Origin of the sequence: Nonomuraea sp. NPDC050733, from assembly GCF_040654215.1 — a bacterium.
Taxonomy (GTDB): domain Bacteria; phylum Actinomycetota; class Actinomycetes; order Streptosporangiales; family Streptosporangiaceae; genus Nonomuraea.
Genome location: NZ_JBFAHO010000004.1, coordinates 1 through 55,936, shown reverse-complemented (window position 1 = coordinate 55,936; position 55,936 = coordinate 1). Strand labels below are relative to the sequence as shown.

The 55,936-nt window shown below is 71.4% G+C and carries 52 protein-coding genes, 2 tRNA genes and 2 pseudogenes (1 of these 56 cut by a window edge); 33 read left to right on the top strand and 23 right to left on the bottom strand.

The window, feature by feature from the left end:
- From recF to AB0H64_RS09775, 6 genes are all read left to right on the top strand, one after another.
- A protein-coding gene (recF, locus tag AB0H64_RS09800; protein ID WP_310707763.1) for a DNA replication/repair protein RecF crosses the window boundary here: on the top strand, positions 1–679 show its 3' portion. It extends 551 nt beyond the left edge of the window; only the last 679 of its 1,230 coding nucleotides appear in the window; its start codon lies off the left edge, out of view; the stop codon is at positions 677–679.
- Positions 669–1,166, top strand: a complete 498-nt coding sequence (locus tag AB0H64_RS09795; RefSeq protein ID WP_357622318.1) for a DciA family protein — start codon at positions 669–671, stop codon at positions 1,164–1,166. Before recF ends, AB0H64_RS09795 begins: the two co-directional genes overlap by 11 nt.
- A gap of 384 nt (positions 1,167–1,550) precedes the next feature.
- Entirely contained in the window at positions 1,551–3,494 is a 1,944-nt protein-coding gene (gene gyrB / locus AB0H64_RS09790) for a DNA topoisomerase (ATP-hydrolyzing) subunit B (RefSeq protein WP_357622316.1), read from the top strand.
- A gap of 33 nt (positions 3,495–3,527) precedes the next feature.
- Positions 3,528–6,035 (top strand): DNA gyrase subunit A, encoded by a 2,508-nt coding sequence (gyrA, locus tag AB0H64_RS09785; protein ID WP_357622313.1) that lies wholly within the window; start codon positions 3,528–3,530, stop codon positions 6,033–6,035.
- Between the two features lie 3 nt (positions 6,036–6,038).
- Positions 6,039–6,749: a DUF3566 domain-containing protein gene (locus AB0H64_RS09780; RefSeq protein WP_357622310.1), complete on the top strand. Its 711-nt coding sequence runs from the start codon at positions 6,039–6,041 to the stop codon at positions 6,747–6,749.
- 128 nt (positions 6,750–6,877) lie between these two features.
- A tRNA-Ile gene (locus AB0H64_RS09775) sits at positions 6,878–6,951 on the top strand.
- A gap of 15 nt (positions 6,952–6,966) precedes the next feature.
- On the opposite strand, the gene AB0H64_RS09770 is transcribed toward AB0H64_RS09775, so the two are convergent.
- The 3 genes from AB0H64_RS09770 to AB0H64_RS09760 all read right to left on the bottom strand — a co-directional run bounded on the left by AB0H64_RS09770 (position 6,967) and on the right by AB0H64_RS09760 (position 9,070).
- On the bottom strand, positions 6,967–7,359 hold the full coding sequence (locus AB0H64_RS09770; RefSeq protein ID WP_357622307.1) for a transposase: 393 nt from the start codon (positions 7,357–7,359) through the stop codon (positions 6,967–6,969).
- Positions 7,360–7,598: 239 nt separating this feature from the next.
- Positions 7,599–8,537, bottom strand: coding sequence for a CU044_5270 family protein (locus tag AB0H64_RS09765; protein WP_357622304.1), 939 nt, complete (start codon positions 8,535–8,537; stop codon positions 7,599–7,601).
- The gene (locus AB0H64_RS09760; protein ID WP_357622301.1) at positions 8,537–9,070 is read right to left on the bottom strand and encodes an RNA polymerase sigma factor; all 534 of its coding nucleotides are present in this window, start codon (positions 9,068–9,070) and stop codon (positions 8,537–8,539) included. The genes AB0H64_RS09765 and AB0H64_RS09760 overlap by 1 nt, the downstream gene beginning before the upstream one ends.
- A 502-nt stretch (positions 9,071–9,572) precedes the next feature.
- On the opposite strand from AB0H64_RS09760, the pseudogene AB0H64_RS09755 reads away from it, so the two are divergent.
- The 7 genes and pseudogenes from AB0H64_RS09755 to AB0H64_RS09725 form a co-directional block, all read left to right on the top strand.
- Positions 9,573–9,701, top strand: a pseudogene (locus AB0H64_RS09755) (RNA polymerase subunit sigma-70); the annotation flags it as partial.
- A gap of 628 nt (positions 9,702–10,329) precedes the next feature.
- Positions 10,330–10,809 carry a hypothetical protein gene (locus AB0H64_RS09750; RefSeq protein WP_357622299.1) on the top strand — a complete coding sequence of 160 codons (480 nt, stop codon included), beginning with the start codon at positions 10,330–10,332 and terminating at the stop codon, positions 10,807–10,809.
- Positions 10,810–11,331: 522 nt separating this feature from the next.
- Positions 11,332–14,058, top strand: a complete 2,727-nt coding sequence (locus AB0H64_RS09745; protein ID WP_357622295.1) for a BTAD domain-containing putative transcriptional regulator — start codon at positions 11,332–11,334, stop codon at positions 14,056–14,058.
- Between the two features lie 137 nt (positions 14,059–14,195).
- On the top strand, positions 14,196–14,357 hold the full coding sequence (locus tag AB0H64_RS09740) for a hypothetical protein (RefSeq protein WP_357622293.1): 162 nt from the start codon (positions 14,196–14,198) through the stop codon (positions 14,355–14,357).
- A gap of 106 nt (positions 14,358–14,463) precedes the next feature.
- Positions 14,464–15,018: a hypothetical protein gene (locus AB0H64_RS09735; RefSeq protein ID WP_357622290.1), complete on the top strand. Its 555-nt coding sequence runs from the start codon at positions 14,464–14,466 to the stop codon at positions 15,016–15,018.
- Positions 15,015–16,877, top strand: coding sequence for an ABC transporter ATP-binding protein (locus AB0H64_RS09730; RefSeq protein ID WP_357622287.1), 1,863 nt, complete (start codon positions 15,015–15,017; stop codon positions 16,875–16,877). Before AB0H64_RS09735 ends, AB0H64_RS09730 begins: the two co-directional genes overlap by 4 nt.
- On the top strand, positions 16,874–17,323 hold the full coding sequence (locus AB0H64_RS09725) for a S26 family signal peptidase (RefSeq protein ID WP_357622285.1): 450 nt from the start codon (positions 16,874–16,876) through the stop codon (positions 17,321–17,323). Before AB0H64_RS09730 ends, AB0H64_RS09725 begins: the two co-directional genes overlap by 4 nt.
- 85 nt (positions 17,324–17,408) lie before the next feature.
- On the opposite strand, the gene AB0H64_RS09720 is transcribed toward AB0H64_RS09725, so the two are convergent.
- Both AB0H64_RS09720 and AB0H64_RS09715 read right to left on the bottom strand, forming a co-directional pair.
- Positions 17,409–18,167: a MerR family transcriptional regulator gene (locus tag AB0H64_RS09720; protein ID WP_357622282.1), complete on the bottom strand. Its 759-nt coding sequence runs from the start codon at positions 18,165–18,167 to the stop codon at positions 17,409–17,411.
- 10 nt (positions 18,168–18,177) lie between these two features.
- A complete protein-coding gene (locus AB0H64_RS09715; RefSeq protein WP_357622279.1) occupies positions 18,178–19,062 on the bottom strand; it encodes a DUF2268 domain-containing putative Zn-dependent protease in 885 nt (294 codons plus the stop codon).
- A 301-nt stretch (positions 19,063–19,363) separates the two neighbouring features.
- On the opposite strand from AB0H64_RS09715, the gene AB0H64_RS09710 reads away from it, so the two are divergent.
- Complete coding sequence (locus tag AB0H64_RS09710; protein ID WP_357622277.1) at positions 19,364–19,771, top strand: hypothetical protein; 408 nt, start codon at positions 19,364–19,366, stop codon at positions 19,769–19,771.
- 82 nt (positions 19,772–19,853) lie between these two features.
- Here AB0H64_RS09710 and AB0H64_RS09705 read toward each other — a convergent pair whose 3' ends face one another.
- A complete protein-coding gene (locus AB0H64_RS09705; protein WP_357622274.1) occupies positions 19,854–21,314 on the bottom strand; it encodes an MFS transporter in 1,461 nt (486 codons plus the stop codon).
- 73 nt (positions 21,315–21,387) lie between these two features.
- Positions 21,388–21,876 (bottom strand): MarR family transcriptional regulator, encoded by a 489-nt coding sequence (locus AB0H64_RS09700; RefSeq protein ID WP_357622271.1) that lies wholly within the window; start codon positions 21,874–21,876, stop codon positions 21,388–21,390.
- 77 nt (positions 21,877–21,953) lie between these two features.
- On the opposite strand from AB0H64_RS09700, the gene AB0H64_RS09695 reads away from it, so the two are divergent.
- From AB0H64_RS09695 to AB0H64_RS09680, 4 genes are all read left to right on the top strand, one after another.
- The gene (locus tag AB0H64_RS09695) at positions 21,954–22,484 is read left to right on the top strand and encodes a hypothetical protein (RefSeq protein ID WP_357622269.1); all 531 of its coding nucleotides are present in this window, start codon (positions 21,954–21,956) and stop codon (positions 22,482–22,484) included.
- Positions 22,485–22,800: 316 nt separating this feature from the next.
- Positions 22,801–23,952, top strand: coding sequence for a glutamate--cysteine ligase (locus AB0H64_RS09690; RefSeq protein ID WP_357622266.1), 1,152 nt, complete (start codon positions 22,801–22,803; stop codon positions 23,950–23,952).
- 133 nt (positions 23,953–24,085) lie between these two features.
- Positions 24,086–25,873, top strand: a complete 1,788-nt coding sequence (locus AB0H64_RS09685) for an N-acetylglutaminylglutamine amidotransferase (protein WP_357622264.1) — start codon at positions 24,086–24,088, stop codon at positions 25,871–25,873.
- Positions 25,873–27,816 carry a prolyl oligopeptidase family serine peptidase gene (locus AB0H64_RS09680; RefSeq protein ID WP_357622261.1) on the top strand — a complete coding sequence of 648 codons (1,944 nt, stop codon included), beginning with the start codon at positions 25,873–25,875 and terminating at the stop codon, positions 27,814–27,816. The genes AB0H64_RS09685 and AB0H64_RS09680 overlap by 1 nt, the downstream gene beginning before the upstream one ends.
- Before the next feature lie 16 nt (positions 27,817–27,832).
- Here the strand turns inward: AB0H64_RS09680 and AB0H64_RS09675 are convergent, their stop codons facing one another.
- The 3 genes from AB0H64_RS09675 to AB0H64_RS09665 all read right to left on the bottom strand — a co-directional run bounded on the left by AB0H64_RS09675 (position 27,833) and on the right by AB0H64_RS09665 (position 30,974).
- On the bottom strand, positions 27,833–29,497 hold the full coding sequence (locus AB0H64_RS09675) for a RecQ family ATP-dependent DNA helicase (RefSeq protein ID WP_357622258.1): 1,665 nt from the start codon (positions 29,495–29,497) through the stop codon (positions 27,833–27,835).
- Positions 29,498–29,565: 68 nt separating this feature from the next.
- Positions 29,566–30,675 carry an NlpC/P60 family protein gene (locus AB0H64_RS09670; RefSeq protein ID WP_357622255.1) on the bottom strand — a complete coding sequence of 370 codons (1,110 nt, stop codon included), beginning with the start codon at positions 30,673–30,675 and terminating at the stop codon, positions 29,566–29,568.
- Positions 30,675–30,974 carry a hypothetical protein gene (locus AB0H64_RS09665; RefSeq protein WP_357622252.1) on the bottom strand — a complete coding sequence of 100 codons (300 nt, stop codon included), beginning with the start codon at positions 30,972–30,974 and terminating at the stop codon, positions 30,675–30,677. Before AB0H64_RS09665 ends, AB0H64_RS09670 begins: the two co-directional genes overlap by 1 nt.
- Positions 30,975–31,230: 256 nt before the next feature.
- On the opposite strand from AB0H64_RS09665, the gene AB0H64_RS09660 reads away from it, so the two are divergent.
- The 7 genes from AB0H64_RS09660 (at position 31,231) to AB0H64_RS09630 (ending at position 41,258) form a co-directional block, all read left to right on the top strand.
- The gene (locus tag AB0H64_RS09660; RefSeq protein ID WP_357622249.1) at positions 31,231–33,369 is read left to right on the top strand and encodes a prolyl oligopeptidase family serine peptidase; all 2,139 of its coding nucleotides are present in this window, start codon (positions 31,231–31,233) and stop codon (positions 33,367–33,369) included.
- Between the two features lie 143 nt (positions 33,370–33,512).
- Positions 33,513–34,004 carry a hypothetical protein gene (locus AB0H64_RS09655; protein WP_357622247.1) on the top strand — a complete coding sequence of 164 codons (492 nt, stop codon included), beginning with the start codon at positions 33,513–33,515 and terminating at the stop codon, positions 34,002–34,004.
- A complete protein-coding gene (locus AB0H64_RS09650) occupies positions 34,004–35,407 on the top strand; it encodes a hypothetical protein (protein ID WP_357622244.1) in 1,404 nt (467 codons plus the stop codon). Before AB0H64_RS09655 ends, AB0H64_RS09650 begins: the two co-directional genes overlap by 1 nt.
- Complete coding sequence (locus AB0H64_RS09645) at positions 35,404–36,783, top strand: VWA domain-containing protein (protein WP_357622241.1); 1,380 nt, start codon at positions 35,404–35,406, stop codon at positions 36,781–36,783. The genes AB0H64_RS09650 and AB0H64_RS09645 overlap by 4 nt, the downstream gene beginning before the upstream one ends.
- Positions 36,784–36,796: 13 nt before the next feature.
- A complete protein-coding gene (locus tag AB0H64_RS09640; RefSeq protein ID WP_357622238.1) occupies positions 36,797–37,912 on the top strand; it encodes an AAA family ATPase in 1,116 nt (371 codons plus the stop codon).
- On the top strand, positions 37,909–40,722 hold the full coding sequence (locus AB0H64_RS09635; RefSeq protein ID WP_357622235.1) for a DUF5682 family protein: 2,814 nt from the start codon (positions 37,909–37,911) through the stop codon (positions 40,720–40,722). The genes AB0H64_RS09640 and AB0H64_RS09635 overlap by 4 nt, the downstream gene beginning before the upstream one ends.
- 41 nt (positions 40,723–40,763) lie before the next feature.
- The gene (locus AB0H64_RS09630; RefSeq protein WP_357622233.1) at positions 40,764–41,258 is read left to right on the top strand and encodes an MSMEG_6728 family protein; all 495 of its coding nucleotides are present in this window, start codon (positions 40,764–40,766) and stop codon (positions 41,256–41,258) included.
- Positions 41,259–41,306: 48 nt separating this feature from the next.
- On the opposite strand, the gene AB0H64_RS09625 is transcribed toward AB0H64_RS09630, so the two are convergent.
- From AB0H64_RS09625 to AB0H64_RS09615, 3 genes are all read right to left on the bottom strand, one after another.
- The gene (locus tag AB0H64_RS09625) at positions 41,307–42,557 is read right to left on the bottom strand and encodes a Dyp-type peroxidase (RefSeq protein WP_357622230.1); all 1,251 of its coding nucleotides are present in this window, start codon (positions 42,555–42,557) and stop codon (positions 41,307–41,309) included.
- Positions 42,557–43,078, bottom strand: coding sequence for a copper chaperone PCu(A)C (locus AB0H64_RS09620; protein WP_357622227.1), 522 nt, complete (start codon positions 43,076–43,078; stop codon positions 42,557–42,559). Before AB0H64_RS09620 ends, AB0H64_RS09625 begins: the two co-directional genes overlap by 1 nt.
- Positions 43,079–43,160: 82 nt before the next feature.
- On the bottom strand, positions 43,161–43,706 hold the full coding sequence (locus tag AB0H64_RS09615) for an MFS transporter (RefSeq protein ID WP_357622224.1): 546 nt from the start codon (positions 43,704–43,706) through the stop codon (positions 43,161–43,163).
- A 176-nt stretch (positions 43,707–43,882) separates the two neighbouring features.
- On the opposite strand from AB0H64_RS09615, the gene AB0H64_RS09610 reads away from it, so the two are divergent.
- A complete protein-coding gene (locus tag AB0H64_RS09610; protein ID WP_357622222.1) occupies positions 43,883–44,584 on the top strand; it encodes a hypothetical protein in 702 nt (233 codons plus the stop codon).
- Between the two features lie 272 nt (positions 44,585–44,856).
- On the top strand, positions 44,857–45,405 hold the full coding sequence (locus AB0H64_RS09605; RefSeq protein ID WP_357622220.1) for a universal stress protein: 549 nt from the start codon (positions 44,857–44,859) through the stop codon (positions 45,403–45,405).
- Here the strand turns inward: AB0H64_RS09605 and AB0H64_RS09600 are convergent.
- Positions 45,402–46,787, bottom strand: coding sequence for a PLP-dependent aminotransferase family protein (locus AB0H64_RS09600; RefSeq protein ID WP_357622218.1), 1,386 nt, complete (start codon positions 46,785–46,787; stop codon positions 45,402–45,404). The genes AB0H64_RS09605 and AB0H64_RS09600 overlap by 4 nt on opposite strands.
- Positions 46,788–46,856: 69 nt before the next feature.
- Here AB0H64_RS09600 and AB0H64_RS09595 point away from each other — a divergent pair, with 69 nt between their 5' ends.
- The 5 genes from AB0H64_RS09595 (at position 46,857) to AB0H64_RS09575 (ending at position 49,676) form a co-directional block, all read left to right on the top strand.
- A complete protein-coding gene (locus AB0H64_RS09595; RefSeq protein ID WP_357622216.1) occupies positions 46,857–47,306 on the top strand; it encodes a carboxymuconolactone decarboxylase family protein in 450 nt (149 codons plus the stop codon).
- 24 nt (positions 47,307–47,330) lie between these two features.
- Positions 47,331–48,506 (top strand): MFS transporter, encoded by a 1,176-nt coding sequence (locus AB0H64_RS09590; RefSeq protein WP_357622214.1) that lies wholly within the window; start codon positions 47,331–47,333, stop codon positions 48,504–48,506.
- Positions 48,507–48,722: 216 nt separating this feature from the next.
- Positions 48,723–48,842, top strand: a complete 120-nt coding sequence (locus tag AB0H64_RS09585; RefSeq protein ID WP_013130296.1) for a DLW-39 family protein — start codon at positions 48,723–48,725, stop codon at positions 48,840–48,842.
- Positions 48,843–48,858: 16 nt separating this feature from the next.
- Entirely contained in the window at positions 48,859–49,587 is a 729-nt protein-coding gene (locus AB0H64_RS09580) for an HAD-IA family hydrolase (protein ID WP_357622211.1), read from the top strand.
- Positions 49,588–49,603: 16 nt separating this feature from the next.
- Positions 49,604–49,676, top strand: a tRNA-Ala gene (locus AB0H64_RS09575).
- A gap of 59 nt (positions 49,677–49,735) precedes the next feature.
- On the opposite strand, the gene AB0H64_RS09570 is transcribed toward AB0H64_RS09575, so the two are convergent.
- The 8 genes from AB0H64_RS09570 to AB0H64_RS09535 all read right to left on the bottom strand — a co-directional run bounded on the left by AB0H64_RS09570 (position 49,736) and on the right by AB0H64_RS09535 (position 55,347).
- Positions 49,736–50,875, bottom strand: a complete 1,140-nt coding sequence (locus AB0H64_RS09570; protein WP_357622208.1) for a tyrosine-type recombinase/integrase — start codon at positions 50,873–50,875, stop codon at positions 49,736–49,738.
- A complete protein-coding gene (locus AB0H64_RS09565; protein WP_357622206.1) occupies positions 50,875–51,078 on the bottom strand; it encodes a helix-turn-helix domain-containing protein in 204 nt (67 codons plus the stop codon). Before AB0H64_RS09565 ends, AB0H64_RS09570 begins: the two co-directional genes overlap by 1 nt.
- Positions 51,079–52,647, bottom strand: coding sequence for a replication initiator (locus tag AB0H64_RS09560; protein ID WP_357622203.1), 1,569 nt, complete (start codon positions 52,645–52,647; stop codon positions 51,079–51,081). It lies immediately after the preceding gene.
- A 62-nt stretch (positions 52,648–52,709) separates the two neighbouring features.
- Complete coding sequence (locus tag AB0H64_RS09555) at positions 52,710–52,862, bottom strand: hypothetical protein (RefSeq protein ID WP_357622200.1); 153 nt, start codon at positions 52,860–52,862, stop codon at positions 52,710–52,712.
- Positions 52,859–54,280 (bottom strand): FtsK/SpoIIIE domain-containing protein, encoded by a 1,422-nt coding sequence (locus AB0H64_RS09550; RefSeq protein ID WP_357622198.1) that lies wholly within the window; start codon positions 54,278–54,280, stop codon positions 52,859–52,861. Before AB0H64_RS09550 ends, AB0H64_RS09555 begins: the two co-directional genes overlap by 4 nt.
- Positions 54,281–54,368: 88 nt before the next feature.
- Complete coding sequence (locus AB0H64_RS09545) at positions 54,369–54,680, bottom strand: hypothetical protein (protein WP_357622195.1); 312 nt, start codon at positions 54,678–54,680, stop codon at positions 54,369–54,371.
- Positions 54,677–54,904 (bottom strand): hypothetical protein, encoded by a 228-nt coding sequence (locus AB0H64_RS09540; protein WP_357622192.1) that lies wholly within the window; start codon positions 54,902–54,904, stop codon positions 54,677–54,679. Before AB0H64_RS09540 ends, AB0H64_RS09545 begins: the two co-directional genes overlap by 4 nt.
- Before the next feature lie 32 nt (positions 54,905–54,936).
- Positions 54,937–55,347 (bottom strand): plasmid replication, integration and excision activator, encoded by a 411-nt coding sequence (locus AB0H64_RS09535; protein WP_357622190.1) that lies wholly within the window; start codon positions 55,345–55,347, stop codon positions 54,937–54,939.
- Positions 55,348–55,527: 180 nt separating this feature from the next.
- On the opposite strand from AB0H64_RS09535, the gene AB0H64_RS09530 reads away from it, so the two are divergent.
- A complete protein-coding gene (locus tag AB0H64_RS09530) occupies positions 55,528–55,680 on the top strand; it encodes a hypothetical protein (protein WP_357622187.1) in 153 nt (50 codons plus the stop codon).
- Positions 55,681–55,736: 56 nt separating this feature from the next.
- Here the strand turns inward: AB0H64_RS09530 and AB0H64_RS09525 are convergent.
- Positions 55,737–55,936 (bottom strand): annotated as a pseudogene (locus AB0H64_RS09525) (integrase); the annotation flags it as partial.

Sequence of the window (55,936 nt, the reverse complement as noted above, 5' to 3'; positions counted from 1 at the left end):
CGGGTTCGCGGCGGCGGGCGCCGGCGACGTGACGGCCACCCTGGACGTCTGGGACGCGCATCTGGCGCGGCACGGCGCGGAGCTCCTCCAGGCCCGCCTCGATCTGGTCGAGTCGCTGCGCCCGCTGGTCGCCGGGGCGTACGCCGCGCTCGCCCCCACGAGCGCCCCCGCGACCCTCGACTACCGCAGCACGTTGTCCACAGGCGGGGACGGCGCGGAGGACGAAGTCGCCGGTGAGCGGGGATCTTCCGATGCGCAGACGTTATCCACAGACTTGGGGAAAACCCTTGAAGAGCGGATGCGGGAGCGGCTATTGGAGGTCCGCCCGGCCGAGCTGGAGCGCGGTGTCACGCTCGTCGGCCCGCACCGCGACGACCTCGTCCTCGGCCTCGGCGACCTGCCCGCCCGCGGCTACGCCAGCCACGGCGAGTCGTGGTCGTTCGCGCTGGCACTGCGCCTGGCCGCGTACGATCTGCTGCGCGCCGACGGCGGCGACCCGGTCCTGATCCTCGACGACGTCTTCGCCGAGCTCGACGGCCAGCGCAGACGCCGCCTGGCCGAGATCGTCGCGCCCGCCGAGCAGGTGCTGATCACCGCCGCCGTGCCCGACGACGTGCCGCCCGAGCTGGCCGGCGCCCGTTTCGACGTCGCAGAGGGGAGCGTGACCCGTGTCCGTTGACGACAATCCCACCGCCCGGGGCGCCGCCATGGCGAGGGAGAAGCTGGCCCAGGCCAAGGCCGACGCGGCCAAGCGCGGCCAGCTCCCCCGCCGTGAGCCGCGGCGCAAGGCGGCCGGTCCCCGCCGGGAGGGCGGCGATCCCCAGCTCTTCGGCCGCGCCATCCGGGACCTGCTGGCCGAGCGGGGCTGGGAGCGGCCGGCGGCCGTCGGCGGCGTGTTCGGGCGCTGGGCCGACATCGTCGGTCCCGACCTGGCCGCCCACACCAAGCCGGAGGGGTTCGAGGACGGCGAGGTGCTGATCTCGGCCGACTCCACGGCGTGGGCCACCCAGGTGCGGCTGCTCGCGCGCACGCTGCTGCGGCGGCTCAACGAGGAGCTGGGGGAGGGCACGGTGACGAGGGTCAAGGTCAAGGGACCGCAGCACGGGCCGCGTCAGGGTGGCCTGCGGGTCACGGGAAGCCGCGGCCCGGGCGACACGTACGGCTGAGCGGGCGGCTGAGCGAGCGAGGGCGGAGGACCGGCCCGCGACCAGCCGTACGTGATCGGGAGCGGAGAGCGGACAGGCGCGGAAAACCGATCAGAAGCCCGCAGGAGCGATGACCCCGCCCCCATGGGGGGGAAGGCTTGCGCGGGGGGTCAACGAGCGACAGGGCAATACAGGGGCGTTCAATGCCACCTTGGGCGCTCGGACCCGGTAGGATGAAAGCGGATTCCGGACACGTCCGCTTGCGTGTCACCCCCGGCGCGCGACGCGACGTCGACTCCCCCGGGTGACCAGCGCAACGGGGCACTCACGACGGTGACGGGCACGGCAGGGGCAGCTGGGCAAGAGAGCTCCCTGCCGCGTGTCCGCGGCAGGAGGATTTGGGACTTGTCCTACGACGCTAGCTCAATCACCGTACTCGAAGGGCTTGAGGCGGTTCGCAAGCGCCCGGGTATGTACATCGGATCGACCGGTGAGCGCGGTCTGCACCACCTTGTCTACGAGATCGTGGACAACGCGGTGGACGAGGCGCTGGCCGGTCACGCGGACCGCATCGACGTCACACTGCTGGCCGACAACGGCGTGCGCGTCATCGACAACGGGCGTGGCATCCCCACGGGCATCCACCCTGTGGAAAAGCGTTCCGCGGTCGAGGTGGTGCTCACCACGCTCCACGCGGGCGGCAAGTTCGACGGCAAGTCTTACGCCGTCTCGGGTGGTCTGCACGGCGTGGGTTCCGCCGTGGTCAACGCGCTGTCCACAGCCATGGACGTCGTGGTCAAGCAGAACGGGCGCGTCCACCGCCTCAATCTCGTCAACTCCAAGCCCGTCGCCCCTCTGTCCACGCACGAGGAGACCGACGAGACCGGCACCGAGATCACTTTCTGGGCCGACCCCGAGATCTTCGAGACCACCACCTGGAACTTCGAGACGCTCTCGCGCCGCTTCCAGGAGATGGCCTTCCTCAACAAGGGCCTCACGATCACACTGGCCGACGAGCGGCCCGACCACGTCAACGGCGAGCCCGTCGTGGTCGAGTACCGCTACGACGGCGGTCTGTCCGACTTCGTCACCCACCTCAACTCCAAGAAGGAGCCGGCGCACGCGTCGGTCATCGACTTCGAGGAGCACGGCGACGGCGTCTCCGTCGAGATCGCCATGCAGTGGAACAACTCCTACTCGGAGTCGGTCTACACCTTCGCCAACACCATCAACACGGCCGAGGGCGGCACCCACGAGGAGGGCTTCCGCGCCGCGCTGACGTCCATCGTCAACCGCTACGCGCGCGAGCAGAAGTTCCTCAAGGAGGGCAAGGACGACAACCTCTCCGGTGAGGACGTCCGCGAGGGCCTGACCGCGATCGTGTCGATCAAGCTGGCCGACCCGCAGTTCGAGGGCCAGACCAAGACGAAGCTGGGCAACACCGAGGCCAAGTCGTTCGTGCAGAAGGCCTGCAACGACCACCTGCGCGCGTGGTTCGAGCGCAACCCCGGCGAGGCCAAGGACATCATCAACAAGTCGCTGCAGGCCGCCAGGGCGCGCCTCGCGGCCCGCCAGGCGCGCGACCTGACGCGGCGCAAGTCGCTGCTGGAGTCGGGCAGCGGCCTGCCCGGCAAGCTCGCCGACTGCCAGTGGAACGACCCCGACAAGTGCGAGCTGTTCATCGTCGAGGGCAACTCCGCCGGCGGCTCCGCCAAGGGCGGACGCGACTCCCGCTTCCAGGCGATCCTGCCGATCCGCGGCAAGATCCTCAACGTCGAGAAGGCCCGGGTCGACAAGGTCCTGCAGAACGTCGAGGTCCAGTCGCTGATCACCGCGCTCGGCACCGGCGTCCACGACGAGTTCGACATCAGCAAGCTGCGCTACAGCAAGCTGATCCTGATGGCCGACGCCGACGTCGACGGCCAGCACATCACCACGCTGCTGCTGACGCTGTTGTTCCGGTTCATGCGGCCGCTGATCGAGGGCGGCCACGTCTACCTCTCGCAGCCGCCGCTGTACAAGATCAAGTGGGACCGGAAGGGTGAGGACGCCTCCTACGCCTACTCCGACCGGGAGCGCGACGCGATCATCCAGGAGGGCATCGCGCGTGGCAAGCGCGACCCGCGCGCCCACGACGGTGTCCAGCGGTTCAAGGGTCTCGGCGAGATGAACGCCAACCAGCTGTGGGAGACCACCATGAACCCCGACAGCCGCATCCTGCTGCAGGCCACCCTCGACGACGCCGCCCAGGCCGACGAGATGTTCAGCGTGCTCATGGGTGAGGACGTCGAAGCACGCCGGGCCTTCATCATCCGCAATGCGCGAGATGTCCGTTTCCTGGACGTGTAGCGACAGCCGTACCTCAGAAAAGGATCTTCACACGTGACGGAAGTGAACACTCCGCCTCCACCGTCGCCCGAGCGCATCGAGCCGGTCGACATCCAGACCGAGATGCAGCGCAGCTACATGGACTACGCGATGTCGGTCATCGTCTCGCGTGCGCTGCCCGATGTGCGTGACGGCCTCAAGCCGGTGCACCGGCGAGTGCTGTACGCGATGTACGACGGCGGCTACCGCCCCGACCGCGGGTACTTCAAGTGCTCGCGCGTCGTGGGTGACGTCATGGGTTCGTACCACCCGCACGGCGACACCTCGATCTACGACGCGCTCGTGCGGCTGGCGCAGCCCTGGTCGCTGCGTCACCCGCTGGTCGACGGCCAGGGCAACTTCGGCTCCCCGGGCAACGACGCGCCCGCGGCGATGCGCTACACCGAGTGCAAGCTCGCGCCCATCGCCATGGAGATGCTGCGCGACATCGACAAGGAAACCGTCGACTTCCAGCCCAACTACGACGGCCGCTCCCAGGAGCCCGTCGTCCTGCCGGCGCGCTTCCCCAACCTGCTGGTCAACGGCTCGGGCGGCATCGCGGTCGGCATGGCCACCAACATCCCGCCGCACAACCTGCGCGAGGTGGCCGAGGCCGTCAAGTGGGCGCTGGAGCACCCGGAGGCGTCCGAGGAGGAGCTGCTCGAAGCCGCCATGGCCCGCGTCAAGGGTCCCGACTTCCCGACCAGCGCGCTGATCGTCGGCCGCCGGGGCATCGAGGACGCCTACCGCACCGGCCGCGGCTCGATCACCATGCGGGCCGTGGTGGAGGTCGAGGAGGACAACAAGGGCCGGCACGCCCTCGTCGTCACCGAGCTCCCCTACCAGGTCAACCCGGACAACCTCGCCCTGAAGATCGCCGAGCTGGTGAAGCAGGGCAAGGTCACCGGCATCGCCGACGTGCGCGACGAGTCGTCGTCGCGGGCCGGCCAGCGTCTGGTCATCGTGCTCAAGCGCGACGCCGTCGCCAAGGTCGTGCTCAACAACCTGTACAAGCACACCCAGCTCCAGGACACCTTCGGCGCCAACATGCTGGCCCTGGTCGACGGGGTGCCGCGCACGCTGCGGCTCGACCAGTTCATCTCGTACTACGTGCTTCACCAGGTCGAGGTCATCGTCCGGCGTACCCGCTTCCTGCTGCGCAAGGCCGAGGAGCGCGCCCACATCCTGCGGGCGCTGCTCAAGGCGCTGGAGCGGCTCGACGACGTGATCGCCCTGATCCGCGCGTCCGAGTCGGCCGCCGCCGCCCAGCAGGGCCTCATGGGCATGCTGGAGATCGACGAGATCCAGGCGCAGGCCATCCTGGACATGCAGCTGCGCAAGCTCGCCGCCCTGGAGCGCCAGGCGATCCAGGACGAGTACGACCACCTCATGGCGCAGATCGCCGACTACCAGGACATCCTGGGCTCCGAGTCGCGGCAGCGGCAGATCGTCGGCGACGAGCTCAGCGAGGTCGTGGCCCGCTTCGGCGAGGACCGGCGTACCGAGATCACCGCCTACGACGGCGACATGTCCATCGAGGACCTGATCGCCGAAGAGGACATCGTCGTCACCATCACCCGCGGCGGCTACGCCAAGCGCACCCGCACCGACCTCTACCGCGCGCAGAAGCGCGGCGGCAAGGGCGTGCGCGGGGCACAGCTGCGGCAGGACGACATCGTCGACCACTTCTTCGTCACCACGACCCACCACTGGCTGCTGTTCTTCACCAACAAGGGCCGCGTCTACCGGGTCAAGGCGTACGAACTGCCCGACTCCGGACGCGACGCGCGTGGCATGCACCTGGCCAACCTGCTGGCCATGCAGCCCGACGAGACCGTCATGGAGGTCCTCGACCTGCGTGACTACGACGTCGCCCCGTACCTCGTGCTCGCCACCCGCAGCGGCCTGGTCAAGAAGACCCGCCTGTCCGAGTACGACTCCCCCAGGTCCGGCGGCCTCATCGCCATCAACCTGCGTGAGGACGACGAGGTCATCGGCGCCCGGCTGGTCTCCGAGGAGGACGACCTGCTGCTCGTCTCGAAGGGCGCGCAGGCGATCCGGTTCACCGCCTCCGACGACGCGCTGCGTCCGATGGGCCGCGCGACCAGCGGCGTCATCGGCATGCGGTTCCTCGAAGGCGACGAGCTGCTCGCCATGAATCGCATGGCCGACGGCCAGCACGTGCTTATCGCGACCAAGGCTGGGTACGCCAAGCGGACCCCAGTTGAGCAGTATCCGGTTCAAGGTCGTGGCGGTAGAGGTGTGCTGACTGCGAAAATCGTGAGCGCCCGTGGCAAGCTGGTCGGAGCCGTCATGGTCAACCCAGAGGACGAGGTCTTCGCGATCACGTCCGCCGGTGGGGTGATCCGGACGAGTGCCGGTGAGATCAAGCAGTCCGGCCGCCAGACCATGGGAGTGCGTTTGATGAACCTCGCCGAAGGCGACAGTGTGGTTGCCCTCGCCCGCAACGCCGAGTCTATGGAGGCTGCGGTGGACAACGAGGAAGACGGGGGAGGAGAGTAAGTCATGAGCGCCCAGGGTGGTAGCCCCAGCGCGAGGACGAAGGCGGCTCGGGACAACGGGCAGAAGCCGAAGAAGTCCGGCGAATCCGAGACCTTCGACAAGCCTGAGGAGGACAACGCGACGGCCGTGCACCCGATGCCGACCGCGCCGCCGTCCTCCTCGGCCCCGCCCGCGGGGCCCAAGCCTGCCCCGCCCGGCCCCAAGCCCACGCCCGCGGACCAGCACGACGGCAAGGGAGCGTCGTCGGGCATCCGGCCGTCGCTGACGTCGGAGGCGCCGCCGCAGCTGGAGCTGTCGTCGTCGTCGAAGAAGAAGTCCTCGTCGGGAGCCCGGCTCCCCCGCAAGGCCCACCTGGTGCTGCGCCGCATCGAGCCGTGGTCGGCCATGAAGTTCAGCTTCGTGGTCTCGCTCGTCTGCTTCGTGGTGCTGTTCGTGGCGGTCGCCGTGCTGTACGGCGTGCTGTCCGCGCTGGGCGTCTTCGACTCGATCGTCGACCTGGTCAACCAGCTCGGCCAGGGCGAGCAGGGCCAGACGGCGCTGCCCATCGACATCGCCTCTTGGTTCGAGCCGGTCCGCATCCTGGGCTACACCGCCCTGATCGGTGCGGTCAACGTCGTGCTCATCACCGCCCTCGCCACGCTGGGGGCCGTCATCTACAACGTCGCCTCCGACCTGGTGGGCGGCGTCGAGGTGACCTTCAGCGAGGCCGAGTAGGCGTGCCGCTCGCGCCGCCCCGGGTCAACGGGTGCGGCGCGAGCACGGGCGCGGACACGGTAAGCTTTTCCTCGTCCGAACAACCGGTTCGCGTCGCTAAGGCCGATGCGATACGGTGCGGTGTGCGCGGGGCTATAGCTCAGTCGGTTAGAGCGCTTCCCTGATAAGGAAGAGGTCCCAGGTTCAAGTCCTGGTAGCCCCACCCAGTTTGAGCAGTTCAGAGGCTAGATCCCGAGATCGTGGATCTGGCCTTTTTGATCGTTTGACCGTCATTTGACCGTCGCGGCCACACCGGTTCAGGAATCGTCGCTCTTCCCGCACCGACGCGGCCGGCGGCGATGGCATCGATCGGGTCGGACTTGCCCTGGAAACGGCGCATCTTGCGGTCCGGGCGGTCGACTTCGACCACTTCGACGCACTCATCGCGCAGCAGCCGGACGAGCCCGGCCCCGTAAGCGCCGGTGCCTTCCACCCCGATACGCGGCAATCGCCCGAATCCTCGCATCCAGGCCAGCAGCGCGGCATATCCGGCCGTGGTGGCGGGGAACAGCTCGCTGCCCAGCAGCTTGCATCGTGGCGGTCGGGCCCGGGAAGCGCTTATTCGCATCATCACTGTCAGACGCCGACGCGACCGATTCCGGCATCCAGAGCGGCGGCCTCGACGCTGCCAGGCTCCGGCGGTGCGAGGGCGGTGTCGGCGATGGTGAAGCTGAGGGCGGCGTCGGCATCGGGATATATCTCGACGGTGTTACTGCGGTGCTGGTGATTGCCAGCGCGACGTAGTCGTCGCCGAAGTCCATATTCCCGGCGGCCGGTGCCTGGCCCTCGTCACAGGCACCGGCCGGCGCATCACCTGGGGACGTCCCCCACGCGGTCGACGATGCCGACGTGCACGCGAGCTACCGAGAAGATCACCTCACCCTTGTCGTTGGGGGTCGGCGACCCCGATCCGCCGACGTCGACTTGGCGTCCCCCGAGCAGGGCATAGGTGTCCGGATCGATGATGGTTTCGTGGCGGGTCCCGAAGTCGTCGACCACGTAGAGTGCTACGCCAGCTCTCCCCAGCAGATCGCTTACCTTCTCCACACCAACGCCGTCCAACTGCGAGAGGACGGAGTAGAGAGCGGCGCGCAGGCGGGGGCCCGGAGTGCCTTCCTGAAGGATGGCGAGGACCTGACGACGTATCGCCGACCCCTCAGGCAGCCCGCCCACGCCCGCCGTGTCCTTCTTCAGGCGTTCCCGCAAGGCGGACGGTTCCAGAGGGAGGGAGCTGAGATAGGCGGGGTCGAAGCGCAAGCGGTGGTCTTCCCCGCCTTGGCGTCGAATGATCGTCTTGCCGTCTTCTCGACGTGCCCTCTCCTTACCGTCCCCCCGGGTCCACATCTCGACCGTGCGCTGCGAACCAGCGGTCATCTTGCGCGATGCGTAGACACTTTTGACGTAGACCCACTGGTCGGCCCGTGGGTAGACGTCCGGCTTGTCCGCCGCCGCCGCCGTCGCGCGTCTGGCCAAGGTCTCGGCGTTAGCCACGCCCAGCCACGCCGGGGCGCCGGCGACCATCTTCCCGTCGTCGTTCGTACGGGAGGTCTGCACCACCGTGACGCCGGCGGTGATCGTGAGGCCGAGGGCGCCGACGGCGACCACTCGCAGCATCGTCCGGCGGGTCCGGCGGGCCGGGCGCTCCGGAGCCATCGCGGCCAGCAGCCGCTGCCGGGCGCGGTTGAGATCGCGTTCTTCGCTCTGCCGCACCTGTGACCGCAGGTCGCGGACCGTGTCCAAATCGTTCATCAGACCTCCTCGGTCATCTTGGTGGGGTTGCTGCCGCCCAGGGAGTGAACGATCTTGCGGCGGGCGCGGGACAGCCGGGACCGCACGGTGCCGATGGGTACGTTCAGGGCCTGTGCCGTCTCCTCGTAGTTGAGGTCTCCCCAGGCGATCAGCAGCAGTACGTCGCGCTCGCCTCGGCCGAGCTTGGCCAGCGCGGCCGCGAGCCGTTCCCGGGTCGCCGAGGCGGAGAGCCGGGCGACCACCTCTTCGTCGAAGGCCACCGCCACGGGGTCCTCACCGGTCCGCGCGAGCGCCCGGTATCCGCGTACCTCGGTTCTGCGATGGGTGCCGATGATGTTCGTGGCGATGCCGAACAGCCACGGCAGGGCATCCGAGCGATGGAAGGCGTACTTGTGCCGCTTCTCGAACGCCCGGGTGAACGTCTCGGCCACCACGTCCTCCGCCTGGTCGGGACCGAGGCGCCGGACGACGTAGCGGTGCAGCACGGTGGCATGCCGGTCGAACAGTTCGGCGAAGCGCTCCGGCTCCCGCATCGATGCTTTGATGACCACCGCGTCCGTCATCGGTGACGACGCGTCGAAAGACGCCGCGACCTCTGCCGTGGACGGCCCTGATTTGTTCGCCCGAAATGGCATTCGCGCGTCCGTGGGAACCGGTATGTCAGCCATTGCTGAACCCTCCGTCAGTTCTGCTCCACGCACATGGCCGCGGCTGTACGTGTGCCGCCATGTGCAGCGTCAGATCCGCTGGGGTCGGCTCCTCGTGTGGAATGGATGTCACGTCTGTACTTATCCGGATGTGCGGGGAAGGTTCCAGCATGATCGCTGGGTGGATGACCGGCCGTGCGGCACCGGGGATCGATGGGCTTCCCGGGCTGCTGCGAAAACGGCTGCAGGCGTCTTGGGTGTGGGCCGTACGGGGTGAGACCGGGCCGGCTCGCCGAGGCGGGGTGGAAACGGCTCCTGGCGGATCGTGCGGTCTTTCCTGAGGGCTGCGGGACGGGCTCCCGCTCCCGGCACGGGTCTGAGGAGGCCGGTGGCCGACTCGCTCGAGCCGGCCCTGCTGGTGGTGCTGGAAACGCTGACGCCGGGCGAGCGGCTCGCGTTCGTGCCGCACGACATGTTCGCGGTGCCGTTCGAGGAGATCGCCCCGATGATCGAGCGGTGTCATTGATCGATCGAACCTCTTCGGGAGAACCTTCGTGGCGGATCGAGTGCTGTGGCCCGACGTGCTGGAGGCGAGCCAGGAGCGTAGGGGCCGGGCGAACCGTCCGAGCTGGTCGAGATCTTCCCGGACCGGGCGAGCGTGCCTCGTGAGCTGTGGTTACGACTGGTCATCGGTAGGTCTCTCGAACCTCCGATTCGCCGTGGAGCCGATGAGTGCGACGGATGAAAGCCTTTCCGGCCGCGTGGCACAGCTCGTAGACGGTGGCGCGGCAATCACACGTCCACGTCACCACGCGCACGCGGTCCTCCGACCTGAACGGTGCCCGCCAGACGAGCCGCATGTGATCTGCCCTGGGCATGGCGACATGGGGGCTCAGGCACTCGACGTTCACCACCATGCCGGCTCACTCGCCGAGTCGTGCCCTTGCAACGCCAGCAGTCGGCCCGCTCCCGCTCACCGATGGAGGAGGCGCCCGGGTACAGGGCGGCCACCACCGAGCGGCGGAGGCTGACGTACTTCCAACCCCGTCCCCAGCATGAGTCGCATCGCGCGCGGACAGAGCTTTCGTTCGCGAGCCGCGTCATGAGAGGCTGCGCTGATGATCCAAACCCGGAGCTAGGAGTCAATGGTGCGCAGGAAGTCGCAGCAGGAACCGCCACCAAGCGACGCTGAGACTGCTGAGTACATGCGGAGCCTGGCCGAGCTCTTCACCGAGCACACACGCGAGGACGGATACTCCTTCGACTGGGAACCGGCGCTCATCCACCATCTCGACAACTACTGCACCGAGTTCGCCGCCTCCAAGCCGCCCCCGGAAGTCATCCACAGCGTCATCATGGGCGTGGGAGCGTACCTCGGCGAGATGATCATCCGAAACAGCGAGTGGAAATGGGTGTACTGCACGGACGAAAACGCCGCCGCCGTGGAGAGCCCTGAAGGACTTCGAGGCTACCCGCACAACAAGGTCGCCAAGCGGATCCACAACGGGGCCGAGCATGATCTTGAGGCGTTCTTCAAGTACGCCGTGACGGGCGAGGTGCCATACGGGACGACTGCCCATGTCATCAAGCCTTCATGGTGGCAACGACTGAGGTCGAGGGCCTGATCGTCGTGCCATTAGCGTGCCATTAAGAGGGGTAGCGAGGAGTCAATCACGGTCACTCACGACCGGCCTCAGCCGCAGGTCAACGCCTCCACAGGCCAAGACCCCTGCAATTCCCAAGCTGACAAGAACATGCTCGATACACTGCCGATCCTGTTCCCCGAGTACGACTACGAGCCGCTCATAGAGCGCTTCTCCACGCATATTTGAGACTGGGTGCAGCTTCCATCTGGTCTGCCAGGTCGGTGGCGACGAGCTCGATCTCGGACTCTTCCCTGTCCCGCAGATGGGCGGCGTAATGCTGTTCGCCACCGCAGGTCCGGCACCTCGTCGAGCACGAGGTGGACGCGGCCCGCGTCGTAGGCCTCCCGCATCGCGGCGTTGGAGAGGCTGAGCACCTCCAGGGTCGTCCTCGGCGCACAGCGCGGGGTCTGCGCACCCACGAGCCGACGAATCCGGCAAGACGGTGGAGTTCCCCGTGATCTCATGGTGCCCGGAAGATCCACGTTCAAGGAGGTGGGTGCCGTGCTGATCCGGTTACTGGGGCCGGTGGAGGTGGAGCGCGCGGGACAGGCCCGGCCTGTGCGCCCTCCGCAGGTCGCGCTCTCGCTCGCCGCGCTGGCGTGGGAGGCCGGACGGGTGGTGCCGGTCGACTCGCTGCTCGCCCGCGTGTGGGGTGAGGCCGCCCCGCCCGGCGCGCGGCGCACCCTTCAAACGGTGATCGCTCGGATCCGGCGCGACGTGCTGGCGGACGGCGGCGCCGTCGTCCAGCGGGTCGGCGGCTATCTGCTGGACGTGGACGAGTCCGCCGTGGACGTGGGCCGCTTTCGCGTCCTCGCCGAACGGGCCGCCAGTGTGGCGGATCCGGTGGCGCCGCTGGGCGAGGCGCTGGCGCTGTGGCGCGGCGACCCCCTGACCGGACTGTCCGGCGAGTGGGCAGAACGGGTCCGCCAGCGTCTGCGTGACGAGCGCAAGGAGGCCCTGCTGCGCTGGGCGCGGGCGATGACGGGCCGCGACGCCGCCGCCGTGGTGCGGGCGCTGGCGCCGCTGGCCGAGAAGTACCCGCTGGATGAGCTGGTGGCGGCGGTGCTGATCGAGGCGCTGCACGCGTGCGGGCGCACCGCCGAGGCGCTGGCGCACTTCGCGCTCGTACGCCGCACGCTCGACGAGGAGTTGGGCGTCGAGCCCGGCGCGTCCCTCCAACAGGTGCACCGGACGTTGCTGCTCTCCGGGGCTCCGTCCGAGCCCGTCGGCCTGGTCCCGGCGCAGCTGCCGGTCGGTCTGAGGTGCTTCGTCGGCAGGGCCTCCGAGCTCGACCGGCTGGCCGTGATCGCTTCCGGCGAACGGCCGGTCACCGCGGCCGTCTGCGCCATCTCCGGACCGCCCGGGGTGGGCAAGTCGTCGCTCGCGCTGCGCTGGGCCCACCTGCACCGCGATCGCTTCCCCGACGGACAGCTCTACGCCGATCTCAGCGGGGTGGACGCCGGCGACGCGTCCATGGTCCTGCCGCGCTTCCTCGGCGCGCTGGGGGTGCCGGAGTCGCAGGTACCCTCCGGGTCCGAGTCGCAGATCGGGCTGTACCGCAGCCTGATGGCCGGTCGGCGGATTCTCGTGGTGCTCGACGACGCGAGGGGCGCCGCCCAGGTCCGCCCGCTGCTGGCTACCGCGCCGGGATGCCTGACGCTGGTGACCAGCCGCGCCGAGCTGTCCGGGCTCGCGGTCACGGCGGGCGCGCACCTGTTGCGCCTGGACGTGCTGCCGGGCGACGACGCGTACCGCCTGCTGGTGATGTGGCTGGGCGAGGCGCGACCGGCGGCGGAGCCGGAGGCGGCGGCGCTGATCATCCGGCGCTGCGGGCAGCTGCCGCTGGCGCTGGCGATCGTCGCGGCCCGGCTGGCGCAGCGCCCCGAGCTGCCGCTGGCCGAGGCAGCCGCGGACCTGGAGCGGTCCGTGTCGGGCCTGGAGCCGTTCACTGATGTCGACCCGGCGGTTGACCTGCGCGGCGTGTTCGGGCGCTCTTACCGCGACCTGCCCGCACCCGCGGCGGGACTGTTCCGCCGCCTCGGGCTGCACCCCGGGCCGCACCTGTCGCTGGCGGCGGCGGCGAGCTTGGCCGCCCTGCCGGTGGTGCGCGCCCGGGAACTGGCCACGCACCTCGACCGCGCCAACCTGGCCGAACTTCGTCCGCCCGGCCGTTTGCACCTGCACGGTCTGCTCCGGGCGTACGCGGCCGAGCAGGGGCGCGCCGTCGGCGGCCGGGCGGCCAGGGGGGCGGCGATCGTCCGGCTGCTGGACTACTACCTGCACTCGGCGTGCGCCGCCAACGCCGTGTGCTACCCGCACCGCGACGATCTGCGCCCGGGACCCCCCGCCCGGGGTGTCGCGGTCGAACGGTTCACCGGGGATGCCGAGGCCCTGCGCTGGTACGCCGACGAGGTCGTGGCGCTGCCGGCGCTGCTGGCCGAGGCGACCGCGGCCGGGCTGGATCGGCAAGCGTGGCAGCTCGCGTGGGCGTTCACGGAGTTCATGCAGCGGCGCGGCCTGTGGGAGGAGATCCTGCGCGTCCAGGCGGTGGCGCTCGACGCGGCCCGGCGGCTCGGCGACCGGCTGGCCGAAGCCCGCTGCCACAACAGCGCCGCCCGCGCCCACTACCGGCTCGGTCGGCATCGCGAGGCGATCGAGCACTTCGAGCGGGCTGCCGAGAGGCACCGCGACCTCGACGAGCCGGTGCTGCACGCCCACGTTCTCCTGGGCCTGACCGTCGCGCTGAGCCGGACCGACCTCCACGAGGCGCTGGACCGGGCGCTGCGCGCGCTGGCGCTGTTCCGGATCGCGGGCGACGCCGTCGGGGAGGCACGGGCGCTCAACAACGCGGGTTGGCTGCGGGCCGAGACCGGCGCGTACGACGAGGCGCTGGCCGACTGCCGCCGCGCGCAGCGACTCCTGGCCGACCTCGGGTACGCCCAAGGCGAGGGGCACGCCTGGGACAGCGTCGCCCACGTCCTGCGCCTCAAGGGCGACCACGCGGGGGCGGTGGCGGCTTTCGAGCGGGCGGCGGAGCTGCTGCGCGGTTGCGACGACCCACACGCCGCCGGCGAGACGCTGGTCCGCCTGGGCGAGACGCACCTGGGGGCGGGGGACGTCGCCGCCGCGCTTGGCGCCTGGAAGCAGGCGGCGGACTGCTACGACGCCGTCGGCGACGCGCGGGCGGCGGACGTCCGCGACCGCATCGCCGCCCATCGGCACGGGTGATCCGCTCCCGCAGAGCTGCGGAGCGGCGCGCGGGTGCGCCGTTGACGTTTCGTTGACAATTCGCCCAGCCATCTGGTCCAGGCTGCGACGAGCGCCGGAACTAATGAAGGGAAGGTTCGATGCGCATCGTTACCAGGATGGCTGACCGGCTGCTCGAGATGATGGCGCCGCACACGGTGGCCCGCGCCGCCGACTGCGGCTGGGAGTGCTGCGGCCGGATCAACTCCGGCAGGTGGTGCTGCTACTACCCGAGCAAGAAGTCCTGCGGCTCGTGCCAGACGTACATCTACTGCTCGTGACCGGCGTGGGCGCATTGCCCTGCCCACCGAGATGAGCGTGCGCCCGGCGGGCGGGACCTGCCGCCGGGCGCACGCCGCCGTAGACCCGCCGACATGGAGGTGACTTGTGTCCTATCTGATCGCCGTTGTGGCCCTCCTCTGCGCCCTTTGCCTGGTGCTGCTTCTGGTGACGCTCGGGCTGGTCCGGCGCATCCGGGAGCACACCAAGCTGCTGGACGCCCTGTACGAACAGGTGGACCTCATGGGTCCGCCCGTGGCGGGCGCCGGCCCCGCCGTCGACGACGTCGTCGCCGACTTCGCCGCGACCACCGTGGACGGAGCCCGGGTGACCCGCGACCTCCTGCCCGAGGGGACGGTCGTGGCGTTCCTGTCGCCGGACTGCGCCGGCTGCCACGAGCAGCTTCCCGAGCTGGCCTCCTGGGCGGCGGAGCAGGACCGGGAGCGGGTGCTGGCGGTGGTCGACGGCCGGTCCGGCGACCCCGAGAGCCTCGTGGCGACGCTCACGCCAGTGGCCCAGGTGGTCGTGGACGACACGACCGCGCCGGTCGGCTCGGCGTTCGGGGTGCAGTCGTACCCGACCTTCTTCCAAGTGGCGGCTGGCGGGAGGCTGCTCGCGGTGGCGTCCCGGATCTCCCGGCTGCCCGCCGGATCGGCCGCGTGAGCGAGCGGGAGCCGGAGGTCACGAGGGCGGCCCTGGCACGCTGTGCCACCCGGGCCGCCGCGCTGGTGTGGCGGTCGGCGCCGCTCCACATCCTCGGATACCTGGGGGTCACGGTGGTCGGCGCCGCCGTCCCGGTCGCCGTGGCCTGGCTGACCAAGACGGTGCTGGACGGGGTGGCGCATCGGCAGACCGGCTCCCTGCTCGTCCCGGCGATCGCCATCGCCGTGGCCGGGACGGCCGCCGCGGCTGCCTCCCATGCCGGGCATTACCTGCGCGCCGAAGTGGACCGGCGCGCGGCGCTTGACGCGAAGGACGAGCTGTTCGCCGCGGTGTCCCGCTTCACGGGGCTGGCCAGGTTCGAGACCCCGGCCTTCCTCGACCGGCTGCGGCTGGCCCAGCAGAGCGCGAGCCACCCGGGCCGGCTGGTGGACAGCGCACTCTCGGCCGCGCGCAGCGCGGTGACCGTCGCCGGTTTCGTCGCCTCTCTGGCTCTGGTCAACGCCACGTTCACCGCGCTGGTTCTGCTCTCGGCCCTTCCCGCGCTGCTCATCGAGCTACGGCTGTCGCGGCAGCGGGCCGCGATGATGTGGCGGATCGGCCCGGCCGAGCGCCGCGAGTTCTTCTACGCCCGGCTGATGTCCACGGTGGACGCCGCCAAGGAGATCCGCCTGTTCGACCTCGGCGCCTTCCTGCGGCTGCGCATGCTGGCCGAACTGCGCACCGCGAACGCCGCCCGCCGCCGCATGGACCGGCGGGAGCTCCTGGTCCAGGGCGGTCTGGCGGGCGCCTCGGCGATCGTCGCCGGCGTCGGACTGGTGTGGGCGATCACGGCGGCCGGGCAGGGACGACTCAGCGTCGGCGATGTGTCGATGTTCGCGGCGGCGCTCGCCGGCGTCCAGGCGGCGCTGAGCAGCCTGGTGGCGTCCGGGGTCATGGCGTACGAGCACCTGCTGACCTTCCACCACCACGTCGAGATCGTGGACGACGCGCCGGACCCGCCGCGCCGCCCCGCGTCGTTGCCGCCGCTACGGCGGGGCATCGAACTGCGCGACGTCTGGTTCCGCTACGGCCCCGACCACCCCTGGATCCTGCGCGGCGTCGACCTGTTCATCCCGTACGGGGAGACCGTCGCGCTGGTCGGCCGCAACGGCGCGGGCAAGAGCACGCTGGTGAAGCTGCTGTGCCGGTTCTACGACCCGACGCGCGGAGCGATCCTGTGGGACGGCGTGGACATCCGCGACGTGCCGCCGGAGACGCTGCGCGCCCGGATCGGCGCCGCCTTCCAGGATTTCGTGTCGTACGAGCTGACGGCGACCGACAACATCGCGGTGGGCGACCTCCCCGCCGCGGCCGACCGGACGCGGATCGAGCAGGCCGCGCGGGACGCCGGTGTCCACGACACCCTGACGGCCCTGCCCTACGGCTACCGCACCCTGCTGAGCCGCGGATTCCCGCTGGAGGAGGAGGACGAGGAGGGCCCGGACTCCGGCGTGTCGCTCTCCGGCGGGCAATGGCAGCGGCTGGCGCTCGCCCGGGCGTTCCTGCGCCGCGACCGGGATCTGATGATCCTCGACGAGCCCAGCTCCGGCCTGGATCCGGAGGCTGAGCACGAGGTGCACCGCCGGCTCGCCGAGCTGCGGTCCGGGCGCACCAGCGTCGTCGTCTCCCACCGGCTCGGCGCGGTCCGGGACGCCGAGCGGATCGTGGTGCTGGGCGACGGTGTCGTCATCGAGACGGGCACGCACGCCCGGCTGCTGGCCGCGGGCGGCACGTACGCCCGGCTGTTCGACCGGCAGGCGGCCGGGTACCGGGACGACGCGGAATCCATGGCAGCCGAGGCGACAGGATCCTCGCGGTGAGCGCGGCGGTGGCCCTCGTCGCCGTACTCGGCCTTGCCGTGGCGCTCGCCGTGGTCGTCGGGGTGCGGCGGCGGTACCTGGTGGTGACCGTCCACGGGGAGAGCATGCTGCCGACGTACCAGCCGGGAGAGCGGGTGCTCGTCCGGCGGGCGCGGGCCGGCTCGCTGCGGACCGGGCAGGTCGTCGTGCTCAGCGAACTCGTCCCGGCCGGTCGCGCCGGACTGAGGCCCCGCTGGATCATCAAGCGTGTCGCGGCTCTGCCGGGTGACCCCATTCCGCGCGACACCGTCCCCGCCCTGCGGGTCGCTCCTGGCATCCGCGTCCCGGCCGGTCACCTGGTCGTCCTGGGCGACAACCCTGACCGTTCGCACGACTCCCGCCACTCCGGCTACCTGACGACGGACCGCCTGTACGGCGTGGTCCTCCGCAGTATCGGCGTGCTGTGACCGGAAACGACCCAGCTCCTGCGAGCCGCTCTCCCTGCAATGATCAGCAGCTCAAGATGATGACCATTTCTGCGAACCCGACGAGCTACATCCGGGTCCGCGCATACGCGTGCAGGGCGTCGCGGACGAACCTCGCCCCCGCGTCGTCGTCGTACATGCCGGCGAAGCGGGGGTCGTCGACGTACATGTCGCCCAGGCCTTTGACCATCTCGATCGAGCACTCCCTATCGCCCTCGGCCGTGGGGGTGCCCGGGATCTGGCTCAGCCACTGGACGTGCCGGGCGGCCAGTGACTGAGCGTGTGCCGATGTCGGGGAAACCTCGGCCTTGGCTGCGGCGACCCACGCGGCGACGAGGTCCTCGGTGTTCTGCTTCCAGGCCAGCTGCTGGTCAAGGGTCTTGCCATGCCACCAGTCGTTGCTCACTTGGAACGCGCGCTCGCCCCAGCGTGAGATCACCTCGTCCTTGTAGCGGTCGTTGAACCCCGCCAACATGACGTCCATCCGTGGTTCCGCCCCCGCCTGCAGGGCCTCGAGCGTGTGACACACCGAACGGATCTGCCGGTCGATGCGGTCCCGTTCCTCTTCCAGTGCGGCGATGTGGGCGCGGAGCCCGTCACACGTGTCCACCTCGTCGGCCAGGACCTCGGCGATGGCCGGCAAGCCCATGCCGAGCCGGCGCATGAGCAGGATCCGCTGTAGTCGGGCGACCGCGGTGGAGTTGTAGTAACGGTACCCGTTCGCGCCGACCCGGGACGGGGCCAAGAGCCCGACGCGGTCGTAGTGACGCAGGGTGCGGCTGCTGATGCCGGCCCTCGCTGCGAGTTCCTGGATCGTCCACTCCATCCCTCCAGTGTTACCCGCGGCGGAGCGTGGCGGCGATGATCTCCGAGCTGTCGGCGTGCAGGGCCTGTGCCGCCGTCTTGCCGGTCGCCGCCAGGTAGGTGTCGACCAGCCGGTTGCCCGCGGCGTATCCGGCGCCCATCGGCAGTCCCACCGGGGGGACACCGACGTGCTCGGCGCCGGGGTCGCCGTGCGCCCAGGCGGTGAAGTTGTGCATGCCTGTCACGTCGAGCCCGGTGAGCACCTTGGCGAAGACCTCGTCGTCGTGCAGGTGCGGCACGCCGATGCGGGCGTAGCCGAGCTCGTCGCCGTAGAGCTGGCGGGCGAAGGCGTCGGCCAGGCCCTCGCCGACGATGTGCTCGCCGACCGTGACGGTCATCGGGTCCCACACGACCCCGCCCGGGCTCCACCGCAGGTTGTGGTGCAGTTCGTGCACGGCGGTGGCCTCCAGCCGCTCCACGTTCTCGGGGTAGGGCCAGAACGTGATGGCGATGTTGCCCGAGATGCCGCCGAACCCGGTCAATCCTTTGCAGGGACCCATGAAGTGCTTGTCAGCCGGATCGCCGAGGACGAACAGCACGGTGATGTCCGGGGCCTGCAGCCCCGGCGTCGCCTCCAGCAGTACGGCGAGAGCGTCGTCGAGCGCGCGTTGCATCCGCTCCCAGGCTCCGGCCGCCGCCAGGGTTTCGAGCGCGTCGAGGCAACGCTCCTCGTCGCGGTCGATGGGAAACCCACACGCTTGGAGGTGCATGGCCACCAGGTCGAGCTCGCCAGGGTAGTAGCGGTACATGCCCCTGTTGGCCTCCAGCATCGAACGCAGCAGGTCAGCGCGGTCCGCAACCGGGGCCTGCAGGATCCGCCTCATGGCGGAGTAGGTGTCAAGAACAGTGATCGACATGGCCCCGATGCTAGAAGTTGACGCAGCGTCAAGGTCAAATCAGCGGCGCGCGGCGTCGCGCAGTGACGCCCCTCAGCGGCGCCTGGCGGGCCACACGCATGCTGTGCTCGTCCTGACCGGTCCCGGCTGATCCCACCTCCGGTGTCAAGGCGGCGGGACGGTCAGCCGGCGCAGATCTCCACGTTCAGTGGCGTGATCTATGTCATAGAACGCGACGGCCCATTTCCGGCGTCTACCTCTTCGACATGTTGATCAGTTCGCGATCGGCATCTTCCGGCTCCACGAAAGGACCATGCACAGCATGAACAAGATCAAGAAGTCGGCCGTCGCAGCACTCAGCCTGGTCGCCGCGTTGGCCGGCACGGTCGCCACCAGCGGCCCCGCCGCGGCGGCGTCTTCCCCGGTGGAAGCCTGCGGCGGCGGCAGCTACCACGTCATCGACAGCCACGCCTTCGGCTCAAGCGCCATCACCTATCTGCTCTACAACGGCACCACCAACTGCGTGGTGACCTGGAAGACGGGAGCCAGGGGCAACACCACGTACGTGGAGGCCCGACTGCGTCACAGCAGCATGTACTTCGATGTCGACCCCGGCCACTACCAGTACTACGCGGGTCCGGTGAAGGTGAACGCCGGGGGACGCTGCATCATGTGGGGCGGCGGCTACGGTGACAGCGGCTGGATCAGTGGCTGGGAGCACTGCAACTGATCGCCGCTTCCTCGACCTCCTGAACACACGCCGGAACGCCCGGCGCGTGCTTCTGGTGCGCGCCGGGCGGAAGGCTGGTGTTTCAGGAGGTCGCGGGGGTTTCCAGCGCCGCCGCCTCCTCCGGGGCGAGCCGGTCGGCGGTGGCCGGGGTGGGCCGGCGCAGGACGAGGAGGGCCACGGCGAACGCCGCGACCAGCAGCCCGGCGGAGATGGTGAACGCGAGCCGGTAGCCGCCGGTCAGCGCGGCCGCCTGGCCGGCGCCGGTGGCCAGGAGCTCCCCGGTGCGGGAGGCGGCCATCGTGGACAGCAGGGCGACGCCGATGGCCATGCCGACCTGCTGGGTGGTGTTGAACAGTCCGGAGGTCAGGCCCGCGTCGCTCTCCCGCGCTCCCGACATGGCGATCGTGGCCAGGGCCGGCAGCACCAGGCCGCCGCCCGAGATCAGCAGCATCGGAGGGAGCAGGTGCGTGACGTACCCGGCGTCCACCGTGACGCGGGTGAGCACGAGCATCGCCGCGACGAGCAGCACCAGGCCGGCCAGCAGGACGGCGCGGGCGCCGAAGCGGGCGTTGAGCCGCGCCGAGACGAACAGGGAGATCGAGCCGATGCCGACCGCGGCCGGGAGCATGGCGAGGCCGGTGTCCAGCGCGCCGTAGCCGAGGACCCGCTGCATGTAGAGGGCGACGAGGACCTGGAAGGCGAACATGCCGGACAGGGCCAGCATCTGGGCGAGGTTCGCGCCGGCCACGTTGCGCGAGCGCAGGATTCGCAGCGGCATGAGCGGCGCCACGGCGGTGGCCTGCCGTACGACGAACCCGGTCAGCAGGGCCAGTGACACCGCGCCGAGGCCGAGCGTGTGGGCGGCCAGCCACCCGTACTCCTCGACCTTGACCACCGTGTAGATGCCGAGCATGAGTCCGGTGGTCACGAGCGCGGCGCCGGCCATGTCCGCGCCGGCGGCCAGGCCGATCCCGCGGTCGGCGGGCAGGACCCGCAGCGCGAGCAGGACGGTGATCACCCCGATCGGCACGTTGATGAAGAAGATCCAGGGCCAGCTCAGGGCGTCGGTGAGTACGCCGCCCAGGACCTGGCCGATCGACGCGCCCGCCGCCCCGGTGAAGCTGAAGATCGCGATCGCCTTGCCCCGTTCGCCGGGCTCGGTGAACAGCGTCACCAGGATGCCCAGGACAACAGCGGAGGCCAGCGCGCTCCCGACGCCCTGGAGGAACCGGGCGGCGATCAGCAGGCCGGGACCGGTGGCCGCGCCCGCCAGCAGGGAGGCGGCCGTGAAGATCGCGTTCCCGGCGAGGAACATCGTCCGGCGCCCGATCAGGTCACCCAGCCTGCCCGCCAGGAGCAGCAACCCGCCGAAGGGGATCAGGTACGCGTTGACGATCCAGCTCAGCCCGGCGGGCGAGAAGTCCAGGTCCTCCTGGATGGCCGGCATCGCGACCGTCACGATGCTGCCGTCCAGGACCGTCATCAGTCCCGTCGCGGACAGCACTCCGAGTGCTGTCCAGCGCGAGGTTCCCACGTGCGACATGTTCTCTCCCGTCATTGAGCTCGACAGGAAAGACCATAACAGATGGTTTTGTAATAGACGATCCTCTTCGGATCTAACTTTTGCGCTCCCGGGCCCGGCGCGTCTGCTGGGGCCCTTCGGCGGGGGTGGCGAGATGTCCGCTGACCAGGCGGTTCAGGGCGCGTACCAGGACCTCGCGCTCGTCGTCGGGCAGCGATTGGAGGCTCGCCCGGTGGACGCCGTCCACGATCTCCTGGCTGTGCCGGGCGATGGCGGCGCCCGCCTCCGTGACCGCGATGATGCGCGCCCGCCGGTCCGTGCTGGACGGGCGGCGCTCGGCGTACCCGGCCTTCTCCAGCGCGTCCACCGTCACCACCATCGTGGTCTTGTCCATGTCGCCCAGCTCGGCGAGCTGGATCTGGGTCCGCTCCTCCTCCATGGCGTGCACCAGTACGCAGTGCATGCGCGCCGTCAGGCCGATCTCGGCGAGGGCCGCGGCCATCTGGGTGCGCAACACGTGGCTGGTGTGGTCGAGCAGGAAGGACAGGTCGGTTTCGGTACGCGTGGGAGCCATCGCTGTCATGCCTCCAGCCTACCCAGACGATCCCGGTGCGGATTATCTACGAAGGAACGATCCGGGAGTTTCGATAGGTTCCTGCCGTGCCGGAACATGCTGATGTCGGCCTCGCCTGCGAGCAGCTGGTGAAGGCGCTCCGTGATCTCGCCGCCCTGGCGTCCCCGAACGGCTCATCGAGTGAGGCCGTCGCGGAGTCGGTCGCTCGCGTCAGGTCGGCCGCGCGTTCCTACGCGGACGCGATCGGCGAGGTCGCCGGGTGGGATGACGTGTTCGCCGACCTGGAGGAGAGCGGCGAAACAGATGACGAACCGTTCGACGGGGTGCCGCGGCTGAGCCTGGCGGGGCGGTGGGACTTCCTGGTGGAGGATCCCGCTGTCCTCATGCGCTACGTCCGTCGTCGGCTGGTCGAGGACGGCTGGGACGAACGGGCCGCGGCGGAACACTCCGCCTCGCCCTCCGCGGCGCTGGACTCACTGGCCGCCCTGGACGGGTGGGACGTGCGGAAGTACGTCGAGCAGGGCTTGAAGACGGCGGGAAGCGGCTGGACCGTACGCCATGTGGACAGGGTCCTGTCCGAGATGAGCCACGCCGAACGGTGGGAGACCGGCTTCTGAGCGCGCGCCGCGCAGTGCGCGTGCATCGCGTTTGCGTGGAGTGTCGTGAGGGAAGCCGCCTGGTCATGCCGGAGTGGTTGCAGGCGGGTGGGTGGGGACTGCTGGCGGGCATCATCGCCCTGGCCGGATTCCAGCTCGCGTTCGCGGGGTCGAAGGCGGGCGGCTGAGGCGTCCGATCCCCGTACGCGCCGCGGCTGGGGACGAATGTGGAGGCACGCCGTAACGGTCGCAACAAAGATCGCATAAGCACCATGAGGTGCTAAAGGCGATTTTTAGGGCAGGTGACCGCAATGCGGACGAGCGATGAGACTTGGGGGTGTCCCTGGTGACCGGCTCCGCGATCACGCTGGGCGTCGAGGAGGAGTTCCACATCGTCGACACGCGGACCCGTCACCTGGTGCCGAGGGCGGGGATGCTCCTCGACATGCTGCCGGACGACTGCTTCACCAAGGAGCTCCAGTCCTCCACGCTGGAGGCCAACAGCAGGCCGTTCTGGAGGCTGGAGGACCTGGCGCGCGACCTGGGCGGCATGCGCGCGATGGTGGTCCGGCGGGCGGAGAGCCTCGGGCTCGGCATCGTGGCGGCCGGCAGCGTGCCGCTGGCCGACATCGACCGGATGAAGGTCTCGCCCGACCCGCGCTACGAGCAGATGCTGGACGACTACCAGCTCCTCACGCGCGAGCAGCTCATCTGCGGGACGCAGGTCCACGCCGAGATCACCGACCGGGAGCTGGCCCTCGCGGTCGCGCACCGGCTGGCGGCGTGGGCGCCGCCGCTGCTGGCGCTCAGTTCAAGCTCGCCGTACTGGCTGGGCGCCGACACGGGGTACGGCAGCTACCGCACCATGGTGTGGCAGCGCTGGCCCACGGCCGGGCCGATGGCCCGCTACGACTCCGTGGCCGACTACGAGCGGATGATCCACGACCTCATCCAGTCCGGCGTGATCAGCGACTCCGGGATGATCTACTTCGACATCCGGCCGTCGGCGCACGTCCCGACCGTGGAGCTGCGCGTCTGCGATTCCTGTCCGCGCGTGGACGACATCGTGCTGATCGCCGGGCTGTTCCGGGCGCTGGTGGCCCGCGAGCTGGAGGAGGTGCGGCGCTCCCCCGGCCTGGAGGTTCCGCTGGAGGGCGTGCGGGCGGCGACGTGGCAGGCGGCGCGCTCCGGGCTCGAAGGGGAGCTGGTGGACCCGGTGGAGGGCGTCCCGCGGCCCGCCGCCGAGGTGATCACCCGGATGGTGGACGACCTGCGGCCGTACCTGGAGGAGGCGGGCGACTGGGAGCTGATCTCCGAGCTCGCCGGCGACGCGCTGGCCAGGGGCAGCTCGGCCGCGCGGCAGCGGGAGGCGTTCGCCCGGCGGGGGCTGTTGGGTGACGTGGTGGACATGCTCCTCGCCGAGACGCGGTCCGGCGGGTGGGAGCCCCTGGGCGGCGACGCCTCGTCGTCGTACCGACCGGCCGCCTGAGAAGGCCGGAGAAAGCCCGGGAAGCACGAGAAAGCCCGGGAAGCCCGGGAACGACCGGCCGGCGGAGAAAGCCGGCCGCGTGCGGAAACGGGCCGTGTGAGGGACTGTGCGAGATGCGGAAGGCGACTGACACATGTGTGGGCTGAGCGGCGAGATGCGCTTCGACGGGAAAGCGGCGGACATGGGCGCCGTGGACCGCATGACCGAGGCGATGCGCGAGCGGGGGCCCGACGGATCCGGACTGTGGTCGACCGGCCCCGTCGCCCTCGGCCACCGCCGCCTCAAGATCATCGACCTGTCCGACAAGGCCGCCCAGCCCATGGTGGACGGCGAGCTGGGCCTCGCCGCGGTGTTCAACGGCTGCCTGTACAACTACCGCGAGCTGCGCGAGGAGCTGCGTGCCGCCGGGTACCGGTTCTTCTCCACCTCCGACACCGAGGTGCTGGTCAAGGCGTTCCACCGGTGGGGCGTCGAGTGCGTCGACCGCTTCAAGGGCATGTTCGCCTTCGCGGTGGCCGAGCGTGACACCGGGCGGCTCACGCTGGGCCGCGACCGGCTCGGCATCAAGCCGATGTACCTCTCCCGGTCCGGCGACCGCCTGCGCTTCGCCTCCACCCTGCCCGCCCTGCTGGCCGGCGGCGACGTGGACACCACGATCGACCGGGTCGCCCTGCACCACTACATGACCTTCCACTCCCTGGTGCCCGGCGAGCGGACCATCCTCAACGGCGTCAGCAGGCTGCCCGCCGCCACCGTGCGCACCTTCGAGACCGACGGCACCAGCACCGACCGCCACTACTGGGACCCCGCCCACACCCGGTCGGCCCTGCCCGAGCGGGCCGGCCTCTCCGACGACGAGTGGCGGCACGCCGTCCTGGAGGCGCTGCGCGCGGCCGTGCGCCGCCGGATGGTCGCGGACGTGCCGGTCGGCGTACTGCTGTCGGGCGGCCTGGACTCCAGCCTGATCCTCGCGCTGCTGGCCGAGGAGGGCCAGGCGGACCTGGCCACGTTCAGCATCGGCTTCGAGTCGGCGGGCGGCCAGCGCGGCGACGAGTTCGCCTACTCCGACCTGATGGCGCGGCGCTTCGGCACGGACCACCACCGCATCCGCATCCCGGACAGCCGCCTCCTGACCGGGCTGGAGCGGGCGGTGCGCTCGATGAGCGAGCCGATGGTCAGCCACGACTGCGTCGCCTTCCATCTGCTGTCGCAGGAGGTCGCGCAGCACGTCAGGGTGGTGCAGTCCGGGCAGGGGGCCGACGAGGTGTTCGGTGGCTACAGCTGGTTCCAGCCGCTGGCGGGGGTGCCCAGGGAGCGGGCCGCCGAGGTCTACCTCGCCGAGTTCGCGGACCGGCCGCACGACGCGCTCGCCGGTGTCGTGAGCCCCGACTACCTGCTCGACCACGACGCCAGCAGCGCTTACGTGCGTGCCCACACCGCCAGGCCGGGCGCCGACACCGCGCTGGACGCCGTCCTGCGCCTGGAGACGACCGCCATGCTCGTCGACGACCCGGTCAAACGGGTGGACAACATGACCATGGCCCACGGCCTGGAGGCGCGCACGCCGTTCCTCGACCACGAGCTGGTCGAGCTGGCCGCGGCCTGCCCCGCCGAGCTCAAGCTCGCCGACGGCGGCAAGGGTGTGCTCAAGGACGCCGCCCGCAAGCTCCTGCCGAGCGAGATCATCGACCGGCCGAAGGGTTACTTCCCCGTCCCCGCCGTGCGCCACCTCGACGGGCCCGTGCTCGACATGGTCCGCGACGCGCTCACCGGTCAGGCCGCCCGCTCGCGCGGCCTGTTCCAGCCCGCCTACGTCAAGGCGCTGCTCGACGACCCCGACCGCGACCGCGCCACCACCGGCGTGAACACCCTGTGGCAGCTCGGGCTGCTGGAGCTGTGGCTGCAGGCCCAGGGAGTCTGATGGCCCCGTCCCCCGCTGTGTCCGTCCCCGCCCTGTCGGTGCCGCTGCCCGCGCCGGAGAGCCTGACCGCATGGAACTGCCTGACCCCGGCGCTGTCCCCCGACCACGGGGCCGTCGCGTACGTCAGCGACCGGGACGGCCGTCCCCGCGTGTGGATCCAGCCACTCGCCGACGCGGGGCGGCCCGCCGAGCACGCCATGCCGGCCACGGAGCACGGGTGGCCTGCCGGCGAGGAGGACACCGGCGGCGGCCAGCCGGGCGGCGCGCCGGCCCGGCCCGTCGACACCGGCCCGGAGCCGGTCGCCGACGTGTCCTGGGCGCCGACCGGTGAGCGGCTGGCCGTCCTCGTCGCGCCCGGCGGCGGAGAGCACACCGAGGTGTGGACCGTACGGCCGGACGGCGGCGACCTGCGCCCGCTCGCGGCGCCGCCCGGCGGATCGGCGTCGTTCGTCCGGTGGACGGGACGCGGCGAGGTGCTGCTCGTCACGGAGACCTCGGCCTCGGGGCTGACCGAGGCCGTGCTCGTGGACGCCGCGACCGGAAGCCGCCAGGTCGTCGCGGCCGGCCCGTTGCTCCGGCCCGCCGCCGTCAGCCGCGACCACGCCACGCTGCTGCTGCGCCGGGGGCCGAGGGGCGCGCGGCGCATGTCGGTGGCCGGCTGCGGTCCCGGCGCGGGAGACGAACGGCCGCTGCTGGCCGGCCTGCCGGGCTCGACCGACTACGGCATCCTGTCGCCGGACGGGGAGACGGCCTACCTGCTGTCCGACGCGGGCCGCGACCGTGCCGCCCTGCTGGCGGTGCGTGGGGGCGAGCCGGTGCTCGTACGGGGGGACGACCGTGAGGCGCGGTCGCATGTCGTGCTGGCCGAGCGGGAGGACGCCGAGCTGGACCAGTTCGCGCTGAGCGCCGACGGGCGGCGCGCGGTCCTCGTGTGGAACGAGCACGGCCGCTCCGCCCTGGAGGTCCTGGACACCGGCACAGGGGTCGTGAGCCCGCTCCCTCCCCCGCCCGCCGACATGGTCACCTCGATCCGGATGAGCCTCGACGGCGGCACGGCCGTCCTGGCCGCAGAGGGGCCGGACCAGCCCTCCCACGTGCTGCTGTGCGACCTCGCCACCGGCCGGTACGACCAGGTGGCGGGCGCGGGGCGGCTGACCGGGGCGCCACGCGCCGAGCTGGTCCACCTCAGGGCCCGCGACGGCCTGGAGCTGGCCGCCTGGCTGTACCGTCCCCCGAACGGCCACGGGCCCGCGCCGTACCTGGTCCACCTGCACGGCGGCCCCGAGGACCAGGAGCGGCCGGCCTTCAACCCGCTCTATCACAACCTCGTCGCCTCGGGCATCGGCGTGCTCGCCCCCAACGTGCGCGGCTCGTCCGGCTACGGCCGGGCCTTCCGCGAGGCGGACGACCGCGAGCTGCGCTTCCACGCGATCGACGACGTGGCCGACTGCGCCACCGAGCTCGTCCGGCTGGGCGCCGCCGACCCACGCCGGATCGCCTGCATGGGATGGTCGTACGGCGGCTACCTGACCCTGGCCGCGCTGGTCACCCATCCCGGTCTCTTCCGGACGGGCATCGATGTGTGCGGTATGTCGGACTTCGAGAGCTTCTACGCCCGTACCGAGCCGTGGATCGCCGCCGCCGCGGTCGGCGAGTACGGGCACCCGGAGACCGACCGCGATCTGTTGCGCGCCCTGTCGCCGCTGCGGCACTTCGACCGGCTGGAGGCGCCGCTCCTCGTCGTCCACGGGGTCCACGACACGAACGTGCCCCTGCACCAGGCCCGGCAGGCCGTCCAGGCGGCGCGGGCGCGCGGGGTGGTGTGCGAGGAGCTGCTGTTCCCGGACGAGGGGCACGAGATCAGGCGGCCGCCCAACCGGGCGGCCTTCGTCGGCAAGGTCGTCGAGTGGCTCGGCCGCCACCTCCTGGCTCCGGTGGCCTGACAGCCGAGTGCGCGGCTCAGGCGCCGCTCTCGCGCAGGATGTCCTGGTCCACGACGGCCTCCAGCAGCAGCTCCCGGTACCCGGCCTCCTCGAACAGCACCGTCAGCCGGTCCTCGTCGCGCCGGATGACCTCCCCCGGCCCCCACGTCTCGTGCTCCACCTGCGCGTGGACCGGGAACGGCCCGTCGCCGCGCGCCGGCTCACCCGCGGTCCCCGCGTGGCAGGCGTCGCAGTTGCCGCACGGCTCCCCCAGGTCCTCACCGAAGTACGCGAGCAGGAACCGCCGGCGGCAGTCGAGGGTCTCGGCGTAGCGGCGCATCATCTCGTGCCGGGTGCGCTCGATCTCGCGGTGCCGCTCGGCCAGCTCCCGCGCCCGCGCGGCGGCGGAGGCGGGGTCGGGCCCGCCGGGCACCGGCGTGATGTCGCGCGTGCTCAGCCGGACGGCCCCGGCGCGTTGCAACAGGTCGAGCAGCGTGGTCAGGCGCCGGGGCGACAGCTCGGTCCGCTCGCGCAGCTCCTTGCGCCCGATCCCGCCGGACCTCGCGACGGCCTCGGCGACGCGCTCCAGCGCCTCGACGTCCGGGAGTGCGCCGGTGAAGAACCGCTGGAGGCCCAGGTCCTCGGGCCGGTAGAAGAGCAGCGCCCGAGCCGGGTCGCCGTCCCTGCCCGAGCGGCCGATCTCCTGGTAGTAGGCGTCCAGGGAGCCGGGGATCTCGCTGTGGAAGACGTACCGGACGTCCGGCTTGTCGATCCCCATGCCGAACGCGCTGGTCGACACCACGACATCCAGCTCGCCCGCCATGAACCTGCCGTGCACCGCGTCGCGCTCGCCCCGGCGCAGCCCCGCGTGGTACGCCTCCGCCCGCAGGCCCGCCTCGGCCAGCCGGCCGGCCAGCTCGGTGGTCCGCCGGCGCGTCGCCGTGTAGACGATGCCGGGCTGCGGCTGCTCCAGCACCGCCGCGACCAGCGCGTCGGCGGCGTCGGCCAGCTCCCGGCGCACCGACAGGGTGATGTTGGGCCGGTCGAACCCGCGCACGATCTGCAACGGGTCCCGCATGCCGAGCCGCTCGACGATCTCCTCACGGACGGGCGGGGCGGCCGTCGCCGTGAGCGCCGCGATCACCGGGCGGCCGATCGCCTCGGCGGCCGAGCCGAGCCGCAGGTAGTCGGGCCGGAAGTCGTGCCCCCAGGCCGACACGCAGTGGGCCTCGTCGACGACCATGAGCGAGATGTTCGCCTCGGCCAGCTCGCGCACCACGTCGGGCCGGGCGAGCTGCTCGGGCGCACAGAACAGGAACTCGGTCTCCCCCGCGCGCAGCGACTCGAACGTGGCCGCCCGCCTGCTCGCGGACGTGCCGGCGTCCACGCTGGTCGCCTTCTCGTCGTGCCGCTGGCGGCGCAGCGCCTCCACCTGGTCGCGCTGGAGGGCGATGAGCGGCGACACGATCAGGGTCGGGCCGGGCAGCAGCAGCGCGGGCACCTGGTAGATGGCCGACTTGCCGCTGCCGGTGGGCATCAGGACGAGCGTGTCGCGGCCCTCGGCCAGCGACGTCATCGCCTCCAGCTGGCCGGGCCGCAGCTCGGCCAGGCCGAGGGATTGGCGGGCCGCCCGCTCGCACCTGTCGCGTACGGTCCCGCCGTCCCCGACCCGCGGGGCGTCGCTGGAGAGATGAGCTCGCATGGCCGCGCCCCTACCCTCGTGGGCGGGGGTATGCCCGGTCAGGTGAGGCGCGGTCAGGTGAGGCGCGGTCAGGCGAAGCGGCGGTACGTGACGGGGCCCAGGCTCGCGTTGCTGGCGACCGTGGACACCTTGACCACGTCGCCGGGACGCGGGGCGTGGATCATCTGGCCGTCGCCGGCGTAGATGCCGACATGGTGGGCCGGCTGGCCGAAGAAGACGAGGTCGCCGGGCTGCGGCGGACCGGTGACGGCCTGGCCGCTGGCCTGGTAGACCGCGGCGGTGGCGTCACCGATCTTGATGCCGGACTGGTTCAGCGCGTAGTAGACGAGGCCGCTGCAGTCGAAGGACGACGGGCCGTTGGAGCCCCAGACGTACGGCTTGCCGATGTGCTGCCGCGCGGCGTTGACGATGTCGGCCCCAGTGCCGTTGCCCGTCACGAACGGCACGGGTGTCGCGGCGCCCCCCGAATAGGCCGCCGTGGCGCCGGACCCGCCGGTGGACGGGGCCGAGTAGGACGCAGGGGATGCTCCGCCGCCACCGTCCGCACTGGCCAGGGAGGTGGTCGTCCACTTGGGGACGGGGGTCGGCTGCCAGCCGGTCGTGCCGAACGCGTCGTCGCCAGCCTGCTTGATGGCCTTGAACGAGGCGTGCTTCGCCTTGATCGCCTTCCTGATGGCGGTCTCGGCGTCGCCGACGGCCTTGTTCGCGGTCGAGACGTGCGTCTCGGCCTCACCGATGGCCTGCTGGACCACGGGGGCGATCGCCTTGTCGAAGTCGGCCTGCGTCGCGTCGGGGTTCTGCGTCCGGAACGAGCGGACCTGGGCGAGCACGCCCTCGCAGATCCCGTTCACCTTCGAGTGGGCCGTCTCCAGCGCGTCGGCGACCGAGTCGAGGGTGCCCGCGCAGCCGCTGAGCACGTCGTTGAGCGCGTCACCCGCGACCTGGTAGTTGCGCATGTACTTGACGAACTCGTCGGCGGAGCCGCCCTGCCAGCCGGTGTTGATGTTCTTGACCGCGGTGGCGAGCCGGCCGGTGCCGGTGCCGACCTTGCCCGCGGTGCCGCGCCAGCGCTTGGCGACGTCGCGGATGGTGCTGGGGCTGCCGTTGACCTTCTGCAGGATGCCGGCCAACTCGGAGCCGCCGCCGGGCAGCCCGTCGACGGTCTCGGTCGCGCCCATCAGACCGCCGCCACTTCGCTGGACTTGCCGGCCTTCTTGGTGTTGCCCCGTACGTCCTCAAGGCCCGCCTCGACGCCGGAGAGCCGCCGATGGGCGTACTCCAGGTCGTCGCTGGCGATCTGCTCGACCTCGTCGAGCAGGCCCGCGAGAGCGGAGGAGCTGTCGAGCTTGCCGAACATCAGAGAGTCGGCCGTCGGGGCCGGATAGCCGCCCGCCGCCGCGCTGTAGTCCTTGGCCAGCTCGCGCGCGACCGTCTGGCCGTCGTCGAGCGCTTTGTACTGGAGATCGAGACCCGCCATCTACACCGCCTACCGGATCGCCACGACGACCGCTCTGACCACATCCGCACCGGATTAGATCATTATGCGCGTCCGTCACTTTACTCGAAGCTCCTGAGCCTGTGCCGGAAACCTCCTCAGTCGCTCGGCGCGTCTCCGCCGTCGTCGCTCCCGCGCCGGGAGCTGATAAACTGATCGTGGACTGACAGGCCGTCTCCGCTCCCGCGGAGACGGCCAAACTGCTTTTCGGATGTCCCTTGCCACCCGAAGGAGCAGCATGTCCGTTCTGTCCCTGCCGCGTCAGCTCGCCCGCACCCGGCGGTTCACGCTCGGCGCGCCCGGCAAGATCAGCGTCTCGCTCGACGGCGGCACCGTCGTCTTCCTGCGCAGCCGTGCCGGCGACGACCCGGTGAGCTGCCTGTGGGCGCTCGACGTCGCCACCGGCCGCGAACGCCTCCTCGCCGACCCCCGCGTGCTGCTCGTGGGCGCGGGCGAGGAGCTCTCCGCCGAGGAGCTCACCCGGCGCCAGCGGGCCGGCGAGCTGTCCTCCGGCATCGTCGCCTACGCCGCCGACGCCGCCTGCGAGCTGCTGGCCTTCGCGCTCTCCGGCCGGCTGTGGACGGTCCGCGTCTCCGACGGCCTGGTACGGCCGGTCGCCGCGGCCGAGCCGGTCCTCGACCCCCGCCCGGACCCCACGGGCCGCCGCGTCGCGTACGTCAGCGGGGGCGCCCTCCGCGTGGCCGACACAGAAGCGGCCGACACAGAAGCGGCCGACACAGAAGCGGCCGACACAGAAGACGCCGTGGATCGGGCGGTGGCAGTCCCGGACGGGCCGGAGGTCACCTTCGGCCTTCCCGAGCACGTCGCGAGCGAGTCCATGGGCCGCCACCGCGCCTACTGGTGGTCGCCCGACGGCACCCGGCTGCTCGTGGCCCGGGTGGACACCGCGCCCGTGCGCCGCTGGCACCTGGCCGACCCCTCCGACCCCTCCCGGCCTCCGGTCAGCTTTCCCTACCCGTCGGCGGGCACGGCCAACGCCGAGGTCAGCCTGTGGATCGCCGACGCCGAGGGACGGAGCCCGCTCACCTCGGTCGCCTGGGACGCCAAGGGGTTCGAGTACCTGACCGACGCCGGCTGGGACGCCGCCGGGCCGTACGCGTCCGTGCAGAGCCGCGACCAGCGCCACGTCCAGGTGCTCGGGGTCGACCCGGCCACCGGGGCGGCCCGGGTGCTGGCCGAGCAGCGCGACGACGCCTGGGTGGAGCTCCTGCCCGGCCTGCCCGCCCGCGACTCGGCCGGTGTGCTGCTCACCGCCGGCGACGTGGACGGCACGCGCCGGCTGATGGCCGACGGCGTGCCCGTGACCCCGCCCGGCCTCCAGCTCCTCGGCGTGCTCGCCGTGGACGGCCGTACCGTGCTGTTCGCGGCGACGGACGAGCCGACGCAGACCCACGTCTGGGCGTACGACCCGGACACCGGGGCGCGGCCACTGACCACCGAGCCGGGCGTCCACAGCGCCGTGCGGCGGGGCGGCACCACCGTGCTCCTCTCCCGCACCCTCGACCGCCCCGGCACCCGCGTCACGGTCCACGGCGCGGGGGAAGCCGTGGAGCCGGAGATCGCGTCGCACGCGCAGCGGCCCGTGCTGGAGCCCCGGCCCGAGCTGCTGAGCCTCGGCCCCCGCGGGCTGCGCGCCGCCCTGTTCCTGCCCTCCTGGCACCGGCCCGGCGACGCCCCGCTGCCCGTCCTCATGGACCCGTACGGCGGCCCGGCCCTGCGCAAGGTGACCGCCGAGCAGGCGTGGTGGACGTACGTTTCGCAGTGGTTCGCCGAGCAGGGCTTCGCGGTCCTCGCGGTGGACGGCCGGGGCACGCCCGGACGCGGGCCCGCCTGGGAGCGGGAGATCCACCTCGACCTCGCCGGGCCGGTGCTCGACGACCAGGTCGAGGGGCTGCGCGAGGCGGCGGCCCACCGGCCCGAGCTGGACCTGTCACGGGTGGCGATCCGGGGCTGGTCGTTCGGCGGGTTCCTGGCCGCGCTCGCGGTGCTGCGCCGGCCCGACGTCTTCCACGCCGCCGTCGCGGGCGCGCCCGTCACCGACCAGCGGCTGTACGACACGCACTGGCGCGAGCGCCACCTCGGACACCCGGACGAGCACCCGGAGGCGTACGACCGCTGCTCCCCCGTGCTGGAGGCCGCGTCGCTCACCCGGCCGCTGCTGCTCATCCACGGTCTGGCCGACGACAACGTCGCGCCGGCGCACACCCTGAGGCTGTCCGCGGCGCTGCTCGCGGCCGGGAAGGCGCACGAGGTGCTGCCGCTGCCGCGCACCACCCACCTGCCCGTCGAGGAGTCCGTGGCCGAGAACCTGCTGCTGCACCAGCTCGCGTTCCTGCGCCGCGCCCTGCCCTCCTGACGCCCCGACCCCGGTGATCTTGTCGGCTCCGGAATTGTCGTCGGGGTGGGGTACATTCTCGGATCATTCAATCGGCCGTTCGCGTAGTGCCGTCGCACGATCAGGCGTCCGCGAGCCGTACCGGGCTGGGAGGTCGAAAGGTCGTGACCGCGGACATGGCCGCGTGGGAGCAGCGCAGCGTGGTGCCGGTGGTGCCACCGCTCCGGCCCCGCAAGCTGGCCAAGGTGCCGTTCGTCGAGCTGGCCGACGGACGGTTGCAGGGAGTCGTGTCGAGCGGCTCCGACATCGAGCGGGTGTACGTCTCCTCGATCGCCGCCGGCACCCACGCGTACAGTTGCAGCACCAACAACAACCGGCCCTGCGGCGGCCTGTACGGCTCGCCGTGCAAGCACCTCCAGGCGCTGGTCGCCGAGGCCGTGCTCCAGTACGGCCTGGACCGCGTGGCGGGCTACCTGCGGGCCGAGGTCGGCGAGGACGGCGACCTGATCCGCGCCCTCGACGGCTCGGTGGAGCGGACGCAGGCGTCCATGGTGTTCAGCCGGTTCCTGCGCCACCTGGCGTACCTGGAGCTGCCGGGCACGGGTGAGCCGGTGCCCGAGCTGCACTGGTTCCCGGCGACCGGGGCGGGTGCGTGATGCGGGGAGTGCAACTCGCCGCGCTGCTCGACGGCGACATACCCGGGACCGGGCAGGCCCTGGAGCTGGTGACGGGGTTCGACGACGCGCTCGCCAACGGGTTCGCCCGGCTCGGCGAGCAGCGGGCCGGGGCGCTGGCCGCCCTGGCCGGGGCCATGGCCGGCACGCCCCTGGGCGACCGGGCGGCCGAGGCGGCGGCCAAGATCGCCGCGGGCTCGGTCGGCGAGGAGCACCTGGCGGCTCTCGCCGGGGCCCGCACCGCGCTGCTCGGCGCGGTCCACGACGCCCTGCTCGACCGGCTCGACGCCGCGCTCGGCCGCGACCGCGAGCCCTGGCCGGCCACCGGCGCGACGCCGGACGAGCCGGGCGTCCCCGCCAACCTGCTCGCCGCCGGCCGCGCCTGGCTGCACGAGCTGGCCATCACCGGCTGGCGCGGCGTCGACCACGACCTGGTCTCCGGCTCCGGCCAGGCCGTCGAGGCCCTGCTCGCCCAGCCCGCCGCGCGCCGCCTCGCGGTGCTGCTCGACGGGCTGGCGGCCGAGCTGGCCGCCTCCACCCCGATCGGCCTGATGCCGCACCTGCCCGCCCGCCGCTGGGGCGACCTGTGGGCGCGGGCCCTCCTGCTCGCCCAGCCCGGCGGCCTGCCCGCCCGTCCGGAGCCGGTCACGGTCTCCGGGCGGCTGCTGCCGCTGGGCGTGGACGTCCACGAGCACGGCACCGCCGTGCAGGTCCAGGTCCACGGCGTGCTGGAGCCCGCCGGCGACGAGCCGAAGCGGCTCGTGCGGGCGAGCGTCAGCGCCATGAAGGTCGACACGATCACCGGCCCCGCCGTGTGGCAACTGCTGAGAGGCCATCCGGCGCTGCTGACGGCGCTGGCCGGGCAGCGCGCCCTCGACCTCACCGGCATGCCGCTGCTGCCCGGCGGCGACCTCGTGTGGCACGACGACCGGGCCCGCGCGGGCGAGCCCGCCGACCCGTTCGCCGTGGCCCGCGTCCAGCTCGCCGGCGCGCTCGCCCCGCCGGCGTCGCCCCTCGACCGCCATCCCGCGCGGATCGCCGAGCCCGTCCTGCTGGAGGGCTACACGGTGACCGGCGACGGCACGCTCGACGTCGACGGCCACCCGATCGCCCTCGACACCGACCGGCTGCCCTCATGCGGCCCGCTGACCCCCCAGCTCGTGGCGGCCTCCACCGCCTGCGTCGGCCTCATGCGCTGGGACGGCGGACGATGGTCCGTCCAGCCGCTGGCGGTGCGGGCGACGGTCAAGCGCAAGCCGGTCGAGGCCGGCAACGGCGACTGGGCGCTCGGCCCCACCGACCCCAAGGCGGTCAAGGCCGTGGCGAAGACCGGCGACGTCGTCGCCGTGCTCCAGGAGCGGGCAGGACGGCTGCTGCGGCGATGAGCGAATCCCCGAGCGAGTCCCCCGCCGAGCCCCCTGGCGAGTCCCCCGCCGAGTCCCTCACAGGGCCTTCGAGCGCTGACGCGAACCGGCGGCAGGTGCTCTACTGGCGGCTGCTGTCCCGCGTCTTCGAGGCCGACGAGCAGCCCGCCCTCGAAGCGGGCAGCATGGCCGTCGTCGGCGACCTCGGCCTGCCCGCCGCCCTGCTCGACCCCGGCGTCTCGGTCGACAACGTCGTGCAGCGCTTCCCCGAGCTGGCCGCCGAGTTCGACGGCCTGATGGTGTCCGGACTGCCGGAGTCGGAGGAGATCGGCCCCGACGAGGTGCGCCGGGCCGCGCTGGTGTCGAAGCTGCTGCTCAACGTGTTCGCGACCGGCACGGGCAGTGTCTCCGCGAGCGGCCTGGCCCGCTGGCAGCAGGACGCCGGCTGGTTCGAGCGCGCCCTCGGCCACGAGCCCGGCGGGCTTCGCGCCAACCCCGCGAGCGACGAGCTGGGCGGCGTCCTGGCCGGCCTCGAAGGCGACCTGGTCAGCCGGATGCGCCTGCGCGAGGTGCTGGCCGACCCCACCCTGGCCAGGCAGCTCACGCCCAGCATGTCGCTCATCGAGCAGCTGCTGCGCGACAAGGCCAACCTGTCGGGCATCGCGCTGGCCAACGCCAAGGCGCTGATCCGCCGGTTCGTCGACGAGGTCGCCGAGGTGCTCCGCACACAGGTCGAGCAGACCAGCGCCGGCAAGATCGACCGGTCCGTGCCGCCCAAACGGGTGTTCCGCAACCTCGACCTCGACCGGACCATCTGGAAGAACCTCACCAACTGGAGCCCCGAGGACCAGCGGCTCTACGTCGACCGGCTCTTCTACCGGCACACGGCCCGCAAGAACACGCCGTCCCGGCTGATCGTGGTGGTGGACCAGTCGGGCTCCATGGTCGACTCCATGGTCAACTGCACCATCCTCGCGTCGATCTTCGCCGGGCTGCCGAAGGTGGACGTCCACCTCATCGCGTACGACACCAGGGCGATCGACCTGACGCCCTGGGTGCATGACCCGTTCGAGGTGCTGCTGCGCACCGACCTCGGCGGCGGCAACGACGGGCCCGTCGCGATGGCGATGGCCCGGCCGAAGATCGCCGAGCCGCGCAACACCGTGATGGTGTGGATCTCGGACTTCTACGAGTTCGACCGGTCGCAGCCGCTGTTCGACGGGATCCAGGCCGTCCACCGCTCCGGGGTGCGCTTCATCCCCGTCGGCTCGGTGAACAGCTCCGGCCGGCAGAGCGTCAACCCGTGGTTCCGCCAGAAGTTCAAGGACCTCGGCACTCCGGTGATCTCCGGCCACATCCGCAAACTCGTGTTCGAGCTCAAGAGCTTCCTCACCTAGGAGAGTCCCCCGCATGACCGACGAGATGCTGCGTGCCCCCGCCGAGGTGAAGTACGCCGACGAGCTCGACTGGCTGGAGTCCGTGGACGACGGGCCCAAGCCGTTCTCGTGGCGGCTGAGCCCCCGGATGGTTCGGCTGTTCGTGCTCGGGTCCGACCGCTCCGACGGGCTCGACCGGGAGATCAAGCAGAAGTGGTTCGGCGACCGGAGCTTCGTCGAGCGCGCCATCGTGACCCTCGCCTCCGACCGCGGGCTGCTGCTGATCGGCGACCCGGGCACGGGCAAGAGCTGGCTGGCCGAGCTGCTGTCCGCCGCGATCAGCCGTAACTCGACGCTGGTCGTCCAGGGCACGGCCGGCACCACCGAGGACCACATCAAGTACTCGTGGAACGTCTCCATGGTGATCGCCAAGGGGCAGTCGCGCGACTCCATGATCCCCTCGCCCATCATGACGGCGATGGAGCAGGGCGTGATCGGCCGCTTCGAGGAGTTGACCCGCTCCACCAGCGACGTGCAGGACGCGCTCATCTCGATCCTGTCCGAGAAGTACGTGTCCATCCCCGAGCTGGACGACGACAACATCGTCTTCGCCAAGCCCGGCTTCTCCATCATCGCGACGGCCAACAGCCGCGACCGGGGCGTCAACGACCTGTCCTCGGCCCTGAAGCGGCGCTTCAACTTCGTCCGCATCCCCGTCGTGACGAACAAGCGCAGCGAGGCGGAGATCGTCCGCTTCCGCACCACCGAGCTGCTGCGCCGCCACCGGATCGAGCTGGAGGTGCCGCCCACGCTGCTCGACATCCTGCTGCAGAGCTTCGCCGACCTGCGGGCCGCGTCCGAGTCGGCGAGCAGCGACGACGAGAGGCTGGAGTCGGCGCTGTCCACGGCCGAGCAGATCGGCGTGCTGGAGGACGCCATCCTGCACAGCCAGTTCTTCGGCGACCAGACGCTGCGCGCCCAGACCCTCGCCGGCTCCCTGGTCGGCTCGCTGGCCCGCCGCAATCCGGAGGACCTGGCCATTCTCAACAAGTACTGGCACGGCGTCGTCGAGCCCCGCAGCAAGAAGGACGGCGGTGAGTGGCCGGACTTCCTCGAAGGCGGCCGCCAGGCGATCGCCACCCTGTCATGAGCGCGCCCGGCGCGATCGCGGGTCCGTTCGGAGCCCTGCGCGAGCAGTTGCTGGACGCCGCCGCGGCCTTCGCCGGCGCCCCGGCCTCCCTGTCCGAGATCCTCGCGGGCCTGGTGGACGACGTCGACCGGGCGCTGCGCGAGGAGCTGGAGATCTTCCCGGTGTGCCACCACTCGCCCGCGTCCGCGCTGGCCATGGCGCGCCGGCTGCGCGAGAAGCGGCCCCAGGTCGTCTACCTGGAGCTGTGCGAGGACCTGCGCCCGCTGCTCGGCGAGCTGCGCAACTGCCGCCTGCCGGTGGCCCTGCAGGCGTTCGCGACGGAGCTCGACGGCTTCCCGCCGGGGTCCGGGCCGCTCAGCGTGGTGGCGCCCATCACCGAGGCGTCGGCGGAGTACCAGGTCATCGCGTACGCGCTGGAGACGCCCGGCGTCGAGCTGGTCCTCGTGGACCGCTCGGCCGACCACGTCTTCCAGTGGCTGCCGAAGGACGACGACACCGCAGGCGAGGAGGGCCCGGAGCCCGAGCCCGGCCACGGTGAGGACGCGGCGCTGCACGGCGACGCCGTGGGCATCGAGATCGGCGACCTGCGTCCCCGCTTCGCCGAGCTGGAGGCCCACCTGCTGCACCACGGCAAGGTGCGCCACTGGTCCGAGTGGTGGGACCAGTACGTGGAGCGCCCCCTGCTCGACGCCGACCACGACACCTACCGGCAGGTCATGGTGCTGATCGGCAGCCTGTTCCGGCGGCTGGCCCCGGAGCGGGGCGACCGGCTCGCGCGGGACGAGGAGCGCGAGCGCCACATGTGGACGCGCATCCGCGAGCACCTGTCCACCTCCGGCGCCGACCCGGAGCGCTGCCTGTACGTGTGCGGCGCCTTCCACGCGGCCAGCCGGGTCGAGGAGTTCGGGCTCGCGGGCTCCGGCACGTACGCCATCACGCCCCGCACGGGCACGCGCTGGCTGTACGGCCTCATCCCGTCCAGCCACTCGGCCATCGAGGCGCAGTTCGGCCTGGCCTCCGGCTCGGTGTCGATCGCGGCGGCGACCTGGGCCAAGGCCGTCTCGCGCGGCGGCGTCCAGCCGTACCGGCTGGAGGGACAGCAAGGGCCGGCCAAGACGAAGCGGGCCCGCGCGAAGGAGACCGGACCCGAGGCGCCGCGACCGGTCGCGGACCGGCTGAGCGGGTTCCTGTCCAGGCCGCCCGAGCTGGGCGGGCCCGACGAGGCCGAGCTGCTCGGCTGGTGCGTGGACCTGGTCCGGCTGGCACGCCGCAACGGCTACCTGGCCAGCACCGCCGACGCCATCGCCGTGTACGAGACGTCGATCCTGCTCGCGGGCATGCGCGACCGCGCCCGGCCGACGCCGTACGACTTCCAGGACGCGGCGGTCACCTGCATCGAGAAGGACGTGGTGCCCGGCCGGCGCGACGTCCGGCACCTGTGCGAGATCCTGCTCGGCGGCGACCGCGTCGGCCAGGTCGGCTACGACGCGATGCCGCCGCTGGCCCGCGACGTCTACGACCGGCTGGAGCCCCTCGGGCTCGACCTGCACAAGCGCACGGTCCAGCGGGCGCTGATGAACCTCGACGCCGACCCCCACCTCGCGCCCTGCTCGCACCTGCTGTGGATGCTGCGCTACCTGCTGCCCGACAGCGCGGTGCGCCCCATCATGGGCACGCGCCGGCTCGGCGAGCGCTCCATCCAGGAGAGCTGGGACCTGTCCCTCGGCCAGCACCAGCGCTCCGTCATCGAGCTGGGCTACGAGGGCGTCACCGTCGAGCAGGTGCTGGAGCGGCGCCTGCGGGCCGCGGTGCGGCACCCCCGGGCCACGGCCGCGACCGCGCTGGAGGCGGTCGAGGACTCGATCGTGTTCCTCGGCAGCCGCCGCTTCACCGACGAGCTGGGGGCGCGGGCCGTCGAGCTGCTGTCCGCCGAGCGCACCGTGGACGACGCGCCCGAGGTGCTGCGCCGCATCCGCCGCCTGCTCGCCCACTACCGGGCGGCGGAGCCGGGGCTGCCGGCCTGGTGCGAGGCGTTCGTCACCACCGGCTACGCGCAGTACTGCACGCTGCTGCCCACCGCGTTCGTGGCCGAGGACACCGGGGTTCGGCAGGTCGGGGCCATGCTGGGCTTCCTGTTCTCCATGGAGGGGCTGGCGCTGTCGCTCGGCTGCGAGCGGGCCCAGCTTGAGCTGGCCGTCCAGCAGTCGCATCCGCGGACGCCGGCCAAGGTGGCGCTGCTGTGGGCGGCGCACACGCAGCTCGGGCTGCTGTCGTCGGCCGCGCTGCGGGAGCGGTGCGACGAGCTGCTCGCCAACCCGCTCGTGCTGCCGTCGTTCCCGCTCTACATCAGCGGGTTCGTGCAGGCGCTGGAGTCGGTGCCGTCGCTGACGCCGTTCGTGGTGGAGCTGATCTCCAAGGCGTTCGCGCGGTTGCCGGACGCGGTGCTGCTGCCGTGGGTGCCCAGGCTGATCACGACGCTGCGGGACCAGGCGCGGGAGCTCGTGCCGGTGCTGGTGAGGGAGGCGGGCCGGACGTTCCCCGCCGGGCTGGCGGAGCTGGACGCCTGGGTGCCGCCGTGGAGCGGGCACGCGGCCGCCCCCGCGGCGGCGGGCGGACCGGTGGCCGTGACCGGCGGACCGGTCGCCGAGCTCCTGCGCGCCCACCCGGGCACGTGCGACGCGGTGGCTTCGCTCCTCGGCTGCGAGGGCGGCTGGCTGACGGAGGAGCCGGCCGCGCACGCCGAGGCCGTCGCCCTCCTGGCCCGCCACCCGGAGACGACGCTCGCGGTCGCCGGCCTGGTGGGCGGGTAGGGGCGTTCGGAGGGCCTCAACCGAGAAGCGGGGGACAGCCGATGCAGACATTCCTCCCCTATCCCGACTTCGCGAGGTGCGCCGGGGTCCTCGACCCCCGGCGCCTCGGGAAGCAGCGGGTCGAGGCCCTGCAGATCCTGCGCGCCCTCACCGTCCCCGGGTACGGCTGGCGCCACCACCCGGCGGTGCGCATGTGGGCCGGCTACGAGGAGGCCCTTGCCAGGTACGGCCTGGAGGTGTGCGGCCGGTGGTGCGACCTCGGCCGCCAGGACACCTGCGCCGGCACGATCAGCCGCGAGGTGGCCCAGCACTGCGGCCACCGTGTCGTGCGGGCCCAGCCGGACCTGGAGACGCACGGCGAGCTGCCGCCGTGGCTGGGCGACGCCGCCCTGCACCTCAGCCACCGCTCGGCCCTGCTGCGCAAGGACCCCGCCTTCTACGTCCCCCTCTTCGGCCCCGAGCCGGACGACCTGCCCTACTTCTGGCCGCCGTCCGACCGGCCGCCGTCGTGCCTGCCGGGCAGCGCGTTCGCCTGACCCGGGTCCGCGGCTGCGAGCAGCCGGGACCCGGGCGGGCATGGCAGGTCAGGTGGCGAGCAGGCGGTCGCCGACCCACCCTTGCGGCGTGCACCCGGGCGGGATCGCGAAGACCGCCGAGCCGATCGGCGTGACCCACGCGTTCAGCAGGTCACCCTCCGCCACCCGCCGCTGCACGGGCACGAACTGCCGGTCGATGTCCGCCTGGTACGACACGAAGATCAACCCCGACTCCGAGGCCCCGTCGGCGCCCACCGCCTCGTCGTAGTTGTAGGGCCGCCGCAGGATCCGCTGCCCCGGCTCGATGGCCCGCGCCCGCCTGATGTGCGCGAACTCCGGGATGACCGGGAACCCGAGCTGGTTGAGCCGGTCGAAGTCGGGCTCGTCCCGCTCGGCCTGGCCGGTGAGCGGGGCGCCCGTGTCCAACCGGCGGCCGATCGCGAACTCCCGCGCCGACCGGTCCGCCGCGTCCCACTTCTCAAGCCTCATCCGGATCCGGCGCAGCACCATCGTCGTACCGCCCCGCATTCCCTCGGACCCGTCGCCGATCCACACGGACCGGTCGAGGTTCGAGGGGTTGACCGTGCCGTCGAGCTGGCCCATGAGGTTGCGCTGCGTCGTACCGGCCGCCTGCGTGCCCGCGGCGCGCCGGAAGCCCCGCTGGCTCCACCGCACCCGCGCGAAGGCCCGCGCGTCCTTGACGATCATCCGCAGCGCGTGCGCCACCGTCATCGGGTCGTCGGCGCAGACCTGCACGAGCAGGTCGCCGCCGCTCCACCGGTCCTCCAGCCTGTCGGTCTCGAACGCGGGCAGCTCCCGCACCGGCGAGGTCACGCCCGCCGCCGCGAACAGGCCCGGCCCGAACCCGAACGTGATCGTCATCCGGGCGGGGGCGACGGCGAGCTCGGGCTCGGTGTCGGCCAGGGCCGGCCGTCCCTGGGTGAGCCGGCGGGCGTCGTCGGTGAGGAGCTGCATCAGCCGGACGATCGCCTCCTTGCCGGTGCCGGGCAGCAGGTCGAGCCCGAGGAAGACGGCGTGCGCCTGTGGAGTCGTCGCGACGCCGGCCTGGTGCTCGCCGTGGAACGGCTCCACCCCGTCGCCCGTACCTGTCGCGGGTACGGCTTCTCCCGGTACGGCCTTTGCGGGCACGGCTTCTGCGGGCACGGCTTCTGCGGGCACGGCTTCTGCGGGGGCGGCTTTTGCGGGTGCGGCGGCCATGGCCGCGGCTGCCCCGGCCGCCACCGGCAGCGCGACCCCGCCCGCCAGCAGCCTCCGGCGGCTGATCGCGGCGCTGCCCATCAGTGCCCCGTCCCCGGCTGGTAGTCCTCCCTGCCGCCGGCGAAGTCCTTGCCGACGGCCGTGAACTCCAGCGGCGAGCCGCCCTTCACCGTGAGCGTGAACGGCACCCGCACGCCCGGCTTCACCTCTTCGGTGACGTCCATGAGCATGATGTGGTCACCGCCGGGCCGCAGCTCGTGCGTGCCGCCCGCGGGCACCACGATGCCGCCCTCCTTCGGCCGCATGATCATCTTGCCGCCGGACTCCACGACCTCGTGCAGCTCCACCTTCGTCGACAGGGGCGTGCTGCCGGCGACGATCGTGATGTCGGCGCCGGTCGGGTTGACCAGGGTGCCGAACGCGGCCGTCATCCCCTTCTTCGTGGTCTTGACCCACGGGTCGGCGATGGTGAGAACGGCAGCCTTGTCGGCGACACTGGCGGCGGAAGGGCTCGTCCGGGCCGCCTCGGTGGCCTCCTGGCCACCACACGCGGTCAGCACGCCGACGGCGGCGACGAGCACCAGAACATGACGAGAGAACACGGGAAACGCCTTTCTCCAGCCGGGTACGGGCACGCCGAAAACGCGCACGTCCCAGCTGCGGTTGTCGAAAAAAGGTGAGATGTCAGAACAAATCGACAACCATCGGCGGGCCCCGCCGGCTCACCGCGTACCGCAGCACGGCCCCGCGCAACACCACCGGCCGGGCCGTACAAACCATGACGAACGGCGTCCAGAACACGGGCAGCCGCACGAGCAGCAGCCGCACCGCCAGCCGGCGCAGCAGCGCCCAGAACAACGCCTCGCCCCGGGCCAGCCACAACCCGGTCAGCAGCGTCGCCCATCCGTGCGCGACGAGCATGCCGAGCCCCGGCACCAGCCCCGCGTGGGCGTCCGCCGGCATCTCGACCGGCGAGGCGGCATGGGCCAGCGAGAACACCACGTGCAGCACGGCCTGCGCCCCGCCGAGCAGCGGCAGGATCGCCCCCGCCGTCCGCTCACGCCCGGACAGCGGACACGCCGCCGCGAACGCCCCGCCCAGCGCCCCGGCCACCATGCCCGGAGCCACGCTTCCCCCGCCGAACGCGTGCGCCCCCCAGCCCAGCCCGACGCACACCACGGCGAACACCGCGGCGCGCATGAGCCTGAACGGCACCGAGGCGGGAGGCACAGACGGGATCATCCCATGCGCCCCCCACGCCCGATGATCCGCACGTTCAAGGGACGACATTGCCCGGTCAAGAACCTCCTACCCGGGGACCTACCCGGGCATAATGGCGGCCGATGCCGATACATCATGAGCCGACGCGCCAAGAGCCAATGCTTCATGAGCCGACAAATCAGGACTTGTCGGCGTTCGCAGCCACCATGGCCCCCGTCGTCAACGCGGTCCACGTCAACGTCCACGCCGCGGCCCGCCGGCAGAGCGACGACCACGCCGAGGCGTGCGGCCTGACCCCCGGCTTCCTCGTCGACCTGCGGTACGTGCTTCCCGCGCGCCCGCTCACCCGCCGCGACCTGTCCGTCGTCTACCGGTACGGCACCGCCGCCGACCTGCACGCCGAGATCGCGGACCAGCTCCGCCAGGGCACGCTGGCCGAGGACACCGACGGCCTCCTGCGGCTCACCGACGCCGGCCGGTCCTACCTCCGCGGCCTGTACGAGGTCCACGCCGCCGCCACCCAACGCCTCTGGGACGCCTACGACGTGCCGGTCGTGGCCGCCCTGCTGGGGGAGGTCCTGGCGCGGGCCGAGGCCGAGCCGGGTGGCGCGTTCGCGGTGATGGCGCCGCCGTACGAGCCCGAGGGGACGCCGCCGGGCGTGCTGCTGTTCAACCGCGTCGCCGCGCTGCGCTACCACCGGGCCGACGCCCACGCCGCCTCCTGGCACGCCGCCGGGCTGACGGCGGACACGGTCGTCGAGCTGGGCTGCGGTCCGCTGCGCGACCGGATCGAGGAGGACACCAACCGGCGCGCCGCCCAGCCGTACGCCGCGCTCACCGGCCGCGAGCGCGAGACCCTGTTCGAAGGGCTGCTCGCGCTCATCTGACCCCTCGGGAAGGGCGACCTCGCATCTCGCCGGGCGCCCAGGAGGCGGCCTCGACAGACTGGCTCCAACCGGACGGCGGGAGGGGCTTGCCGTAGCCCGTGGCGGCCACCAAAGTGGTGAGCCTGTGCGTCAGCGCCCCGTCGAGCCGCCGGTCGAGGGCGGGACAGGCCTGCACCCGGCCTCGTTCCGCCCCGCATGCCACGCCTCGGGGTAGCGAGGGACTCCAGAGTTCGCAAAGTGCCACCTTCAGGTAACCAGCGGCAAGGAGCAAGATGGTCGAGTACCCCTTCGAGGAGGGTGCCGTGGATCATGACCTGCCCGGTGGGCCGAGGCTGATCGTGGGGATCGACGAGACCCCGGCCTCGCGCTGGGCCCTGGCCTGGGCCATCGGGGCCGCCCGGCTGCACCGGATGACCCTGGTCGCCGTGCACGTCAGCCGGGCGCCGGTCCACCCGTTCCCCGAGGCACTGCCGGTGCAGCAGGCGCTGCGGGCCGGGGAGGAGGCGCGCTGCGCCGAGGTCGTGGCGGGCGTGTTCGAGGACGTGGCGGGCGGGATGCCCGAGGACCTCACCACGGCCGTCGTCGGCCGGGTCGGCGACCCCGGCTACCACCTCGTGGACCTGGCCCGCGAGGGCGACCTGCTGGTGCTCGGGCGCAGCCGGCGCGGGCTGCTCAGCCGCATGCTCCTGCCGTCCACCAGCATGTACTGCGCGCGGCACGCCAGGACGACGGTCGTCATCGTGCAGCAGCCGTCGCCGCCGGACGATCCGGAGCTGACGGGGGAGCGGGCCAGACGCTTCTGGACCCGCAAGCACTTCTAGCCTTCCCCTCGCAGGGACCCGTCGAGGAGGCGGAGGCCCGCGGGGAGGTCCGGCTGCCGGATCGCGCCGTAGCCCAGCACCAGCCCGGACAGCGCCGGGGTCTCGCCGCAGTACGCGTCGAGCCGCTCCACGGCCAGCCCGGGCGCCGGCCGTACGGACACGCCGGGAGCCAGCAGGGCGCAGAGGTGCAGGCCCGCGACCGACGGCACCACGCGCAGCCGCTCGTCACGCTCCAGCGCGGCGGTGATCAGCGCGTGCCGGGCCGCGTACTCGCGGGTCGCCTTCCTGATGTGCCGCGCCAGCAGCCCCTCGTCGATGAACCGGGCCAGCGCGGCCTGCGTCGGCAGCGAGCCGTGCCAGTCGGTGAGCTGCTTGGCCGCGCGCAGCGCGGGCGCCAGCGAAGCCGGCGCGACCAGGAAGCCCAGCCGCAGCGCCGGGAGCAGCGTCTTGGAGAACGAGCCCACGTACACCACCCGGCCGGCACGGTCCAGGCTCTGCAGCGGCTCCAGAGGGCGATCCCCGAAGCGGAACTCGCTGTCGTAGTCGTCCTCGATCACCACGGCCCGGCGCCGCTCCGCCCACGCCAGCAGCGCCGCCCGCCGCGCCAGCGACATCGGCGTGCCCAGCGGGAACTGGTGGGACGGCGTCACGTACACGAGCCGGACCCCGCCCGGGATGGCGGACACGTCGATGCCCTCGCCGTCCACCGGCACCCCCACGACCCGCGCGCCGAGCGAGCGGAACAGCAGCCGGGCCGGCGGATACCCCGGCTCCTCGACCGCCACGCACGCACCCGGCTCGACCAGCACCCGCCCGACGAGGTCGAGCGCCTGCTGCGCGCCGCTGGTGATGAGCACGTCGTCCGCGCCGGCCCGTACGGAACGGCTGACTCCGATGTGCCGGGAGATCGCCTCCCTGAGCCCCTCGTGCCCCGCCGGGTCGCCGTAGCCGGCCGTGAACGCGCTCACCCGCAGCTCCCTGGCCACCAGCCTGCGCCAGCTCTCCATCGGGAACAGCCGCGGGTCCGGCACCCCGGCCCGGAAGTCGTACCGCGCGGGGGAGACGGGTGTCGCGGCGGGCGGCATCGACCGCCACAGGGCACGCGGCCGCACCACGCCCCGCGGCGCGGCCCGCCCCCGCACCGGCTCCGCCGACACGAACGTGCCCGCCCCCGCCCGCCCCACCAGGAACCCGTCGGCGACGAGCCGGTCGTAGGCCACCGCGACGGTGTTGCGCGAGATCTCCAGGCGCCGCGCCAGCTCTCGCGTCGGCGGCAGCCGCTCACCCGACCGCAGCCGGCCGTCCAGGATCGCCTCCAGCAGCTGGCGGTAGACCTGTGCGGCCAGGTCACCCCGGCCGGTCAGCGTCACGTGGACGTCCATGCTTGGCCCAATCAGTTCACCGGAAATTGGAGCTTATACCGGGACAAGCCGCTCCCTAGGCTCGGTGCCATGACAGAACGTATGGACCTCGGTGCCCTCGCCGGAGAGGCGTACCGCGCGATGGCCGGACTCGACCGATTCGTCAAGGACAGCACCCTGCCCGCGCCGCTGCTGGAGCTCGTCCGGCTGCGGGCCAGCCAGATCAACGGATGCGTGTACTGCGTGGACATGCACAGCTCCGACGCCAAGCAGGCGGGCGAGAGCGACGCCCGGCTGCACGCCGTCGCCGTGTGGCGCGAGGCGCCCTTCTTCACCGACCAGGAACGGGCCGCGCTCGCCCTCACCGAGGCCGCCACCCGCCTGTCCACGCACGACGTCACCGACGAGGTCTGGGACGAGGCGGCCAGGCACTTCGACGAGCGGCAGCTCGCGGCACTGGTGGTGGCCGTGGCCACGATCAACGCCTGGAACCGCATGGGCGTGGCCACCCGCATGACCCCCGAGTCGTACAAGGCCTGACCGGTGGGAAACGACCTCAGGACCTTGACCGCAGCCCAGCTCGTGGCCTCGACCGGCGACGGCGCGTACCTCGTCACCTCGGCGCTGTACTTCACCGGCGTCGTCGGCATGTCGCCCGCACAGGTCGGCGTCGGGCTGACGCTCGGCTGGGCCGTCGGCGCGCTCGCCGGGGTTCCGCTCGGCCACCTGGCCGACCGGCGCGGCCCGCGCGGCGTCGCCGTGCTGCTCGCCCTCGCCACCGCCGCGGCGGTCGCCTCGTACGTCCTGGTCCGGTCGTTTCCGCCGTTCGTCCTCGTCGCCTGCGTCTACGGGACCGCGCAGACCGGCCTGTCCGCCGCCCGCCAGGCCCTGCTCGCCGGGCTGGTCGAGCCCGCGAGCCGGACCCACGTCCGGGCCGCGCTCCAGTCGGCGCAGAACGGGGGACTCGCCGTCGGCGCCGCGCTGGGCGGCCTGGCTCTGCACCTGAACTCCCGCGAGGCGTACCTGGCGGTGCTGGCCGTGGACGCGGCCTGCTTCCTGGGCGCCGCCCTGGTGCTGCTCCGGCTGCCCGCCGTGCCTCCCACGCCGGTGACCGCCGGTCCCCGGCTGGCGGTGCTGCGCGACCGGCCGTACGCGCTGGTCACGCTGATCAACACGGTCATGCTGCTGTACATGCCGATGCTCAGCCTGATCGTCCCGCTGTGGATCGCCCAGCGCACCGCGGCCCCCACCTGGACGGTGTCCGCGCTCCTGCTGCTCAACACGGCGGGGGTCGTGCTGTTCCAGGTCCGCGTCGCCCGCCGGGTCCGCGGCCTCGCCGACGCCTCCTCCTCGGTACGGCGGGCGGGGCTGGTCATGCTGGTGGCCTGCGGGGTGTTCGCGCTGTCGTCGGCCGGCTCGTCGCCGTGGCTGGCCGGCGCCGTGCTGCTCGCCGGGGTGGCGCTCCAGGTGGTGGGCGAGCTGCTCCTGGCCTCCGGAGCCTGGGAGATCAGCTTCACCTTGGCGCCGGACGACAAGCAGGGGGAGTACCAGGGGTTCTTCGGCACGGGGACGGCCGTGGCCCGCATGCTCGGGCCCGCGCTGCTGACCACGCTGGTCATGGGATGGGGGACGGCGGGGTGGCTGGTGCTGGGGCTGATGTTCCTGGGGGCGGGCGTGGCGATGCCGCCGGCCGTACGATGGGCCCGGCGCGGCACGCCGGTGCCGGCTTTTGAAACGTGAAAACAACCCCGCGCGCCTTGCCCCGCATGATCGGATCGTTGTCCAAGATGGACGGGTAAGGCGGGTCTCACCTGCGCCGGCCTTGCCATGCTTTGCACATTCCGTACATCTGGTTCGTGCGCAACACAAGGACCGCAGCGAACCCTTGCTAGGCTGCATGTCAACCGTTGGGTCTCACCCCGGCAGGTGAGGCCGTCGAAGAAGTGGGGTCACACCGTGAAGAAGCTGCTTGTTCTGGCGCTGGTCGCCCTTGGGGGGTTGCTGATCTGGCGCAAGGTGCAGGCTGACCGCGCCGAGCTCGATCTCTGGACCGAGGCCACCGGCAGCGAGAACTAACCGACCTGGCGAGGCGATGAGTGACGTCGTCCCCATCCAGCTGGCGTGCCTCGACCTGGCAGGCACAACAGTCGGTGACATCGCCATGGTGGAGCGCGCCTTCGCCGAGGCGATAGCCACACAGGGCATCGTCCCCGGGACCGGAGCGTACGCGCGTGCCATGGTGCACGTGCACCGGTCCCGGGGCTGCCCCAAGATCGATGTCTTCCGCGGGATCTTCCCCGACAACGAAGCCCAGGCGCAGGCCGCCAACCTGACCTTCGAGCGCTCCTACGAGGGCGCCCTGGAACGGGCCGGCCTCGTCCCCATGCCCGGAGTCGTCGAGGTCCTGGACAAGCTGCGCGGCTCCGGCCTCCGGCTCGCCCTCATCACGGGCTTCAGCCGCACCACCCTGAGCCGCGTGCTCAGCGTGCTCGGCTGGGACGACAAGATCGACCTCGCCATCTGCCCCGAGGACGCCGGCGGCCGCGGCCGCCCCTGGCCCGACATGATCCTGCACGCCGTGCTCCGGCTCGGCATCGAGGACGTACGCGCGGTCGCCGTCATCGGTGACTCCGAGAGCGACATGCTCTCGGGCCGCCGCGCGGGGGCGTCGATCGTGGCAGGCGTCATGACGGGCGTCCACAGCCGCGAACGCCTCCTCAAGGGCGGCGCCACCCACATTCTCGACACGATCGCCGACTTCCCCAGCCTGGTGCTCAGCGACGACCCGCCCCCGCACCAGATGGGCACGCCGGGCCGGTAAGCTATCTTCGTCTGAAGGGGCCTTAGCTCAGCTGGCAGAGCGCCTGCTTTGCAAGCAGGATGTCAGGAGTTCGAATCTCCTAGGCTCCACCTGCGAAAACGCCCCGCAACCAATCTTGGTGCGGGGCGTTCGTGCCATTAACGTGCCATTAGCCTTTGGCGATCTTCTGTTGTTCGGCTGCTACGCGGGCGCTGAGTGCGTCGGCGATTCGCTGGTCGGCGTCTCGGGTGGCGTGCTGGTAGATGAGGGCGGCCCGGTCGCTGTCGTGCCCCATCCGAGCCTTGAGGTCGGCCAGGCTCGCGCCTGATTGAGCGGCGAGGGTGTTGCCGGTGTGTCGGAGATCGTGGAAGTGCAGGCCCTGCAATCCCATCTCCTTGAGTGCTTCCGCCCACTTGGCCTCGCGCCGGAAGCTGCCGCCCCGCAGGAACGCTCCGCGCTTGCCGAGGAACACGAAGGCGTCGTCGGTCTGGTCGACGTAGCTGGCGAGGTGTTCGGTCAAGGCCGGGATGATGGCCGAGGGGATGCTGATCGTGCGCCTGCCGGCCCGGGACTTGGGCGGGCTCAGGCGTATCTCGCCGCCGTCGAGCTCGACGAGCTGTTCGCGGACCCGAACCGTTCGCGCGTCGAGGTCGATGCTGCTACGGCGGAGCGCTATCACTTCGCCCCATCGCAGGCTCACGAAGGTGGCCAGTAGTACCAGGGCCTTGAAGCGCCTGTCGGCCATCCGGTCGGCCAGCTCGAAGACCTGGGCCACGGTGAGGACCGGTCGCTCGGGGGTGTGCTCGTTGTCGGCGCCCTTGATCCGGCAGGGGTTCCGCGCGATCAGCTTGTCCTCTTCGACGGCGGTCATCAGAACGGCCCGCAGCAGGCGGTATGCCTTGGCTGCAGTAGAGATGGAGACGCCGTTGCCGAGAAGATCCGAGCGCCAGGTGCGGATCGTCTGCGGCGACAGTTTGCCGACCGCTACCCCGCCGAGTCCGGGGACGATGTGGCGTTCGAGGAGCCAGGTGTACAGCTCTATGGTCTTGGGACGCAGCCCCGGGCGCTCCTTGATCCACGCACGGGCATAGTCGGCGAGCTGGATCTTCCCTCGATCGGGCTCCGTCCAGTCACCCGAGATCATCTGCGCCTCGATGAGGGTGAGTGCCCGATCAGCGTCCGTCTTGGTGGCGTACGTCGTCGCACCGGTGTGCAGCCGGCCGTCCGGCCCGGGGTAACGGATCTGGAAGCGCCCGGATGGAAGCTTGCGGAGATTGCCGAAGCGTCGGTGACCGTCCTTGTTCGGCATCAGGCGGCCCTCTTTGGGGTGGCCGCATCCATGGGCGCGACGGTTCCGGCGACGACGTACGCGATCAGGGCTGACTCGCGGATGCGCACCGGCCGGCCGAGCTTGACGAATTCGATGCGGCGTTCGGCGATCAGCCGCCGGACGAAGCGTGTGGTGGTGTTGAGGAGTTCCGCCGCCTCCTCCACGGTCAGAAGTCTGTCCATCTACGCTGCCTCCTCTCCGGTTGCCGAAAGATCTTGGCCGTTGGCTCTGGCTTCCAGCTCTCGCAGGTGAGCGCGCCAGCGCTGACGTTCGGCGACGCTTCGCAGCAGCCGTACGCCGATCGGAGCGACGTCCGGATCGCCGGGCTTGGCCGGCCGCCAGACATAGCGGTGCGGGTCGGTCGGCTCGTCGGCCTGTCCGAGCGCTTCGAGAACCCAGGTACGGCGGTCCTGCTTGTGTTCGGCGAGGGTCTTGTTCGACCACTTCCGGGACACGAGGACGCGGCGGCCCGCGTAGCCGAGGTGTTCCGGCTTGTGGGCCTTGGACCGGCACCGGCCGGGAGTCATGCCTGCTTTCGCGCCTTTGGGCTGCACGCCGTACCGCAGCCAGTTGGGGCAGGTCGGAGAGCACGGCTCGTAGCGCAGGGCCTCGACGAAGCGCGCTGCGTGCTCGCGCTGAGCCCGTCCGTCGAGGGATTCGCCGAGGCTCTTGGTCAGGTACTTGGACAGGTAGCGGATGCACTGGTCGGCGTCCGGGGTTCCGGAGAGCACGCCTTTGACGTCGATCTGGTCGCCGAAGCGGACGACGTGCAGGGGCTCGGCCGCGTCGTCCTGGTCCAGCTCGTCGAGGGTCTGGTCCCAGGTGGGCAGCACTTCGCCCGTGTCGGGGTCGAGATAGCCGACGCCGTCCTGCCAGACGGGCAGATGCTCGCCCTCGAAGCGGACTCGATCGCAGGACGGCCACCACACCTGGTGATACGTCGCCGCCGCTATCTGCTTGACCTCCGCACGCGGCAGCGTGCCCCTGATCGCCATGTGCAGATGGGGCGCCAGCCGCTTCTGAGGTTCCACACTGGCGAAGTACTGCACGTCGTAGCCGGCCACACGGCGCAGGTTCTGCACGAACCGGTCGACCAGCTTGGAGAAGTGCAGCGCGTCGCGGGTCGCCCGCCCGTAGTCGTACTTCTCCGGATCGACCGGCACCCCGTTACGAACCCTGCCGTACGACGGAAGCGTGAGCGTGACGAACAGCGAGGGCCGGTAGACCCGCCCGTCCGGGGACTCGAAGGTGCGTCCGAGCGTCGTGTTGACCATCTTGCGCCTGGGCAGGTCCGGAGCGTCCTGCCGCCGTCTGGTCGAGCGGATGCGCTTGGGCACCGTCCGGCCGAGGACATGGCCCCGCATCCCCGCGGCGTTGATCTCCTCATCGAGACCGGCGAGAACGGCGTCCCAGTCGGCGGTGCCTTCGCCAGCACTTGCCGCCGCATCACGCCGGGCCTGCATGTCCGCGCGGAACTCGACCAGCCAGCGCTGCTCCTCGGTGGCCGCTTCGGGGCTGATCACGGGTTCTTCGGCCAGGTGCCAGCCTTCCCGGCACTGCGCTATCCGGAGCTGCCGGTTGCGCTTGGCGCATGACGGGCACTTGCTCTCCAGCGTCGCCCCGCACGGGACATCGACGATCTGTTCCTTGCCCGTGAGGACGTCGAGCCGCCGGAGCGCGACGGGCCGGACGCAGACGCCGTTGAGCTTGGCCACCTCTTCGGCGACTTCACGGGCGAGTGGTTGAGCCATGCGGAGCGCCCGAGGCGTGGAGCGGTGAGAGCTCCGGATTTCCGCTGGCTGGTGTGGACTGTTCAACGGACCTCCTCTCCGATCTCGGGGACGATGAGCGCGGAGGTTCCGCACTCGGTGCACTCGACCAGAGCACGGACCAGGTCGAGACGCAGGACGTCGGGGGCGCCGCAGTCGGCGCAGCGCAGGCCGTCGAGGAAGTGGACGAGCGTCATGCGGCCTCACCCGTGAAGTCGGCGACCATGTCGCGGATGTCGCCATCGGAGACGTAGGCGGCGCGGACCCGGATCGGGTCGGGAGAGGTCTCCAGCCGGACGTAGCCGACTCCGGCGCCGAGCTTGGGAACGGGTGAGATGTGGTCGGCCAGGGCTCCTCTGTCGCGAGCACCGTCGCCGAGGACCATGTCCACCTGTTCGGACTCGTCGAGCCGCAGCGCGATCTTGTCCGGGAACAGGTTCCGGATGTTCATGACCTCCTTGCGCGGATCCTGGAGCGCCGCCAGGACTCCGACGCCGACTGCGCGGCCCTGGGTGGTGAGCGTGGCCAGGGCAGCGGAGATACGCCGCCGCAGCTCCTTGTCCGACTGGTAAGCGGTGAGGAACGCGACCTCGTCGACGAGGACTAGGACGAAGGGGTCGTCGACGGTGGGTGTGTGGGATCGCTGGTGGCCGGCGAAGCGGGCGGCGCGGGCCTGCATGACCTTGACCGCGTCGTCCAGCAGATCAGCGCAGTCGGCCGGATCGGCGGCATAACGCGACCCGAAGAGCACACGACCGAAGGAGAGCTCCATCAGCTTGGGATCGAGTGCCCAGATCTCGACCAAGCCTGCCTCGACGGCCGGGAGGAGCCCGCGGATCGTGGACCAGATGATCGAGCCCTTGCCGGCCCCGGTGGCGCCCGCGACCAGGACGTGAGTGCCGTGCACTTTAAGGAACCACGGCCGCCCGTCCTCCTGCTTGCCGACCTCGATGGGGCCGACCGCGGGGATCTCCGGGATCGGCACAGCAGGCAGTGGCGCGGCGAGCGGATCACATCGGGGGAAGGTGAGACGCAGCCGCCCGCCTTTGAGGACGGACACACGGCAAGAGGTCGTCCCGAAGCCCTGGGCGAGGTTGTCAGTGCGATCGGACCAGTCTTTGATCGCCTGCCCGTTGAGCATGCGCACGGTGACCAGGTCGGCCCATGAGGTGCAGGTGACCTTGCCAAGCGTGGGCAGGTAGTCGCGCCCTCTGACGTGCTTGCCGAGACCGGAGATGACCATCACCGATTGCCAGTGCCGGCGGTACACCGAGATCAGCCGCCACCAGGCCAGCATCCGCCATCCCACCCAGTGGGCGAAGCTTGTCCGGTCGAGCGTTCCCCAGGCGATGAGCCCGGCGAGCGCCGGCGTGACGAGGAGAAGCGCGACGCGCCAGCCGTACAGGACGGACAGTGCGCAGGGGATGGCCGCGATGAGCACGGCGACGGGATGCCGCCACACGGCACGGACGAGACTCGCGACAGCCCGCCACCCGAAGATGACAAGCGTGACGATCGCGGGCGTCTTGACGACGGCCGGCCGGAACACGACCGCCGTATCAGGAGTGGTGGAGACGATGCGATGCGGCTCCTCGCCGGGCATCTTCTTGAACATTAGGCTGGAGTCCTTCCAAGCATGTGGAGTGCACGGGAGACCGAGGGGCCGCCGGAAGTTGCCGCTTCCCGCGGCCCCGCTTGCGTTGTCAGGCCGCCGCATCCGTGGCGCCCTTGGCCGATTGCTGGGAGTGCAGCCGCTCGCAGTCGGCGAGGTAGCGAGCGGCGGCGTCGAAGAGCTGGCGCGCGGTATTGAGGTCCGCGTCGGTGACGTGGCCGGCGCCGGTGGTCGAGATCCACACGCCCGCCTCGCCGGAGGAGATGTTCAGGTACGGCCGCAGCTCGTCGAGCACACCGGCGTTGACACGCAGGTCAGCCGTGTGGAACGAGACGCTGAGGCGAGGAGTGGAGTTCGGCTCCATCGTCAGCGTCACGTAGGTGTAGGCGCCGAGATCCCTCATGCCGCCATCCCGCGCCGATGGATCCGCTCCACGCATCGCGCGAAGTCCTGAGCCTGTTTGGCGAGCTGCCGCGCGAACTCCACGTCAGCCGCCGTGACCCGGTCCGACGCAGCGGTGGTGACCTGCACCTGAAGCATGCCGAACGCCAGTGCCAGGACCGGGGTGCGGAGCTGGTAGGCGTAGTTCTCGGCGACCGCACCGGAACCGGTGTTGAGAGTGATCACGCCCGTCGGCCGAGCCTGCCCCCGCCGCCCCATCACGCCGCGTCCTTCGCGGGGCTGGGCTTGCCGACCGGCCGCGGAGCCCGCATCTCACGGACGCGGACCGAGTAGGCGAGCCTGCCGTTGCCGTTCACGTACGGCGTGACTGTCATGTGGTCGAACTCGACCGGCGTGAACGGCAACCCCGGCATGGGCGCCGGCGGAACGGGCTGCACGGGGGAGAGGATCTTCACCGCGACCGTCTTCTGCGCGGCCTTGACGGTCGGGTCCGCGTCCATGACCGAGACCTGCCACACCGTCTCGCCGGTCTGCTTGTCCCGAGCCTGCACGAAGCGCCCGTTGGTCGAGGCGTCGAAGTCCTTGACCGGCTCCACCTCACCGACGATGTAGCAGCCGTGCGGGAAGACCATGTCGAACATCACGGGGATGGGTCCCTGAAGTGCCATCGTCCACCACCTCCTTCGTCTATCCCCCTAGACAGTTACGATCGCTTCGCTTCGAGGAGCTGTCTAGGGGGCTATGCAGAGGACGATAACCAGAGTCTCCCCTAACTGTCTAGGGGGGTAAACATCATGTCGAATGTTCCCGCTAGAGTCGAGCCAACAGCTTCACGAAGGGAGCCGAGCTTGCTGCATGCACTTGCCGAGGAGGACAGCTTGACGTGGTCAGCGTGGGAGCTGCTCATCGTCGGTGGATTTGCCCTCTTGGCTCTGATTCTCCTCGGGGCCACGATTGGTATCGTCCTGACCAAGCTGGAGCGCCGCTCCGGTAAGTGGTAGCCGGGCCGCCTCGATGCGAGCCTGATGGCCAGCCCTGCGTAACTGGGTCGGGCGTCTTACAACCCGCAGTAAGCAATCGTGGCGTCGTCGTAGGTCTTGCCGCGTGGCCAGCGTGAGCCCTGCGGGTCGGAGCGCTCGGCTGCACGCACTTGACGGATGACTTCGTCCGGACCGGACTGCTCCAGCAGGTCGAGGACGTGGCGCCAGGTATGCAGGTGGAAACGGTCGACGAGGCGGGATGCGCCGTCGCTGAGGA

Excerpts from the sequence above, each read along its gene's own strand:
- AB0H64_RS09600 (WP_357622218.1), bottom strand. The coding sequence starts at position 46,787 with ATGGACGTCCACGTGACGCTGACCGGCCGGGGTGACCTGGCCGCACAG.
- AB0H64_RS09720 (WP_357622282.1), bottom strand. The coding sequence starts at position 18,167 with ATGGAGTGGACGATCCAGGAACTCGCAGCGAGGGCCGGCATCAGCAGC.
- AB0H64_RS09535 (WP_357622190.1), bottom strand. The coding sequence starts at position 55,347 with ATGGCACTTCAGGGACCCATCCCCGTGATGTTCGACATGGTCTTCCCG.
- AB0H64_RS09570 (WP_357622208.1), bottom strand. The coding sequence starts at position 50,875 with ATGCCGAACAAGGACGGTCACCGACGCTTCGGCAATCTCCGCAAGCTT.
- AB0H64_RS09700 (WP_357622271.1), bottom strand. The coding sequence starts at position 21,876 with ATGACAGCGATGGCTCCCACGCGTACCGAAACCGACCTGTCCTTCCTG.
- AB0H64_RS09650 (WP_357622244.1), top strand. The coding sequence starts at position 34,004 with ATGCGGGGAGTGCAACTCGCCGCGCTGCTCGACGGCGACATACCCGGG.
- AB0H64_RS09665 (WP_357622252.1), bottom strand. The coding sequence starts at position 30,974 with ATGGCGGGTCTCGATCTCCAGTACAAAGCGCTCGACGACGGCCAGACG.
- AB0H64_RS09550 (WP_357622198.1), bottom strand. The coding sequence starts at position 54,280 with ATGTTCAAGAAGATGCCCGGCGAGGAGCCGCATCGCATCGTCTCCACC.
- AB0H64_RS09685 (WP_357622264.1), top strand. The coding sequence starts at position 24,086 with ATGTGTGGGCTGAGCGGCGAGATGCGCTTCGACGGGAAAGCGGCGGAC.
- AB0H64_RS09625 (WP_357622230.1), bottom strand. The coding sequence starts at position 42,557 with ATGGGCAGCGCCGCGATCAGCCGCCGGAGGCTGCTGGCGGGCGGGGTC.
- AB0H64_RS09770 (WP_357622307.1), bottom strand. The coding sequence starts at position 7,359 with ATGATGCGAATAAGCGCTTCCCGGGCCCGACCGCCACGATGCAAGCTG.
- AB0H64_RS09675 (WP_357622258.1), bottom strand. The coding sequence starts at position 29,497 with ATGCGAGCTCATCTCTCCAGCGACGCCCCGCGGGTCGGGGACGGCGGG.
- AB0H64_RS09630 (WP_357622233.1), top strand. The coding sequence starts at position 40,764 with ATGCAGACATTCCTCCCCTATCCCGACTTCGCGAGGTGCGCCGGGGTC.
- AB0H64_RS09565 (WP_357622206.1), bottom strand. The coding sequence starts at position 51,078 with ATGGACAGACTTCTGACCGTGGAGGAGGCGGCGGAACTCCTCAACACC.
- AB0H64_RS09545 (WP_357622195.1), bottom strand. The coding sequence starts at position 54,680 with ATGAGGGATCTCGGCGCCTACACCTACGTGACGCTGACGATGGAGCCG.
- AB0H64_RS09710 (WP_357622277.1), top strand. The coding sequence starts at position 19,364 with ATGAACAAGATCAAGAAGTCGGCCGTCGCAGCACTCAGCCTGGTCGCC.
- AB0H64_RS09750 (WP_357622299.1), top strand. The coding sequence starts at position 10,330 with ATGGTGCGCAGGAAGTCGCAGCAGGAACCGCCACCAAGCGACGCTGAG.
- AB0H64_RS09605 (WP_357622220.1), top strand. The coding sequence starts at position 44,857 with ATGGTCGAGTACCCCTTCGAGGAGGGTGCCGTGGATCATGACCTGCCC.
- AB0H64_RS09635 (WP_357622235.1), top strand. The coding sequence starts at position 37,909 with ATGAGCGCGCCCGGCGCGATCGCGGGTCCGTTCGGAGCCCTGCGCGAG.
- AB0H64_RS09595 (WP_357622216.1), top strand. The coding sequence starts at position 46,857 with ATGACAGAACGTATGGACCTCGGTGCCCTCGCCGGAGAGGCGTACCGC.
- AB0H64_RS09680 (WP_357622261.1), top strand. The coding sequence starts at position 25,873 with ATGGCCCCGTCCCCCGCTGTGTCCGTCCCCGCCCTGTCGGTGCCGCTG.
- AB0H64_RS09705 (WP_357622274.1), bottom strand. The coding sequence starts at position 21,314 with ATGTCGCACGTGGGAACCTCGCGCTGGACAGCACTCGGAGTGCTGTCC.
- AB0H64_RS09670 (WP_357622255.1), bottom strand. The coding sequence starts at position 30,675 with ATGGGCGCGACCGAGACCGTCGACGGGCTGCCCGGCGGCGGCTCCGAG.
- AB0H64_RS09640 (WP_357622238.1), top strand. The coding sequence starts at position 36,797 with ATGACCGACGAGATGCTGCGTGCCCCCGCCGAGGTGAAGTACGCCGAC.
- AB0H64_RS09765 (WP_357622304.1), bottom strand. The coding sequence starts at position 8,537 with ATGAACGATTTGGACACGGTCCGCGACCTGCGGTCACAGGTGCGGCAG.
- AB0H64_RS09560 (WP_357622203.1), bottom strand. The coding sequence starts at position 52,647 with ATGGCTCAACCACTCGCCCGTGAAGTCGCCGAAGAGGTGGCCAAGCTC.
- AB0H64_RS09780 (WP_357622310.1), top strand. The coding sequence starts at position 6,039 with ATGAGCGCCCAGGGTGGTAGCCCCAGCGCGAGGACGAAGGCGGCTCGG.
- AB0H64_RS09555 (WP_357622200.1), bottom strand. The coding sequence starts at position 52,862 with ATGACGCTCGTCCACTTCCTCGACGGCCTGCGCTGCGCCGACTGCGGC.
- AB0H64_RS09760 (WP_357622301.1), bottom strand. The coding sequence starts at position 9,070 with ATGCGGGAGCCGGAGCGCTTCGCCGAACTGTTCGACCGGCATGCCACC.
- AB0H64_RS09660 (WP_357622249.1), top strand. The coding sequence starts at position 31,231 with ATGTCCGTTCTGTCCCTGCCGCGTCAGCTCGCCCGCACCCGGCGGTTC.
- AB0H64_RS09715 (WP_357622279.1), bottom strand. The coding sequence starts at position 19,062 with ATGTCGATCACTGTTCTTGACACCTACTCCGCCATGAGGCGGATCCTG.
- AB0H64_RS09645 (WP_357622241.1), top strand. The coding sequence starts at position 35,404 with ATGAGCGAATCCCCGAGCGAGTCCCCCGCCGAGCCCCCTGGCGAGTCC.
- AB0H64_RS09580 (WP_357622211.1), top strand. The coding sequence starts at position 48,859 with ATGAGTGACGTCGTCCCCATCCAGCTGGCGTGCCTCGACCTGGCAGGC.
- AB0H64_RS09740 (WP_357622293.1), top strand. The coding sequence starts at position 14,196 with ATGGCTGACCGGCTGCTCGAGATGATGGCGCCGCACACGGTGGCCCGC.